This window comes from Synechococcus sp. YX-04-1 (assembly GCF_030546365.1).
Taxonomy (GTDB): domain Bacteria; phylum Cyanobacteriota; class Cyanobacteriia; order PCC-6307; family Cyanobiaceae; genus Parasynechococcus.
The window spans coordinates 108,849-166,519 of the sequence record NZ_JAUONZ010000001.1 but is presented as its reverse complement, the minus strand read 5'-3'; the positions used below and the strand labels follow the sequence as shown (position 1 = coordinate 166,519).

The 57,671-nt window shown below is 59.0% G+C and carries 48 protein-coding genes, 1 tRNA gene and 1 other RNA gene (1 of these 50 only partly in view); 34 read left to right on the top strand and 16 right to left on the bottom strand.

What is annotated here, in order from left to right; translation table 11 throughout:
- Window positions 1-18: 18 nt before the first annotated feature.
- An RNA gene (gene rnpB / locus Q3Y53_RS00855) (RNase P RNA component class A) lies at window positions 19-410 on the bottom strand.
- Between the two features lie 38 nt (window positions 411-448).
- Here rnpB and Q3Y53_RS00850 point away from each other — a divergent pair.
- The 3 genes from Q3Y53_RS00850 (at window position 449) to Q3Y53_RS00840 (ending at window position 1,447) form a co-directional block, all read left to right on the top strand.
- Window positions 449-522 (top strand) — tRNA-Arg (locus Q3Y53_RS00850).
- 93 nt (window positions 523-615) lie between these two features.
- Window positions 616-942 (top strand): hypothetical protein, encoded by a 327-nt coding sequence (locus Q3Y53_RS00845; protein ID WP_186494314.1) that lies wholly within the window; start codon window positions 616-618, stop codon window positions 940-942.
- Between the two features lie 37 nt (window positions 943-979).
- Complete coding sequence (locus tag Q3Y53_RS00840) at window positions 980-1,447, top strand: hypothetical protein (protein ID WP_303531773.1); 468 nt, start codon at window positions 980-982, stop codon at window positions 1,445-1,447.
- 58 nt (window positions 1,448-1,505) lie between these two features.
- Here Q3Y53_RS00840 and Q3Y53_RS00835 read toward each other — a convergent pair whose 3' ends face one another.
- The gene (locus tag Q3Y53_RS00835) at window positions 1,506-4,028 is read right to left on the bottom strand and encodes a glycogen/starch/alpha-glucan phosphorylase (protein ID WP_303531770.1); all 2,523 of its coding nucleotides are present in this window, start codon (window positions 4,026-4,028) and stop codon (window positions 1,506-1,508) included.
- A gap of 212 nt (window positions 4,029-4,240) precedes the next feature.
- Here Q3Y53_RS00835 and Q3Y53_RS00830 point away from each other — a divergent pair, with 212 nt between their 5' ends.
- A complete protein-coding gene (locus Q3Y53_RS00830) occupies window positions 4,241-5,617 on the top strand; it encodes a cation:proton antiporter (RefSeq protein WP_303531767.1) in 1,377 nt (458 codons plus the stop codon).
- A 1-nt stretch (window position 5,618) separates the two neighbouring features.
- Here the strand turns inward: Q3Y53_RS00830 and Q3Y53_RS00825 are convergent, their stop codons facing one another.
- Window positions 5,619-5,969 (bottom strand): hypothetical protein, encoded by a 351-nt coding sequence (locus Q3Y53_RS00825; RefSeq protein ID WP_303531764.1) that lies wholly within the window; start codon window positions 5,967-5,969, stop codon window positions 5,619-5,621.
- 20 nt (window positions 5,970-5,989) lie between these two features.
- Between Q3Y53_RS00825 and Q3Y53_RS00820 the strand changes: the two genes are divergently transcribed.
- Together Q3Y53_RS00820 and Q3Y53_RS00815 are read left to right on the top strand one after the other, a co-directional pair.
- Window positions 5,990-6,910, top strand: coding sequence for an alpha/beta fold hydrolase (locus tag Q3Y53_RS00820; RefSeq protein WP_303531761.1), 921 nt, complete (start codon window positions 5,990-5,992; stop codon window positions 6,908-6,910).
- A 19-nt stretch (window positions 6,911-6,929) separates the two neighbouring features.
- A complete protein-coding gene (locus tag Q3Y53_RS00815) occupies window positions 6,930-7,784 on the top strand; it encodes a galactose mutarotase (RefSeq protein WP_303531759.1) in 855 nt (284 codons plus the stop codon).
- On the opposite strand, the gene Q3Y53_RS00810 is transcribed toward Q3Y53_RS00815, so the two are convergent.
- Window positions 7,769-8,920, bottom strand: a complete 1,152-nt coding sequence (locus tag Q3Y53_RS00810; protein WP_303531757.1) for an FAD-binding oxidoreductase — start codon at window positions 8,918-8,920, stop codon at window positions 7,769-7,771. The genes Q3Y53_RS00815 and Q3Y53_RS00810 overlap by 16 nt on opposite strands.
- A gap of 14 nt (window positions 8,921-8,934) precedes the next feature.
- On the opposite strand from Q3Y53_RS00810, the gene Q3Y53_RS00805 reads away from it, so the two are divergent.
- Window positions 8,935-10,281 (top strand): four-carbon acid sugar kinase family protein, encoded by a 1,347-nt coding sequence (locus Q3Y53_RS00805; protein WP_303531755.1) that lies wholly within the window; start codon window positions 8,935-8,937, stop codon window positions 10,279-10,281.
- Here the strand turns inward: Q3Y53_RS00805 and Q3Y53_RS00800 are convergent.
- The 3 genes from Q3Y53_RS00800 to Q3Y53_RS00790 form a co-directional block, all read right to left on the bottom strand.
- Window positions 10,180-11,559: a (Fe-S)-binding protein gene (locus Q3Y53_RS00800; RefSeq protein WP_303531753.1), complete on the bottom strand. Its 1,380-nt coding sequence runs from the start codon at window positions 11,557-11,559 to the stop codon at window positions 10,180-10,182. The genes Q3Y53_RS00805 and Q3Y53_RS00800 overlap by 102 nt on opposite strands.
- Before the next feature lie 106 nt (window positions 11,560-11,665).
- Window positions 11,666-12,388, bottom strand: coding sequence for a sulfotransferase family 2 domain-containing protein (locus Q3Y53_RS00795; RefSeq protein WP_303531752.1), 723 nt, complete (start codon window positions 12,386-12,388; stop codon window positions 11,666-11,668).
- 21 nt (window positions 12,389-12,409) lie between these two features.
- Window positions 12,410-13,834 carry an NADP-dependent isocitrate dehydrogenase gene (locus tag Q3Y53_RS00790; protein WP_303531749.1) on the bottom strand — a complete coding sequence of 475 codons (1,425 nt, stop codon included), beginning with the start codon at window positions 13,832-13,834 and terminating at the stop codon, window positions 12,410-12,412.
- Window positions 13,835-13,916: 82 nt separating this feature from the next.
- On the opposite strand from Q3Y53_RS00790, the gene Q3Y53_RS00785 reads away from it, so the two are divergent.
- Together Q3Y53_RS00785 and Q3Y53_RS00780 are read left to right on the top strand one after the other, a co-directional pair.
- Complete coding sequence (locus Q3Y53_RS00785; RefSeq protein ID WP_303531748.1) at window positions 13,917-14,867, top strand: glycosyltransferase family 2 protein; 951 nt, start codon at window positions 13,917-13,919, stop codon at window positions 14,865-14,867.
- A 27-nt stretch (window positions 14,868-14,894) separates the two neighbouring features.
- Window positions 14,895-15,413 carry a methyltransferase domain-containing protein gene (locus Q3Y53_RS00780; RefSeq protein WP_303531746.1) on the top strand — a complete coding sequence of 173 codons (519 nt, stop codon included), beginning with the start codon at window positions 14,895-14,897 and terminating at the stop codon, window positions 15,411-15,413.
- A 31-nt stretch (window positions 15,414-15,444) separates the two neighbouring features.
- Here the strand turns inward: Q3Y53_RS00780 and Q3Y53_RS00775 are convergent, their stop codons facing one another.
- Together Q3Y53_RS00775 and Q3Y53_RS00770 are read right to left on the bottom strand one after the other, a co-directional pair.
- Entirely contained in the window at window positions 15,445-16,650 is a 1,206-nt protein-coding gene (locus tag Q3Y53_RS00775; protein WP_368506425.1) for a ChbG/HpnK family deacetylase, read from the bottom strand.
- On the bottom strand, window positions 16,650-17,405 hold the full coding sequence (locus Q3Y53_RS00770; protein WP_303531741.1) for a 5'-methylthioadenosine/adenosylhomocysteine nucleosidase: 756 nt from the start codon (window positions 17,403-17,405) through the stop codon (window positions 16,650-16,652). The genes Q3Y53_RS00775 and Q3Y53_RS00770 overlap by 1 nt, the downstream gene beginning before the upstream one ends.
- A gap of 113 nt (window positions 17,406-17,518) precedes the next feature.
- Here Q3Y53_RS00770 and Q3Y53_RS00765 point away from each other — a divergent pair, with 113 nt between their 5' ends.
- The 10 genes from Q3Y53_RS00765 (at window position 17,519) to Q3Y53_RS00720 (ending at window position 28,400) form a co-directional block, all read left to right on the top strand.
- A complete protein-coding gene (locus Q3Y53_RS00765; RefSeq protein WP_303531738.1) occupies window positions 17,519-17,926 on the top strand; it encodes a hypothetical protein in 408 nt (135 codons plus the stop codon).
- Window positions 17,927-18,001: 75 nt separating this feature from the next.
- A complete protein-coding gene (locus Q3Y53_RS00760) occupies window positions 18,002-18,715 on the top strand; it encodes a heme oxygenase (biliverdin-producing) (protein ID WP_226424884.1) in 714 nt (237 codons plus the stop codon).
- A gap of 10 nt (window positions 18,716-18,725) precedes the next feature.
- Entirely contained in the window at window positions 18,726-19,763 is a 1,038-nt protein-coding gene (locus Q3Y53_RS00755) for a glycosyltransferase (protein WP_303531736.1), read from the top strand.
- 66 nt (window positions 19,764-19,829) lie between these two features.
- Window positions 19,830-21,668 (top strand): ABC transporter ATP-binding protein, encoded by a 1,839-nt coding sequence (locus Q3Y53_RS00750; RefSeq protein WP_303531733.1) that lies wholly within the window; start codon window positions 19,830-19,832, stop codon window positions 21,666-21,668.
- Window positions 21,668-22,855, top strand: coding sequence for a glycosyltransferase (locus Q3Y53_RS00745; protein ID WP_303531730.1), 1,188 nt, complete (start codon window positions 21,668-21,670; stop codon window positions 22,853-22,855). Before Q3Y53_RS00750 ends, Q3Y53_RS00745 begins: the two co-directional genes overlap by 1 nt.
- A gap of 221 nt (window positions 22,856-23,076) precedes the next feature.
- Window positions 23,077-24,024 carry a hypothetical protein gene (locus tag Q3Y53_RS00740; protein ID WP_303531728.1) on the top strand — a complete coding sequence of 316 codons (948 nt, stop codon included), beginning with the start codon at window positions 23,077-23,079 and terminating at the stop codon, window positions 24,022-24,024.
- Complete coding sequence (locus Q3Y53_RS00735; RefSeq protein ID WP_303531725.1) at window positions 24,021-25,160, top strand: glycosyltransferase; 1,140 nt, start codon at window positions 24,021-24,023, stop codon at window positions 25,158-25,160. The genes Q3Y53_RS00740 and Q3Y53_RS00735 overlap by 4 nt, the downstream gene beginning before the upstream one ends.
- A gap of 17 nt (window positions 25,161-25,177) precedes the next feature.
- The gene (locus tag Q3Y53_RS00730; protein WP_303531722.1) at window positions 25,178-26,422 is read left to right on the top strand and encodes a glycosyltransferase; all 1,245 of its coding nucleotides are present in this window, start codon (window positions 25,178-25,180) and stop codon (window positions 26,420-26,422) included.
- On the top strand, window positions 26,419-27,543 hold the full coding sequence (locus Q3Y53_RS00725) for a glycosyltransferase (protein ID WP_303531719.1): 1,125 nt from the start codon (window positions 26,419-26,421) through the stop codon (window positions 27,541-27,543). Before Q3Y53_RS00730 ends, Q3Y53_RS00725 begins: the two co-directional genes overlap by 4 nt.
- On the top strand, window positions 27,540-28,400 hold the full coding sequence (locus Q3Y53_RS00720) for a sulfotransferase (protein WP_226424892.1): 861 nt from the start codon (window positions 27,540-27,542) through the stop codon (window positions 28,398-28,400). Before Q3Y53_RS00725 ends, Q3Y53_RS00720 begins: the two co-directional genes overlap by 4 nt.
- Window positions 28,401-28,405: 5 nt before the next feature.
- On the opposite strand, the gene Q3Y53_RS00715 is transcribed toward Q3Y53_RS00720, so the two are convergent.
- The 3 genes from Q3Y53_RS00715 to Q3Y53_RS00705 form a co-directional block, all read right to left on the bottom strand.
- Entirely contained in the window at window positions 28,406-29,236 is an 831-nt protein-coding gene (locus Q3Y53_RS00715; RefSeq protein ID WP_226424893.1) for a sulfotransferase family protein, read from the bottom strand.
- A 24-nt stretch (window positions 29,237-29,260) separates the two neighbouring features.
- A complete protein-coding gene (gene kdsA, locus Q3Y53_RS00710; RefSeq protein WP_303531714.1) occupies window positions 29,261-30,109 on the bottom strand; it encodes a 3-deoxy-8-phosphooctulonate synthase in 849 nt (282 codons plus the stop codon).
- A 64-nt stretch (window positions 30,110-30,173) separates the two neighbouring features.
- Window positions 30,174-31,982: a hypothetical protein gene (locus Q3Y53_RS00705; RefSeq protein WP_303531711.1), complete on the bottom strand. Its 1,809-nt coding sequence runs from the start codon at window positions 31,980-31,982 to the stop codon at window positions 30,174-30,176.
- Between the two features lie 138 nt (window positions 31,983-32,120).
- On the opposite strand from Q3Y53_RS00705, the gene Q3Y53_RS00700 reads away from it, so the two are divergent.
- The 3 genes from Q3Y53_RS00700 to kdsB are packed head-to-tail and all read left to right on the top strand — an operon-like array spanning window position 32,121 to window position 36,026.
- A complete protein-coding gene (locus Q3Y53_RS00700) occupies window positions 32,121-34,511 on the top strand; it encodes a UvrD-helicase domain-containing protein (protein WP_303531709.1) in 2,391 nt (796 codons plus the stop codon).
- Between the two features lie 25 nt (window positions 34,512-34,536).
- Window positions 34,537-35,247 carry a hypothetical protein gene (locus tag Q3Y53_RS00695; protein WP_303531707.1) on the top strand — a complete coding sequence of 237 codons (711 nt, stop codon included), beginning with the start codon at window positions 34,537-34,539 and terminating at the stop codon, window positions 35,245-35,247.
- Window positions 35,247-36,026 (top strand): 3-deoxy-manno-octulosonate cytidylyltransferase, encoded by a 780-nt coding sequence (gene kdsB / locus Q3Y53_RS00690; protein ID WP_303531706.1) that lies wholly within the window; start codon window positions 35,247-35,249, stop codon window positions 36,024-36,026. Before Q3Y53_RS00695 ends, kdsB begins: the two co-directional genes overlap by 1 nt.
- A 10-nt stretch (window positions 36,027-36,036) precedes the next feature.
- Here kdsB and Q3Y53_RS00685 read toward each other — a convergent pair whose 3' ends face one another.
- Both Q3Y53_RS00685 and Q3Y53_RS00680 read right to left on the bottom strand, forming a co-directional pair.
- Entirely contained in the window at window positions 36,037-36,588 is a 552-nt protein-coding gene (locus Q3Y53_RS00685; RefSeq protein ID WP_303531703.1) for an HAD family hydrolase, read from the bottom strand.
- Window positions 36,585-37,598: an SIS domain-containing protein gene (locus tag Q3Y53_RS00680; RefSeq protein WP_226423096.1), complete on the bottom strand. Its 1,014-nt coding sequence runs from the start codon at window positions 37,596-37,598 to the stop codon at window positions 36,585-36,587. The genes Q3Y53_RS00685 and Q3Y53_RS00680 overlap by 4 nt, the downstream gene beginning before the upstream one ends.
- A gap of 18 nt (window positions 37,599-37,616) precedes the next feature.
- Between Q3Y53_RS00680 and Q3Y53_RS00675 the strand changes: the two genes are divergently transcribed.
- Both Q3Y53_RS00675 and Q3Y53_RS00670 read left to right on the top strand, forming a co-directional pair.
- Window positions 37,617-38,828, top strand: a complete 1,212-nt coding sequence (locus Q3Y53_RS00675) for a CCA tRNA nucleotidyltransferase (protein ID WP_303531698.1) — start codon at window positions 37,617-37,619, stop codon at window positions 38,826-38,828.
- Entirely contained in the window at window positions 38,825-40,249 is a 1,425-nt protein-coding gene (locus Q3Y53_RS00670; RefSeq protein ID WP_303531696.1) for a hypothetical protein, read from the top strand. Before Q3Y53_RS00675 ends, Q3Y53_RS00670 begins: the two co-directional genes overlap by 4 nt.
- Here the strand turns inward: Q3Y53_RS00670 and selD are convergent.
- Window positions 40,194-42,221, bottom strand: coding sequence for a selenide, water dikinase SelD (selD, locus tag Q3Y53_RS00665; RefSeq protein WP_303531693.1), 2,028 nt, complete (start codon window positions 42,219-42,221; stop codon window positions 40,194-40,196). The genes Q3Y53_RS00670 and selD overlap by 56 nt on opposite strands.
- Window positions 42,218-43,252, bottom strand: coding sequence for a UDP-glucose 4-epimerase GalE (gene galE / locus Q3Y53_RS00660; protein WP_303531690.1), 1,035 nt, complete (start codon window positions 43,250-43,252; stop codon window positions 42,218-42,220). Before galE ends, selD begins: the two co-directional genes overlap by 4 nt.
- A 100-nt stretch (window positions 43,253-43,352) precedes the next feature.
- On the opposite strand from galE, the gene Q3Y53_RS00655 reads away from it, so the two are divergent.
- The 10 genes from Q3Y53_RS00655 to Q3Y53_RS00610 all read left to right on the top strand — a co-directional run.
- Entirely contained in the window at window positions 43,353-44,138 is a 786-nt protein-coding gene (locus Q3Y53_RS00655; RefSeq protein WP_303531687.1) for a peptidylprolyl isomerase, read from the top strand.
- Complete coding sequence (locus tag Q3Y53_RS00650; protein ID WP_303531684.1) at window positions 44,135-47,065, top strand: peptidase domain-containing ABC transporter; 2,931 nt, start codon at window positions 44,135-44,137, stop codon at window positions 47,063-47,065. Before Q3Y53_RS00655 ends, Q3Y53_RS00650 begins: the two co-directional genes overlap by 4 nt.
- A 20-nt stretch (window positions 47,066-47,085) precedes the next feature.
- Entirely contained in the window at window positions 47,086-48,318 is a 1,233-nt protein-coding gene (locus tag Q3Y53_RS00645) for an HlyD family secretion protein (RefSeq protein WP_368506424.1), read from the top strand.
- A 4-nt stretch (window positions 48,319-48,322) separates the two neighbouring features.
- Entirely contained in the window at window positions 48,323-49,573 is a 1,251-nt protein-coding gene (locus Q3Y53_RS00640) for a glycosyltransferase family 4 protein (RefSeq protein WP_303531677.1), read from the top strand.
- A gap of 41 nt (window positions 49,574-49,614) precedes the next feature.
- Window positions 49,615-50,907 (top strand): histidine--tRNA ligase, encoded by a 1,293-nt coding sequence (hisS, locus tag Q3Y53_RS00635; RefSeq protein ID WP_303531675.1) that lies wholly within the window; start codon window positions 49,615-49,617, stop codon window positions 50,905-50,907.
- 2 nt (window positions 50,908-50,909) lie between these two features.
- Entirely contained in the window at window positions 50,910-51,860 is a 951-nt protein-coding gene (locus Q3Y53_RS00630; RefSeq protein ID WP_303531673.1) for a UDP-glucuronic acid decarboxylase family protein, read from the top strand.
- Window positions 51,857-53,260, top strand: a complete 1,404-nt coding sequence (locus tag Q3Y53_RS00625) for a nucleotide sugar dehydrogenase (protein ID WP_303531670.1) — start codon at window positions 51,857-51,859, stop codon at window positions 53,258-53,260. Before Q3Y53_RS00630 ends, Q3Y53_RS00625 begins: the two co-directional genes overlap by 4 nt.
- The gene (locus tag Q3Y53_RS00620; RefSeq protein ID WP_303531667.1) at window positions 53,260-54,282 is read left to right on the top strand and encodes an NAD-dependent epimerase; all 1,023 of its coding nucleotides are present in this window, start codon (window positions 53,260-53,262) and stop codon (window positions 54,280-54,282) included. The genes Q3Y53_RS00625 and Q3Y53_RS00620 overlap by 1 nt, the downstream gene beginning before the upstream one ends.
- A 364-nt stretch (window positions 54,283-54,646) precedes the next feature.
- Complete coding sequence (locus tag Q3Y53_RS00615; protein WP_303531664.1) at window positions 54,647-56,707, top strand: glycosyltransferase; 2,061 nt, start codon at window positions 54,647-54,649, stop codon at window positions 56,705-56,707.
- Window positions 56,708-56,710: 3 nt separating this feature from the next.
- Window positions 56,711-57,671 carry the 5' portion of a hypothetical protein gene (locus Q3Y53_RS00610; RefSeq protein WP_303531661.1) on the top strand. The gene runs 899 nt beyond the window's last position, so only the first 961 of its 1,860 coding nucleotides appear in the window; the start codon lies at window positions 56,711-56,713; its stop codon lies off the right edge, out of view.

Below are 57,671 nucleotides of genomic sequence, written 5' to 3'. Positions count from 1 at the left end.
TCGGGTTGATCACTAAGTTTGAGAAAGCAGGACATAAGCCGGGTTCTGTTCACGCCTCCACAGAGGTTGGTCTGCAGAGGGTGGGTGGCTATCTATCTGGGACCGTCGTTACCGACGGCCTCAAGCGGCGCGTTGAAGCGGAACGGGGCCAATGGCCAGCCGTCGTTCCTTGGCCTTGCTCCCAGCCGGGGTTTACCTAGCCAGCACCTCTCGATGCTGCTGGTGCGCTCTTACCGCACCTTTGCACCCTTGCCTGTGCCGGCGAACCGGCCATCGGCGGTGTGTTTCTGTGGCACTCTCCTCACGGTCACCCGCACTGGGCGTTACCCAGCAAGCCTGGCCATCAGGGAGCCCGGACTTTCCTCAGCCGAAACTCAAAGAGATCGGCCGCAACCACCTCGCCTGCTTTCAGATCTCATCATGCCTCGTGGGCATAATTCAGAGGTCTGGGGCTGTAGCTCAGCTGGATAGAGCGACGGTTTCCTAAACCGTAGGTCGTGGGTTCGAGTCCCGCCAGCCCCGTGAGAACTGCTGAAGAAGTAGTGAGCGCTACATCTGGTGGGGTGGGCAGATCGTTCACCACCGCTAGGGTTGATCCAACCTCTTGTGGGTGCCATGACCCAGCTTCACGATCTTCGTCTGCGGCTGTTGGTGCAGCAGGAAAGTGAGCGGATTGCGGAATCCCAGCCCACGGATCTGGACCTATCGGTGGTTCAGGCCCGCTGTCTCTGCTGGCTGGCTCTTCTGGCGGAAGCCCATGAGGACCAGGCCAGTGATGCCGAACGCCGTGGCGACACCGAACAAGCCATGGGCTGGTTTGCGGATTCGATGCGGCTGCGGGACGTCATCGGTGTGGTGTCGTCCATTGAAATCCCTCTGCCCGACACGGCTGCGGAGGATGGCCCCCAGGCCGAGGAGGATTTGGGACCTCAGGCGGCTTGATCAGTGGCATAGTGGGGAATGATCGCGAGGGACTGCATTGCCGGAAGAGCCCTGCCAGTGCCCGGATTGCCAACGGTTTTACCGTGAGCATGATCGGCTAATCCGGGAATCCCCCACGCTTCGTCAACAACAGGAGCTCAACTGGGCCGCTCTCCAGTCGTTCCGCACCTTGTCCGGACGAGTTCTCGAGGAACTGCAAAAGCAGCACGGGTCCCGTCAGACAGCAGATGCAGCGGCCTCAAAGCCTGCAGCAACTGGAGTGTCCCTCCCTGAGGAATCAGGTGAAGGTCTCCAGCAGGCCATCGCTGATCTGGAGAACATCAACGCCCATCTGTTCTCGATTGAGGCCTTGATGGAACGAGTCTTTGATGTGCGCGTTCCCGAAGAAATTGAGCAGAAGTTCCGCGAGCTTGCCGGTGAGTTGGCTCCTGATCCGTTGAATGTGGACCGTCTGCGGCTCAATCGCCTGTTGCACCAGACTCCGGATCTACCCGATCGGAACTGACACTCGATGTCCGATAGGAGCCCTGGGGAAGACCCCAGGGCTTCTTTTTTGGCTGTTTTCAGCGCACGTCGCAGGTGATCTCCACGTTGAGTGGATCCACGGCCCAGATGTTGTTGCAGTACTCGCTGATCGAACGGTCGGAGGAGAAGAACCCGGTTCTGGCCGTGTTCAGTACCGACATCCGATTCCAGTGCATCCGGTCGCTCCAGGCGCGGCTGACTGCCTCCTGGGCGCGCAGGTAGTCGGCGTAGTCGGCCATCACATAGAAGGGGTCCTTGCCGGTGAGGTTGTCGAGCAGGGGGCGGAACAATTCGCCGTCGCCGTTGCTGAAGTGCCCCATCTCGATCAGCCGCAGGGCTTCCTGTAGTTCCGGCAGCGCTGAGATCACGTCGCTCGGGCGGTAACCGCTTTGCTTGAGGGCCGCGATCTCTTCAACGGTCTTGCCGAACAGGAAAAAGTTTTCGCTCTTCACCAGCTCGCGGATCTCCACATTGGCCCCATCGAGGGTGCCGATGGTGAGGGCACCATTCATGGCAAATTTCATGTTGCCGGTGCCGGAGGCTTCCTTGCCGGCCGTGGAGATCTGTTCGGAGAGGTCGGAGGCGGGATACACCTGCTCTCCCAATTTCACGTTGTAGTCCGGCAGGAAAACCACGCGCAGCAGACCATCCATGTCCGGATCGGCGTTGATGGTGTCGGCGATGCCGTTGAGGAAGCGGATGATCAGCTTCGCCATGTAGTAGCCCGGAGCAGCCTTGCCGCCGAAGATCACGGTGCGGGGTGCCATGCCGTCGGTCTGGCCGTTCTTGATCCGCAGGTACTGGGTGATCACCTGCAGGGCGTTGAGGTGCTGGCGCTTGTACTCGTGGATGCGCTTCACCTGCACGTCGAACAGGCTGGCGGGATCCACCAACACACCTGTGTTGCGATGGATGTAGGTGGCCAGCTTGCGCTTCACCGACAGCTTGGTGTTGCCCCAGAGCTCCAGGAAACCCTGGTCGTTCTGTCGTTCTTCCAGCTTGCGCAGGCTCTCCATGTTGGAGATCCAATCGGGCCCCACGTGCTCATCCAGCAAGGCGGACATCTCGGGGTTGGCCAGGGCGACCCAGCGGCGCGGGGTGACGCCATTGGTGACGTTGGTGAACTTCTCCGGCCAGAGCGCCGCGAATTCCGGCAGCAGGTCGGTTTTCACCAGATCGGAGTGCAGTGCCGCTACACCGTTGACGTGGTGGGCGCCGATGGTGGCCAGGTGGGCCATGCGCACGGCTTTGCTGCCCTCTTCATCAATGATCGAGAGCTTGCGCTGGATGGCATCGTTGCCGGGGTAGCGCAGTCGAACCTGCTGCAGGAAGCGACGGTTGATTTCGTAGATCAGCTCCAGATGGCGAGGCAGCAGGCTGCTGAACAGGTCGAGGTCCCACTTCTCCAGCGCCTCGGGCAGCAGGGTGTGGTTGGTGTAAGCCACGGAGCGAGAGGTGATGTCCCAGGCCCGGTCCCACTCCAGATGCCGATCGTCAATCAGCAGGCGCATCAGTTCAGCCACGGCGATGGCCGGATGGGTATCGTTCAGCTGAACCGTCCAGTAGTTGGGGAAGTCCTCGACGGCAAGCCCACGGTTGTCGAGGCTGCGCAGCATGTCTTGTAGTGAGCAGCTGACGAAGAAGTGCTGCTGCTTCAGGCGCAGACGTCGGCCTTCGTCAGTGCCGTCATTGGGATAGAGCACCTTGGAGAGCGTTTCGCTGCCCACCTTTTCTTCAACGGCGCCGTAGTAATCGCCGATGTTGAAGGCATAGAAGTCGAAGCTTTCGGTGGCATCGGCACGCCAGAGCCGCAGCCGGTCGCAGATATTCACCCGATAGCCCAGCACGGGTACGTCATGGGGGATGCCGATGGCGTGTTCTGCCGGGATCCAGCGGGAGCGGTAGTTGCCCTTGTCGTCGATGTAGCTCTCGGTGCGGCCACCGAAGCCCACAAAACAGGCCTCATCGGGTTGGGGAAGTTCCCAGGGCCAGCCGCCCTTGAGCCATTTGTCGGTGATCTCCACCTGCCAGCCATCGCGGATCAGCTGGTCGAAGATGCCGAACTCGTAGCGGATGCCGTAGCCGGTGGCCGGGATCTTCAGGCTCGCCAGCGACTCCATGTAGCAAGCCGCCAGACGGCCGAGGCCTCCATTGCCCAGGCCCGGTTCCTCCTCCACATCAAGGATTTGCTGCAACGACTCGATGCCGAAATTCTTCAGGGCCTCCTCGGCCTCCTTCTGGATCCCGAGGTTCAGCAGGTTGCTGTGGAGCTGCGGGCCGATCAGGAATTCCGCCGACAGGTAGGCCACCGATTTCTGCGGGCGGGCCCGCATCGCTTCAGTGGTGGCCAGATAGCGCATCATCAAGCGGTCGCGCACCGCGTAACTCAGGGCCATGTAGAGGTCATGGCGGCTGGCAGTGGTGGCGAGTTTGCCGAGGGTGAAGAACAGGTGCTCCGTCATGCCGTCGAACACGCTCTTGGCATCGAGGCCGGCGCGTTCGGGGTCGTTGTGACAGCCGGGGGTCGGCAGACGCAGATCGAACGGTTGGGACGTGGTCATGGGGGGTCAGCGAGCCAAGGAGCGTGGAATCACCGTCAGGCCAGGGGTGCTCGGAGCCCAACTCAATGAATTACCCGGACCGTAGCGATCACAATTAGTGCTGCCTGCAAAAAAGGCCGCTTCTACAGCATCTCCAGTTAATTGGGATCGTCCAGCGAACAGTTCAGCGGGGGAATCACCATTAAGGTTCGGCGTGAGACATGCCCGGCTTGATGCTGTTGCCCACCCTGCTGAGCGAAATCAGCAGCCATGACCTCGAATTGGCGGAAACGCTGATCGGCGTCCTTCGCTTCATGCTCATCTTCGTGGCGGCCCGCACCCTCGCCGAGGTGCTGGTGCGTTTCGAGCTGCCCACCATCCTTGGGGAGCTCCTGGCTGGTGTGCTGATCGGTGCCTCGGGTTTGCATCTTCTGGTGCCGCCGGAGACTCAGGTGCAGCTCTCTGGCGCTTTTTCCGAGGTGGTCTCCGGCCTGTCGCATGTGCCGGTGGACGAGATTCCGCTTCTGTACAACGAGAGCTTCGGAGCTTTGCAGGCGGTGGCCACGTTGGGCCTCTACTCCCTGCTCTTCCTTACAGGTCTTGAGAGCGAGCTGGAGGAATTGATGGCGGTGGGGGCCCAGGCCTTCAGTGTCGCTGTGGTGGGTGTGGTGCTGCCCTTTGCCCTCGGCACCCTTGGCCTGATGGCCATCTTCCACATTGATGCAATCCCAGCGATCTTTGCGGGTGCCTCGATGACGGCCACCAGCATCGGCATCACCGCCAGTGTTTTCGGTGAACTCGGTTATCTGCGCACCCGTGAGGGGCAGATCGTGATCGGCGCCGCCGTGCTCGACGACATTCTGGGCATCGTCATCTTGGCCATTGTGGTGTCCTTGGGAGCCGGCGGAAGTCTGGAGATTGGCCCCATCGTCCAGTTGGTGGTGGCGGCGGTGCTGTTCGTGGTGGTGGCCCTGTTGTTGAGCCAGAAGGCCGCACCAGCTTTTGATTGGATGATTGACCAACTCAAGGCCCCGGGCGCCAAGTTGATTGGTTCCTACCTGCTTTTGGCCGTCAGTTGTTTTGTTGCTTCAGCGATTGGTCTGGAGGCTGCCCTTGGGGCCTTTGCTGCTGGTTTGATCGCAAGCACCTCGAAGCATCGCCACGAGATTCAGGCGGCGGTCACCCCCATCGTTGGCCTGTTCGCCACCGTTTTCTTTGTTCTGGTGGGTGCCGGCATGGATCTGTCGGTGATCAATCCTTCCGACCCCGGTGCCCGTTCTGCTCTGGTGGTTGCGGCCTTCCTGTTCGTCGTGGCGATCATTGGCAAGGTGGCTGCCGGCTGGGCCATCTTCAGCAAGGAAAAGACCAATAAATTGGTGGTGGGTCTTGGCATGATGCCCCGAGGCGAAGTTGGCCTGATTTTCCTGGGCCTGGGAACGGCTTCAGGCTTGCTCAGCCCTGGCCTTGAAGCAGCGATTCTGCTGATGGTGATCGGCACCACCTTCCTCGCACCGGTGCTGCTGCGCATCGTCCTCAAAGACAAGCCACCCGAGGACGGCAATCAGGTGCCCGACGAATTTGCAGCGGATCCCCTGGCGGGTGCCTCCTGAATTAGTCGTCTTTGCCGATATTGGCGAGGATGAGCAAAACACTCCAGCCCACGGCCACAACGCCAAGGCTGGAGGCCCAGCTAGGACCCAAGGCCCAGCTGAATCCGAGCTGGGTGACGACACCGGTGACGAGGGCCAGCAGCAGGCTGCTGATCACCAAGGTCGGTTGCCGCACCGATTCAGGGAGGTCACTGTCCTCCAGGCTGGATTCCAGCTTGCTGAGCGGTGCGCTCAGCGGCACATAAAGGGCGATGGCCCAGAGCAAAGCTCCGCGCCAGACGGATGCGTCCGCCAGCGGTCCGCCCATGACCTCGTAGCTCACCATCCAGGCTGCCTCAGTGCTGCTTAGCATCGCGTCCCTCGCAACCGGCTGTGGATCGCGTCACCTGGAGCCATCTCGGCCACGCCGTGCACACGGTGCAGCAGCATCCCGAGCAGGACATGGCCGATCGACCAGCCCTTCTGTTGGTGCATGGGTTCGGGGCATCGACCGATCACTGGCGCTACAACATTCCCGTGTTGGCCCAGAGCCATTCCGTGCATGCGATTGACCTGCTGGGCTTCGGCAGAAGTGCCAAGCCAGCAGGGCTGAACTACGGCGGTGCCCTGTGGCGTGATCAATTGGTGGCTTATGTGCGCGAGCGGATCGGCCGTCCGACGGTGATCGCCGGCAATTCCCTCGGTGGATTCGCGGCCCTTGCTGCGGGGGCTGCATTGGGATCGGACTGTGCGGGGGTGGTGTTGCTCAATGCTGCCGGTCCCTTCAGTGATGAGCAGAAACCGCCGCAAGGCTGGGGTGCCATCGCCCGCCAGAGCATCGGCACAGCCCTGCTGAAGAGCCCAGTGCTGCAGCGGTTTCTGTTCGAGAACCTGCGACGGCCTGCCACGATCCGCCGCACCCTCAATCAGGTCTACGTCGACAAAACAAACGTCGATGACTGGTTGGTGGAGTCGATCCGGCGCCCTTCACTCGATCCCGGCGCTTTCGGGGTGTTCCGCACGGTCTTCGACATCCCACGCGGTCAGCCCCTTGATGAGCTCTTCGCGGAACTGACCGCGCCGCTGTTGCTGCTTTGGGGCATCCGTGATCCTTGGATCAATGCACCCGGTCGCCGTTCCACCTTCCAGCGCCATGCCCCGGAGGCCACCACCGAGGTGGTCCTTGAGGCCGGGCACTGCCCTCACGATGAGGTGCCGGATCAGGTGAATACGGCCTTGCTGCAATGGCTGGAGGGCCTCAAGTCGGCTGTGGCACCGACAAATGCGGATCTGCTGGCTAGGGGAGTGAAGTAGCTACCCCGCGTTCCGGCGGATGCCCATGACCCTCACCCAGCAGTCGGCCCCCTACGCCCACTGGGACTTTGTGCATCCCAGCAGCGGTGATCGGTTGCGGATCATTCCGGAGCGGGGTGGATTGGTCAGCGGTTGGTGTTGCGGAGGGCGGGAGGTCCTGTATTTCGATCAGGAGCGTTACTCCGATCCCACCAAAAGCATTCGCGGCGGTATTCCGGTGCTGTTCCCGATCTGCGGCAACCTGCCCGGTGATGTGCTGCCGGTGGACGACGTTGAGTACCCCCTCAAGCAGCACGGCTTCGCCCGGGATCTGCCCTGGCAGCTTCAGCTGTTGGAGGATCAGAGCGGTGTGCGGCTGACGTTGTCCAGCACCGACGAAACGCTTAAGGCCTATCCCTTCCCGTTCCGTTTGGAGATGGAGCTGCGCCCAGTTACCTCAGCCTTGGAGATCTCCACCACCGTGCACAACTGCGGTGATGCCGCCATGCCCTTCAGCTTTGGCCTGCATCCCTACTTCAACGTGAGCGACCTGGCCCAGACCCGGCTCACGGGCTTGGCGGAGCGCTGCCTTAACCATCTGGAGATGGCGGATGCGTCCACGGCGGATCAGCTCAAGCGGCTGCCGGAGGGGGTGGATTTCCTCTGCCGCCCAGCGGGACCAGTCAGCCTGATCGATGACGCCACCGGGGTGACGCTGGAACTGCAGCATCAGGCCCCGCTGGATCTCAGCGTGGTTTGGACTGAGCCTCCGCGGCCGATGGTCTGTCTGGAACCCTGGACGGGGCCCCGGCAGGCTCTGGTCAGCGGTGACTGCAAGCTGGTGTTGGAACCCGGTGCGAGGCAGACCCTCGCCTGTCGCTATAGCGTCTCCTGATTGACCCCTGGCAGGCGGCCGCGGCTGAGTTGCAGTTTGGGGTCGAACTGGCGTTTCACCGCTTCGATCAGCGGCCGGGAGGGACGGTCAAGCCAGGCCGGCACTGTTGATCCGGCCGCGCGTTTCAACAGCGACATTTCGCCGCCGAGGCGGATCACGCTGCGGCGCAGGGCCTCCAGCTGGTGATCCGGCGTGGCGGCATCGCACCAGCCATCGCCACAGCCTGCTCCGGCGGCCAGCTCCCAACACCACGGCTTGAGGGCCGTCATGGCGTCATCCCGCAGTAACCGTTGCAAATTGGCCGGCGGTAGCACCAGCCGCACCAGCTGTGTTGTGGAGCTGGCATCGAAGGGTGTGGTCAGGGCATCGGCGCAGGCCTGGCGTTCGGTGTTGAGCTGCTGTTCCGCCGCCACCGCCTCGAGCTGCTTCAGCTGGTCCTCCACCGCCTGCTCCGACACGCTGCTCACCACCAGCCGCAGCCGCCATGCACCATCGCCGCTGTTGATCCAGTCACAGCGTTCAGGCGTCAGGCTGGAGCGCAGCAGTTCGCTGCGGAAGGCCTCCTGGGCTTTCAGGTCGCCGTCCACGAGCAGGCTGCTCCGGGCGGGGCGCAGCGGTTGCAGCCGCAGGGTGAGTTCGGTGATCAGCGCCAGGCTCCCCCAGCTGCCGCAGAGCAGCCGCATCAGGTCGTAGCCCGCCACGTTCTTCACCACACGGCCACCGGCATGGGCTTCGGTGCCATCCGCCCGCAACAGGCCGATGCCGATGATCTGATCGCGCACCCCAAGATGGCGTTGCCGCAGTCCCCCCGCCAGTCCACGGGCCACCAGGCCGCCGATGCTTCCAGGAGTGCCGGCCCGGGGCCAGTCAATGGGCAGCCATTGCCCCTGCTTTGCCAACTGATCCTGCAGGTCCTGCAAGGGCAGGCCGGCTTCCACCGTGATGGTCAGATCGTCCACGGCATGGTCGATCACCCGGTTGAGCTGCCGGCAGGAGAGCACCTCATGGCGGGGATCCAGCGGTGGGCCCCAGTCCAGGCGTGTCCCAAGGCCACTGGGGCTCCAGGGGGTGCCGTCCTGATGCCACTGGCGCACCAGGTCGATCAGAGCGCTGCGGCTGGCGGGGGAATGGATCACGGCACGATGGTGCCATGAAGGTTGTGGTCATTGACGACGATCCCACCGGCTCGCAGACGGTGCACAGCTGTCCGCTGCTTTTGCGTTGGGATGTCGACAGCCTGCGCCGGGGGCTGCGCCATGCGTCGCCCTTGTTGTTTCTGCTGGCCGACACCCGGGCGCTGACGCCAACGGATGCAGCGGAACGCAACCGCGATATTGCGGCGGCCTTGGATCACGCGCTGCACCGGGAGGGGTTGGCGCGTGATCAGGTGCTGCTGGTGAGTCGCGGGGATTCCACCTTGCGCGGTCATGGGGTGCTGGAACCTGAGGTCTTGCAGGCGTCCTTCGGGCCCTTTGATGCCACGCTCCACGTTCCGGCGTTCTTGGAAGGGGGACGCACCACCGTGAACGGGGTGCATCTCCTCCACGGGGAACCGGTGCACACCACGCCGTTTGCCCAGGACCGGCTGTTTGGGTTCAGCAGCAGTGATCTGGCCCACTGGCTGGAGGAGAAAAGCAATGGCGCCATTGCCGCGGCGTCAGTGCAGCGGATTAGTGGCCGCGACCTTGATGCCGCCTGTGCTGCGGGGCTGCCGCTGTTGATCGATCGCCTGCGTGGTCTCCAAGGCAATGCAGCGGTAGTTGTGGATGCCGAGCGGCAGGAGCAACTCAACGCACTGGCCGCAGCGGTGCGCGCCCTGCAGAGGGAGAAACGGTTTCTGTTTCGCTCCGCCGCCAGCATGGTGAAGGCTCTGGCGGATCCCGGACCGCCGCCGCTTGATCCCGAGGGCCTGGCGGGGTTGCGGCGCTCGGCTTGCGATGGAACGCCTCTGCCTGGACTGGTGATGGTGGGTTCCCACGTGCCCTTGGCGGATCAGCAACTGGAGCTGCTGCTGGCGGAACCGGGATGCCAAGGGGTTGAGCTGCCGGTGCCGCGCATCGCTCGGGTGCTGGAGGGCCCGACACCTGATCTGCTGCTGGCCGATCTGGAGCGGGTCTGGCTGCAGCAGTTGCGAGCGCTGCTTAAGGCAGGTCTTACGCCGGTGTTGTTCACCAGCCGTGGTGAGCTGCGCTGTGCTTCAGAGCAGGAGGGCCGGCGCTTGTCCTGCGCTCTGGCCGAGTTGATGGGGCGACTCGCGGCATCTCTCGCTCCTGATCTGGGTTATCTGATCAGCAAAGGCGGCATCACCACCCAGACACTGCTGGCCAGGGGCCTGGCCCTCGAGTCGGTGCAGTTGGAAGGCCAGCTGCTGCCGGGGCTGTCGCTGGTGCGCCCCTCAGCGGGACTCTGCAGCGGAGTGCCGATTCTCACCTTCCCCGGCAATCTCGGTGGTGCCGACACCCTGCGTGACGCCTGGCAGAGGATGGAGCCCGGCTGAGGCGGCCAGCAGTTCCATCGGGTGCTGCACCTGGGCCCGATCGCCCAGGTGTCGCCGCAGCTGCAGGGTGCAACCAATGTTGGCGCTGGCCACCCATTCAGCGCCGGTGCCGCTGAGATCATCGGCCTTGATCCGGCCCAGTTCGGCGGCTTCCTCCGGTTGCACCAGGTTGTAGATGCCGGCGCTGCCGCAGCACACCCCCGCTTCGGTCGCTTCCCGCAGCTGAATGCCGGGGATGGCGCGCAGCAGCTGGCGGGGCTGGGCCTGGATCCCCTGGCCGTGAATCATGTGGCAGGCGTCATGCATGGCCACCACGCCGGGGAGAGGTTGCAGTTGGGCGCGGAACGTCTCCACGAGGCCGCGGTCAGCCAGGAATTCCTGCACATCCAGCACCGGAGCCCGAAATGAAGCCTTGCCGTTCAGCAGCTCGCCATAGGCCTTCATCGTGTGGCCACAGCCTGAAGCGGCCACCAGCACCGCATCCAGATCTCCCTCAACGGAATTCATGCTGCGGACGAGGTCCGTCGCTAGTTCGCGGGTGAGCTCCAGCTCCCCCTGGTGATGGCTCACCGCCCCACAGCAGCCCTGGTCCGGCGGAATCACCACCTCAAAACCGTTGGCCTGCAACACTTTCACCGTTGCGTTGCTCACGCTGGGATCGAAGCAGCGCTGCACGCAGCCCAGCAACAGCGCTACGCGGCCTCGGCATTCCCCGCTGGCGGGATTGATCTGGGGCAGTTGGTCGCTGAAGCTTTCTGATATCAGGGGGGGCAGTAGTTGCTCCATCGCTTCGATCTCCGGCCCGAACAGACGGGTGAGACCTGAGCGGCGGGCCAGGCCTTGGAGTGGTGTGCTGGCGTAGGCCCTCAGGGGTTGGAGCAGGGCCCGCAAGCGCTTGGGGTAGGGCAGCACTTGCAGTAGCAGCTTGCGGAAGCTGGTCTGCCAGCTGCTGCGGTGGTTGGTCTGATTCAGCTTGGGCCGGGTGGCCTCGATTAGCTGGTCGTAGCGGACTCCTGAAGGACAAGCGGAAACGCAGGCGAAGCAGCCCAGGCAGGTGTCGAAATGGCTGGCCACCGTGGCATCCAGTTCCAGCTCACCGGCCTCGATCGCCCGCAGAGCATGGATGCGACCGCGGGGGGAGTCCATCTCACTGGCCAACACGCGATAGCTGGCACAGGTGGGCAGGCAGAAGCCGCAGTGCACGCAGGGGTCAGCGGCGCCGGGCGGCAGACCGGGGAGGGTACTGGTCGCAGGCTCGGCAGGTGCTGGCTGGCTCATGGGCAGAGTCTGGGTCGATCGGCCCGCGGACGGCTGGGTTTGAAGAAAAATCGTTGTTTGTTTGGCTCAGGCTTCCTCATTAGAACGGTTTCGCTCTTGAAGCTCTTTAAAATTGATATTTTCCCCATTCAATTTCCTGGGCAAAGATGTGCTCAATTTTATTTTTTTGGTTGAAATCGAGTAAGTCTTTATAGGGTCTTTTATCAGTACGCAAGTTCGACTTGGCTGTGGGGAGTTGTGGGTTCCCCGTCAGGTTGAGGTCGTTGAAAATGCTGTCGACTGTTTCCTGGAGGTTTTCGTAGCGATACAAGCGTTTGACCAGAATATTCCCTTCGTAGGTGTAGATTGATCGGCATGACTTTGCGAACTTCTCCAGCATTCCTCCTTCGATGAAGGTGTCCAGGTCGAGAGTTTGCAGTCTCTGGTCTTTTTTGAGTTCAAAAAACTGGGACAGCGCATGGTCCCATGGGTTGCGAATAAAGCAGAAGCTGTAATAGCTCTCGAGCGTCGATGCGCTGATGTAATTCTTGCTGAGGGCGGTTGTTGCTTCAATATGTGTGTGTAGGCCAATTGATTTGAGGTACCGGCTGACGCCTTTTTTCTGTATTTTGCATTTTGCCTTGATAGCAAAATAATTCACTTTGTTCCACCAGGGAATGAAATTGGTGGGCCCCTGGTAGCCAAGTTCTTTGCGAATTTTCTCGTCTCGACCTAAGGGCGTAATCACATCTTTGTGATTGCAGCTGCTCGATAGCGCAATAGCTGTCGATGTTGATGCTGTCTTTCGGTTGGCAAAAAATATGAATTTCTTCGAGTGATTGATGATCACAGATGACCTGCTGTTGAGTGTTCAGAAACGGGCGATGACTGCTTCGGCGAAACCGCTGCAGCTCACCGGATCCACCTGGGGTTCCATCAATCGCGCTAGGTCGTAGGTGACCTGCTTGTCGGCGATGGCGGCACTGAGACCTTTGGTCACCAGATCAGCAGCCTCCTGCCAGCCAAGGAACTCCAGCATCATCACGCCGCTGAGGATGACCGAGCCCGGGTTGATCCGATCGAGGCCGGCATGTTTCGGGGCCGTGCCGTGGGTGGCTTCGAAGATGGCAGCGTTCTCGCCGATGTTGGCGCCGGGGGCCATTCCCAGACCGCCCACCATCGCAGCTGCGGCATCGGAGATGTAGTCGCCGTTGAGGTTGAGCGTGGCGAGGATCGAATACTCCTGGGGGCGGGTCTGGATCTGCTGAAAGATGCTGTCGGCGATGCGGTCGTCCACCAGCACCATCTCCTTCCACTTGCCGCCGCCGTGGCTGCTGCCAATGGCATCGAGCACCGCTTGCACCTCGGCATCGATGTCGGCCTTTTTCTCAGGAGTGAGGCTGTCGTAACCCGGCTCAATCATCCGGCCGTTGGCCTGCACGCTCAGGTTGGGATCCTTCTCGAGGTTGCCGAGGATCCAGCTTTCCCGCTCGGTGATGCACACGTCGCGGAATTCGGTGGTGGCCAGTTCATAGCCCCAGTCACGGAAGGCCCCTTCCGTGAACTTCATGATGTTGCCCTTGTGCACCAGGGTTACGTGACGCTTGTCGCCTTCCAGGCGTAGGGCGTGTTGGATCGCCTTGCGGATGTGGCGCTGGCTGCCGTGTTTGCTCACGGGTTTGATGCCGATGCCGGATCCTTCGGGGATCTGGCGCTTGCCCAGCTTGCCGTTGGCGGGGATGACCACTTCATTGAGATGCTTTCGCAGCTCCTGGCCGACGGCGTCATCGGCTTCCCATTCCACCCCCATGTAGATGTCTTCGGTGTTCTCCCGGTAGACGATCACATCCAAATCCTGGGGACGCTTGTGGGGGCTTGGGGTGCCCTCGTAGTAACGGCAGGGGCGCACGCAGGAATACAGATCAAAGATCTGTCTCAGGGCTACGTTCAGCGAACGGATGCCGCCGCCCACAGGCGTGGTGAGGGGGCCTTTGATGGCCACGCCGTAGGCGCGGATTGCCTCGAGGGTGTCCTCAGGCAGGTACTGGTAGGTGCCATAGAGGTCGCAGGCCTCATCGCCGGCGTACACCTTGAACCATTCGATGCTCTTGCTGCTGCCGTAGGCCTTGGCCACGGCCGCATCCAGCACCTTCTGCGTTGCGGGCCAGATGTCTACGCCGGTGCCATCACCTCGGATGAAGGGGATGATCGGGTTGTCGGCCACCACGGGCTGACCGTTCTCGAAGCGGATTGGTGTGCCCTGGCTGGGGGCGGTGAGCTTCTCGAACTGGGCCATGGCGGTTGGTCGGGCGTCAGTAGGCCGAGCCTATGACTGAGCCGGGAGACCTACGGTTCACTGCAGTGCAGACCGCGCATCAATGGCCAGCGAGCAGGTGTGGGTGGTAGCGGCCTGCTTCAACGAAGCTGAGGTCATCAGCACCTTTATGGAGCGGGTCACGGCCTTGCAGGAGGTGGACCATCTGCTGCTCATTGATGACGGATCGTCCGATGCCACGGTGGCGGTGATCCGTGCCTGGCAGAAGAGCCATGCCGACCAGGCCGTCACCCTGTTGGAACTTACCCGTAATTTCGGTAAGGAAGCGGCGATGCTGGCGGGGCTGGACTACGCCAACGGCCGCTGTGCCGCTGCAGTGCTGATCGATTCCGATCTGCAACACCCGCCGGAGCGGATTCCGGCGATGGTGCAGGCCTGGCGCAACGGCGCTGAGGTGGTCACCGCGGTCCGGGATGACCGCGATGCCGAAGGGCTGGTGAAGGTGGCCACGGCCTCCTGGTTTTATCGAGTGTTCAACCGTCTGGTGGATTCCATCCAGCTTCAAGAGGGGGCTGGCGATTTTCGACTCTTGAGTGCTCCAGTGGTGGAGGCGGTGACCCAGTTGCGCGAGGCCACGCGCTTCTCCAAAGGGTTGATGCCCTGGACCGGCTACCGCAGCGAGGAGATCGCCTACAGCCGTGTGGCCCGGGTTAGTGGCACCACCTCCTGGAGCTCCCTCAAGCTCTGGCGCTATGCCTTGGACGGCATCTTTTCGTTCACCGTGAAGCCCTTGAAGGTGTGGGGCGTGATCGGTGTGCTGATTTCCTTCCTGAGCTTTGTCTATGCCGCCCTGATCGTGCTGCGCACCCTGGTTTTTGGTGTCGACCTGCCGGGCTACGCCTCATTGATCGTGGCCGTTCTGTTCCTGGGGGGGATCCAGCTGATTGGCATCGGCGTGTTGGGTGAATACATCGGCCGGATCTACATCGACGTCAAACGGCGTCCGCACTATTTCGTCCGAGCCATTCACCAGAAATGCAGCCAAGAGGAGTAAAGTGCTTTTAAATGCTTTCAAATATTGGTGGTTAAACTCAATTTAGGGTGTGGCGATAAAATACTTCCGGGCTATGTGAATGTTGACACTGTCTCGTCTCGAGCTGGTAAACAGCCTGATGTAAATGCCGATATTCGAGATCTTCGAAAGATAAAATCTTCTGTTGCTGATGAAATTCTCGCTGTACATGTTATCGAGCATTTTTACTATTGGGAAGTCATTCCTTTGTTAAAAAGCTGGAGAAGGTTGTTGAAGCCTGGCGGGAAGCTGATTCTTGAATGTCCCAACCTTCTGTATGCCTGTCAGATGATTGTTGAGAACCCTGCAATGCGGAGCCAGCCCGGAAAGGCCGGTCAGATGTCGATGTGGCCCTTGTATGGCGATCCATCCTGGAAGGACCCATTGATGTGTCACAAATGGGCCTACACGCCTGAGTCTCTAATGGCTGTGCTTCAAGAAGCTGGCTTCCAACAGGCCAAGCAGGAGCCTGCTCAGTTCAAGTTGCGTGAACCTCGTGACATGAGAATTACTGCTCTCAATCCTTGATTAATGAATTGCAGGGTTGGTCCTGTTGGTTTCAGAGTTGTTGTGCTGATATCCACTCCCTTTGACGGTTGGTTGAGTTGAAAAAGGCCACAGACTGCTGAAATTCCTCCTGGTCCATGCCCGCTGAAGCATCGATCTTGGCTGGGTGGATCAGCACAATGGGCTGGGCATCTGGATGGATCGTGCTGGAGCTGTAGGCCGTTTCCCAGCTGCGGCGAAACGCTGTTCCGAACATCGATCCACTGAACAACACCCCGGCGAAGTGCCGGTTGGTTTCAAGGCCAGCCCGGCGCAGACGGGGGATCGCCAGCCCGCTCAGCAGCTGCAGAACCAGCCACTTGATCAGGCCGCCTGTCTGCAGGCTGCGCCACCAAAGCCTGAGCGATAGACCTTCCGGCAAGGGTTCCCGCGTCGTGCGCACCCAGTTGATCGATTCGGAAGGGGCTAGATCCAGCACGACATCCAGCACCAGGGGCACAAGGTGGATGTGCTGGTGGCCATCGAGGCGGATCTGGCTCAGGCCTGTGAGTTGGCGGTAGCGGCTGATCTGCTGCTGCAGAACCATGCGCAGCTGGGGGGCGATGCGTCGGCGCTGCCAGGGCAGGAGCGAAGCCAGCAGCAAGGTGCCGAATCCGCTCGGCAGATCCGGGCATTTGGCCAGACGATGCCCTTCGGTCAGGCAGAGGTGCAGGGTGAGAGGCGGTGGCTCGGCGAGGTTGCGCCAGGCCTCTATGGCATCGGCCGCACTGGGACCATTCACCAGAAGGCTGGCGCCTCGAAGCTGTCCGCTTTGGGCGAGATCGAGGATGGCCGCATCCACGCCCTCTGCCAGGCCGAGGTCGTCGGCGTGGAGCAGCGGTGGTTGGCCGCTTTCTTGCTGACGGGCCTTGGCACTGAACCGGGCCGCTCGGCTCCAGATCAGGGCGTTCAGCACTGTGGGTGTGAACACCAGCACAAGGGTCGGAGCCTGGAGCAGCGGCAGCAGTGCGCAGACACTGATGTTGACGACGTACTGCAGCAGCAGCCAGCGCCGCGCGAACTGGCGACCCCCCGTCTCCTCCCTGAAGGTCAGCAGGGCATGGCCGAGATAACCCGCCACTGAGGCGGCCAGGAAGGCGATGGGGTTGGCCAGAATCAGGCTCATCCACTGGCCCAACAGCAGCAGCACACCAATGTGAACGGCTGCGGCTGTGCCTCCCACCACGCCATAGCGCAGCAAGCGGCTCAGCGCAGTCATCATGCGCATTGTTGGGGCGTGGCGTTGCAGCGCTTCAGTAGGGCCTCAATCAGCCGCCAGGCCTGCTGTTCGTAGCGCTTGACGAAGTCTTCGAAGCTCTCGGCGGCCGCCTCATCGGCACCATCGGAAATCACCCGCAGCACCAGCCAGGGGACGCCCTCTTGCTCGGCCACCTGTGCGACGGCGGCGCCTTCCATCTCAACGGCCCGCAGGTCGGGGAGAGCGTCCCGCAGCGCTTGCAGCAAAGCCGGATCGCCAATGAAGCGATCCCCCGTGGCGATCAGACCACTGCTGGGCTGTGCGAAACCGTCCAGGTCGCCGGCGCTGTGGGCCTCCAGCAGAGCGGTTTTGGCCCAGTCGAACCAGGCCTGCTGCGGTTGGAGTCGGTCCCGGTTCAGCGCTGGCAGCGTGAAGCGTGGGAACAGGGGTCGGGCATCCATGTCGTGCTGCACCACGGCATCGGCTAACACCACATCCCATTGCTGCAGGGCCGGATCCGCAGCTCCGGCCACGCCGGTGAACACCAGCAGATCGATGCTGGGATCGCTGGCGAGCAGGCGTGTGGCGGCCCGTGCGGCGCTCACCTTGCCCCAGCCGCTCCAGGCCAGGCTGAGGCGCACCGTGTCGCCCCACGAACCTCTGTGGATCCTTAGGTCGCCATGGTCGCTGCAGCTCAGATTCTTGAGGTGGCTGAGATCCGAGCCGATCTCCTCAGGCATGGCGCCCAGCAGGCCGAGGTGCAGCGGTTGCGTCATGGTTTCGTAAACCTCGTGCAACCGTAACGGCGACCTCTTGCTTCTCCCTGCACACTGTGCGGAATCAGGAGGTTGCAGTGAACGCGGGCGAGTCGGTACATAGCGTTGCCCGGATGCGAGCACTGGCTTCCACGATCACCCTTGTTCGCCGTCAGTTTCCGGCTGCGCAGGCCAACCTCAGCCCCTGGCGGGACGACCCGCAGACCCGACAGTGGAGTGAAACGGAATCACTCGACCTTTCCTTTCACTTCCCTGGCTGGAGTCCGCGATTGGAATGCCGCAGTTTGCTGATGCAATTGCGGATTTGCGCGGAGCGCGGTGATGACCAGCTGCGCCTGCTGGGGGTGTTGATGCGGGGCATGACCTACGACGGTGAACGCTGGCGTCTCGCCACGGTCGGTGAATGGTTACCGGAAGGCCCCCACCTGCCCCAGCAGCATCAGGTGAAGCAGCTTCAGCAGATCTGTCGCGAGCTGTTCGAACTGTTTGATCGGAATGCTTCGTCCGATACAGCGGCGTAACCCTTCGCAACGCTCGTGGCCACCCTGACGTGGACTGCTTATAGGGTCCTCCTATCGGTCCAATCACAAGCATTCATGTCCGTTGCACTGGCTGCCCAGATTCGTGAAGGCACGAAAAAGTCGCACACCATGGCCGAGAACACCGGCTTTGTGAGCTGCTTCCTGAAGGGTGTCGTCGACAAATCCAGCTATCGCAAGCTTGTTGCAGACCTCTACTTCGTCTACGAGGCGATGGAAGAAGAGATCGACAAGTTGGGTGATCATCCGATTGTCGGACCGATTGGCAAGAAAGAGCTCAATCGTCGTGAATCTCTCGAGCAAGACCTCACCTATTACTTCGGTGCGGGTTGGAAAGAGCAGATTCAACCGTCTCCGTCCGCAGCGGCTTACGTTGAACGGATTCATGCCGTAGCGAAGGAGTCCCCTGAGCTCTTGGTTGGCCATCACTACACCCGTTATCTCGGTGATCTCTCTGGTGGTCAGATCCTCAAAAACATCGCTCAGAAAGCGATGAATATGGATGGTGACGACGGTCTTCGTTTCTACGTCTTCGATGACATCGCCGATGAGAAGGCGTTCAAGACCAACTACCGCGCTGCGATGGATAGTCTTCCGATCGATCAGGCCACAGCCGACCGCATCGTCGAAGAAGCCAATCATGCTTTCCACCTGAACATGAACATGTTCAAGGAACTGGAAGGCAATCTTGTTGCAGCCATTGGCAAAGTGCTGTTTGGTTTCCTCACCCGCCGACAGCGGGCAGGCAGTACCGAGGCTGCAGCCGCTTGAGTTTTCACTGGTGCCCACCCAACTGATTCGTTTTCTGGTCCCAGGGATCAGCCGTCGCTTTCGTTGTGGTGGGCTCAGCGTCGAACAGCAGACCGCTCGATTGGTGGCGAATCTGTGCTCAACAGAACTGGTCACCTATCGCGAACGTTCCGTCGATCATCCGTACTTGGACGACTGCCTTCGCCAAGAGCCTCCCAGTGCACAGGTCCTTTGGGTGGTGAGTTGGGGCTTTGACGTTCCTGGCTTGATCAGGCGCTTGAATGGCCGCCGGGTGGTGTATCACGCCCACAGCAGTCAGTACGGATTTGGCTTGCCGCCAGGGGTTCCTGTGTTGGCTGTCAGCCGCAACACCTTGGGCTATTGGGGGAACAAGGCTCCCCGCAATCCCCTGTTCCTAGTTCCGAATGCCCTGGACCAGGCCTGGCTCAACCGTGGCGACCGTTCGGCCCGTCATCGTCGACCGATCGATGTGCTGGTGCAGGCCCGCAAGAGCAGTCCCTATGTGCTGAAGCAACTGGTGCCGGCGTTGCGGCAGGCGGGTCTTGAGGTGGAGGTGCAGACAGGCTGGGTGGATGACTTGGTGGATCTGTTCAACCGCTCCACGGTGTACCTCTACGACTCAGCGGAGTATTGGCGCGGCCGCGGCGTGACTGAGGGTTTTGGGTTGCCGCCGCTAGAGGCATTGGCCTGCGGCTGCGTTGTGTTCAGCAGCCTGAATCATGCTTTGGCCGACTACGGCGACCCCGGTCAGACCGTGCATCAGATCGGTTGTGGCCGACTGCGTTTCGACCTTGAACGGATCAAGGCTGCTGTTGCTTCGCCGCAGCGTTGGCGCCCCGCGGACGATCGCTTGGAGGCTCTTCTTCAGGAGTGTTCAGAAACTGCGTTGTTGGACCGCTGGCGTAACGCCTTCGCTCAACTGGATGCCCTTGAGGATGCATCGGGACCACCGCTGAACAGCCCTCCCACGTGGCGGTTGCAACTGCAGCAACTGCTCGCTCGGCTGCAGCGAGTGGTCAATCGGTTGCCCGGCTGGCCTTCCCGCTAGTTCAGCCTGATCCCTGACGCGTACGGTCATTGAAGAGGTTGATGCGTCGGTTCTGGCTTGGGAAAGATGAGCCGTCAGTTTCCAAGATTTTCGCTGCAGAGTCAGACCTGGAAAGATATTTCGGCGTTGCTGGGTAAGTTGCCGGCACAGAGGAAGCGGTTGGTTGGTTTTGTTCTCCTTGCCTCGTTCTTTCAGGGGATTCTTGATCTCCTTCTGATTGCTTTTTTGGCCCGATTTGTGGGCCTTTTTTCAGGTGCAAAACTTGCTGACCGTTTGCCTGGAATTTGGGTTTTTGGTGGGGGGATTTTAGATCAAACGGGTTGGTTGTTGGCCTTGTTGATTGCTTCCTTCTGGCTCACGTCTTTCGTGCGCTTTCTTGTGTCTTTGATGCAAAGCCTCTTGAGTGCAGAAATATGGAATGACCTTGTCAATCAGGTGTACCAAAATGTTCTTCAGCAGCGATATGAATTTTTTATTGAAAATCGCACGGCCAATCTCTCTGAAAAATTCAATCGAATACTAAACAGTGTTTCGACGAAAGTTGTCATTCCTTTGATCGCGATTGCTGGTAATGCCTTGTCGGTGACGTCATTGCTGATTGGGGTTGTTTTTGTCCTTGGATATCAGGCTTTGGCCATCTTCTTGCTCATGCTGATGGCCTACGCGCTGGCTTCAGTTCTTATCACTCCATATCTGAGGTTGGCCACCAAGCAACGCGTCCGTTATGGCCGCCGCATCAATCTTTTGCTTATGGAGTCATTGCGATCTATTCGTGATGTTCACCTGTATTCCGCTGACAAATATTTTGTGACTCGCTTTTCTTCCGATGGAGTCATCGCAAAGCGGTACGATCGATTAACACGTTTGTTGCCCGATGTTCCTCGTTTTTTGATCGAGCCTGCTGGCATCTCGATTCTTTTCTTGGTTGGTTTGGCTCCGGCAGTTTTGAATGGAGACCCGAGCGATGTGCGTAATGCGATTCCAGATTTATTCGCAATCATGTTCACACTGCTGAAGATTTCTGGGCCACTCCAGAACACGTTCCGCAGTCTGAATCGTTTGCGTGGTGGTCTTCCTGAGATTAAAGATGCACTGGACTTGTTGGATCTGAAGTCTGAGCGACTTCTGTTGTCTTCTCCTGGAGTTCCAACTCCGGAAGGGCTGTTGCCCCGCAGACTTATCCAGTTGAAGGATGTCAGTTTTTCGTATCGCCGGAGTGAAAAATTAATTCTTGATTCTATCAATATATCTATTCCGATTGGATCTCGTTTTGCTCTGGTTGGGCGCACCGGAAGTGGAAAAACAACGATTGCTCATCTTCTGCTTGGATTGCTCAAGCCATCGTCAGGCGAGCTCATGCTTGATGGCATTCCTGTGAGTGCGCAAGACTTGCCAGCATGGCAGGCTAATTGCGCTTTGGTTCCGCAGGATATTCGTCTTTTTGATGGAAGTATTCGCGATAATGTTGCTTTTGGATTGGACAACGATTTGATCGATGATGAAGATATTTGGGCGGCTTTGAAAACAGCTCAGTTCGATGATGTTGTTGCTCAAATGCCGTACGGGCTTTACACCATGATTGGTGAGAATGGCGTGAAATTGTCTGGGGGGCAGCGTCAGCGTCTTGCTCTAGCGCGAGCTTTTTACCGTGGGGCCAAAGTTCTTGTTCTGGATGAAGCGACGAGTGCTCTCGATAACAGGACGGAGCATGATGTTCTCCAGGCCTTGGATCTGGTTGGGCGTCGATGCACAACGATTGTCATCGCCCATCGCTTATCGACGGTCAAAAAGTGTGATCGAATTGTCGAGATCGAAAATGGCAGGATTCATGCTCAGGGTGATTTTGTCTCTCTTTGCGAGTCCTCCGAGACGTTCAGAGATATGTATCGCATTGAAAATACTTGATGGCAGATATCGTTCTGCTCTCTACGGCGGATTGGGATCACCCACTCTGGACAAATAAACAGCACGTTGCCTGTGCATTAGCGGCTGAAGGTGAGCGTGTTCTGTACGTTGAATCCCTCGGCTTGCGCTCAGTTCAGGTCAAAACTCAGGATTTCAGAAGGATTCTTCGGAGGCTGTTTCTCGGACTGCGCTTTGTGCGGGCTGTGCGACCGGGGATCTGGGTGTTATCGCCGTTGGTGTTGCCGGGGGGCTCCCGTGGGGTTTCGCTTCGCCTGAACCGCATGGTTGTGCATTTGAGTATCTCAATCGCTTGTTGGTTGCTGCGCTTCCGCTCCCCTTGGCTCTGGACGTACAACCCGTTGACGTTGCTTTATCTGCCGTTAAAGGGGTTCGAACTATCGGTTTATCACGCAGTTGATGCTGTTCAAGAGCAACCCTGCATGCCGAAGAGTTTGATCGAATCACAGGAAGCACGTTTGTGTCATGTTGTCGATCAGGTCTTCACTACGTCGCCGTATCTCGCTGAGCAACTGGCCAGGCATACGGATAAAATTTGTTATGAGCCTAATGTGGCGGATCGGGATCATTTTTCAGCCTCAATTGCGCTGCGTCAGGCCCCAGGGTTTGTTGATCCGCCTGAGTTGGCGGGAATCCCTGAGCCCAAAATTGGTTTTGTTGGCGCGATCAGCAGCTATAAACTTGATTTTGGCTTGATCCGCGCTGTTGCCCTCCGCCACCCTGAGTGGCACTTCGTTTTTATTGGCCCACAGTCAGAGGGGGAGCCCAGCACCGATCTTTCTCAGTTGTTTGGCCTCAGCAATGTGCATTGGCTCGGCCCCAAGCCCTACAGCCAACTCCCGAGGTTTTTGGCTGCCTTTCAGTGCGCCTGGCTGCCACTGCAGTGCAACGGCTACACCCGGGCAATGTTCCCGATGAAATTTTTTGAGTATCTTTTCGCTGGTTTGCCAGTGGTATCCACACGGATTCACGCTCTGCGTTCCTTCGAAGCGATTTGCAGCCTCTGCCCACCGGATCCTTTGGAGTTCAGCCAGCAGCTCCAACGGGTGCTGGGTGGAGAAGGGCCCAGCCTTGAAAAGCGATTGACTGGGATCGACGGTTACACCTACGCCGGTCGCACGCGTCGCATGCTGAAGTTGCTGCGTTCTCAAGCGGAATGCGCTGGATGAAGGAGCAGCTCTCTCGACAGCTAGCTGCTTTCAAGAAATGGCTCAAACGAGTTGCTCCGCCGATTTTTGCGTTACTGAAAGCTCTGAACCAGCGGCGTGAACGGGTCTGGACCAGTTCGTTGGCGTATGTCTGGCGAAACAGTCGCTTGGGTCATGCTTTCGGCGTTGTTGTGTTTCGGCTCACGCAGGGGAGGCTCACGTCAGCGTCAACCAGCTACCTCATGTTTGATGCCAGCCTTCGCCTTCACGACTATCAACAAGCGTCCTGGATTGCTGATTCGGCGCGGCGCCGCTGGCCGGATGCCATCGATGTTGTTGCAATGCAGTGCACCTTGGCGCTGAGGTCTGGTGCCTTGTCCGAAGCCTTTGCTCTGCTGGAGCGCGGCCTGTTGGCTTCCGATTATCGGGCTGTGGATCGTGTTCTATTTCGTACCGGATCCCGCCCCCGTGATCTCGACCAAAGCGATGAGGTCTTTCGTTGGCTCGCGCATCGTGCGGACCTTGACCTCACCCGGCGCTCCTATGCGCTGGTCGCTGAGGCCTATCTGATTCTTCGCTTGAAGAATATGGCGCGTGCCCAGCAGTTGGTTGTGGCATTGGAGGACGTCGCGGAGACGTTGCGCAGCGATGGAGCCACAACCTGTTGCTTGCAGTCCAATCGCCAAAACCTAGGAAAGCTGTACGTGTCCATTAGCAGTGCCACTTATCACCTCGCTCTGCTTCAAGGGGACATGCCATTGTTGGCGCGCTGTTGGCAACGCTTGGCTGCATTCAGTCATGCGATCAACAGGGATCAGATGAATCCTGATGCCTTGTTCCGCATGTCCAGCAACCTCGGACGAGGTCTTGCCCTTGGCTTTCTGCTGGATCCCCGTCAATACGGAACGGTCCGCAGTGATGCGTTGACCCTGTTGAAAGCTTGGTCGAGCGCCAACGCTGTAGGACTTGCTTCGAGGCGACGTGTCAGGGGAAGGACGCCTCAGGAAAACCATCTCCTCTTCCTTGAGTCGTTGCAGAAAAGTTGTGAGGAGCTTCACCAGGCGGGTGGTTCCGTGACCCCAGAGGCATGCCGTGATTGGGCCCGACTGCTAAATCACTCCTCGGAAGGGAGCTTGACTGACACGATCGCGGCCTTGGTGCAGAGGCAATTGAACGAGCCAGAGCCATGAAGGCAGCAGCTCAGCAGCGCAGGTCGGTCCTGCTTTTCATTGATTCTCTCAAGCTTGGTGGTGCTGAGCGCGTCACTCTTCAATGGGCCGAATGGTTGTCGGAAGCCGGTTGGAACGTCACCTTGTTGACCTCGAAGCCCGCTAGCCACGATTTCTATCCCGTCCCCTCTCGTCTCCGTCGCTTGCGGGAGCCTGGCCTCTTGGGCTTGTTGGATCGTTCCTTGTTTTGGCCGTTGAAGCTTTTGCGCTTGCGCAAGTTGCTTCGACGAGAGCAACCAGATCTCTTGATCGGTATGACGACGCTGCCATCGATCAAGTTGGCGCTGGCGGCGATCGGTCTGTCGTCGCGCTTGGTGATCTCGGAGCGCAACTATCCTCCGGCCCGTCCATTGGCTTGGCGTTGGCGTCTGCTGCGTCGTTTGGCGTATCCCAGAGCTGATTTGCATTTGGTGCAAACGCAGGGCATTGCCCAATGGCTTCATCAACGGGGCTTGGCCCGCCGCACCGCGGTTTTGCCCAATGCGATCGTTTGGCCGATCCCAAGACTTGCTCCCCAGCTCACTCCCGAGGCTTTTGTTCCGTCGGGGCAGAAGATGATCTTGGCGGTTGGTACCAAGCTCCATCAGAAAGGCTTTGACCGCTTGGTGGCCGCTTTTGCTGGCCTACAGGCTGACTTCACCGATTGGTCGCTGGTGATTTTGGGCATCGAGGACGAGCCGTATCGCGGTCTCCATCAGGCGGCACGGCTGCGCCAGCTGATGGGTTCAGACTCCTCCCGTTTGGTCCTTCCGGGGAACGTCGGCAACGTGGGGGATTGGTACAGGGCCAGTGATCTGTTTGTTCTTGCATCTCGGTTTGAGGGCTATCCCAATGTGTTGCTTGAGGCGATGGCCTCTGGTCTTGCCTGCCTTGCGGTGGACTGTCCGACGGGCCCCGCGGATCTGATTGATCCAGGATTGAACGGTTGGCTTGTGTCCGAGCACGTCGCTTCCACCGACATGGCAACACCTTTGCGCCGGGCCTTGGAGGACGTCGCTGCGCGTGCGGCCTTTGGGTCCAAGGCGCAAGCGGTCCGCCAACGCAATGCACCGGAGAGTTTGCGTCCTCTGTTTCTCGATTTGGTGGGGTCTCTTTGATGCAAGAGCCTTCGCTGATGAATTCAAGCCGTGATGATCTGTGGCTGGTGCTGCCGCATCTGGGGGCGGGGGGCGCTCAGAAAGTGGCTCTGATTGCCGCCCGTCATTTCGCCGCTCAGGGATTGAAGGTGAAGCTGGTCACGCTCATCCCAGGGCATGCCGTGGCCCACGCCCTTCCCGAAGGGATCCCACTGCTTGAACTGGGAGCACCGACCCATCGCTCCTGGTGGGCCCGCGCTGGTCGTTTTGCCCTTGCCCAATTGGACAAGCTGATCCGACTGGTGTTTCAGCTGCAGCTTCGCTGGTTTGCCGGCTGGTTCCAAGCCCGGGTTGATCCAGGTGCGCAGGGCCTGGCCATGCAGCTGTTTCGAGTCGGAACCGAGGCGACAGCTGGTTTTCGCTTTCGGCAGCTGCGCCGGCAGTTCCGCCGTCAGCGGCCCCATCGGGTCTTGGCCCTGCTCACCCGCACCAACATCACCTGTTGTTGTGCCGCCTGGGATTTGCCGATCCACCTCGTGGTGTCGGAGCGCAACGATCCCTCGCTTCAGCTGCTGCCGGAGGTGTGGCAACGCCTGCGGCCCCTTGCCTATCGCCGGGCGGATGTAGTGACCGCCAACACAGCAGGCGTTCTCACGGCTTTGGAATCCATGGGGCCCTGGGAGCGTTTAGCCCTGCTGCCCAATCCATTGCCCTGTGCGCCTGCACCTGCCGTCGACAGCGGGACGACCAACGCCATCGGCTTCATCACCGTGGCCAGGTTGGTGCCCCAGAAGGGGCTGGATGTGTTGATTGAAGCCTTACCCAGGTTGAGCGGCGCTGCAGCGGCTTGGCCCGTCACGTTGGTGGGTGATGGACCGGAGCGCGACCGATTGCAGGCGCAGGCGCAGGATCTGGGCGTGTCGGATCAGCTGCGATGCCTGGGGTTTCGCTCTGATACGGAGCGCTTCCTGGCGGACGCTGCTGTGTTTGTGTTGCCCTCCCGTTTTGAAGGCATGCCCAATGCCTTGCTGGAGGCCATGGCTGCTGGTCTGGCCGTGATCGTCACGGATGCTTCTCCTGGTCCCCTTGAGGTGGTTGAGCCGGGGGTGAGCGGTTTGGTCGTACCCAGCGATGATCCAGTCGCTTTGGCTGCAGCGATGCAGGAGCTGGTCGCTGATCCAGATCGTTGCCAGAGGATGGGTGCTGCGGCCCGAGCACGCATCGCTGCCTTGGATTGGCCCCAGTTGGAGCCGCTTTGGCGGTCGATCCTGGCGTTGTCATGACAGCACGTGTTCTGGTGTTGGCGCCGACCCGGCGTGCACGGACGGAAACCTTCGTGCGCGCGAACCTGGCCCGTTTGCCGTTTGCGGTGGAGGCCTGTTTCGGGGACGAGATTCCCTGGCGTGAGCCCTTCAAAGCTCTCTATGGCCTGGCGGTGCTCACCAGCAAGGTCTGCACCCGGTTGGGGTGGCTTCGGCTGGCCACCCTGCCCGCGTCCATCGTGGCTGTGCTGTTGGTGCGGCGCCACCGGCCGGATGTGGTGATGGTGGAGTTCGGCTTTCATGCCGTTCGGGTGATGGAGCTGGCCCGCACCGGAGTTCCCCTGGCGGTTCACTTCCGCGGCGCCGATGCTTCAGCGGAGCGTTACGTGAGGCGCCTGGAGCAGCGTTATCGCCGTTTGTTTCAGCTCACCTCGGCTGTGATCGTTAAGAACCAAACGATGCGGAGTCGTCTGATTGCCCTTGGCGCCGAGCCGGCACAGCTTTTGACCAGTCCATCCGGTGCTGATGAACAGCGGTTTCAGGGGGCCACTCCCGCCTCCATGCCACCGCAGTTTCTGGCGGTGGGCCGCTTTGTGTCCAAAAAGGGTCCGCTGGACACCCTGGAAGCCTTCGCCCTCTTGCGAGGTCTTACGGATCAGGCCGATGCCTGCCGGCTGGTGATGGTGGGTGATGGTCCTCTGCTTCCCGTCGTGCAGGACAGGGCTCGCCAGCTCGGCCTCGAGCAGTTTGTTCAGTTCCCTGGCGTGCTGTCACCCGATGCGGTGGCCCAGGAGATGCGTCGTGCACGGGTGTTTGTCCAGCATTCCCGCACGGCGGAGGATGGGGATGAGGAGGGATGCCCGGTCTCCGTGATGGAAGCTCAACTTTGCGGTCTGCCCGTTGTGGCCACCCGTCATGGCGGGATTCCTGATGTGGTTGTGGATCAGAAGACCGGGCGGCTGGTGGAGGAAGGTGACCGCCAGGCGATGGCGGAGGCGATGGCCTTGCTGGTGGATCAGCCGGATCTCGCGGCTGCTTGGGGTGCGGCTGGGCAGCTGCGGGCTCAAGCTCGGTTCACCGTGGCCCATCACGTCGATCAGATCACAATGCTTCTCAACGATCTGGTGGGCCACAGCCGATGAGCAGCAAGCGATTGAAGTTGCTGCTGATTCGTGGTCTCGGCCACAGCGGCACAACAATGTTGGATTTGGCCCTGGGGGCGCATCCGCAGATCATTGGCCTGGGTGAGGCGGCGCGAATCCTGGCGACGCCACGGCCGGGGGATGAGCATCGCGGGCCCAGCCAACTGCGCGGTGCTCACCGGTTTGAGCGGCGTTGCACCTGTGGGGTCGTTGCCGCGGAGTGCCCAATCTGGGGCCCTCAGCTTGAGTGGTTGCGCTTGCACGACCAAGCGCCGATGCAGGAGAAAGTGCAGCGGCTGCTGATGGATTCACCCCACGCCGGTGAGGCGGTATGGCATGTCGACTCGTATCAGGATGATCTGCAGATGACGCGGTTGCCCGAGGCGTTGTTTGACATCCGGATCATCCATCTCGTGCGCGATGTGCGCTCCTGGGTTCATTCCCGGGCGCAGGCCGGCCGTAAGGCAGGCCAACGCTGGCCGGCAGCGCGTCAGCTGGCGCGCTGGTGGCGTGTCAACGCCAAGTTTGAACGGGCCTTTCGGCAGTCTTCGTACCCGGTGTTTCGTCTCGGATATGAGGAATTTGCGCTTCAGCCCCAGCGCAGTTTGCAGTTGCTCTGCTCCTGGCTGTCCATCGAGTTCCAAGAGACGATGCTGGCGCCTGGTCTGAACAGCAGCAGTCACATTCTCGCGGGAAACCGGGTGCGTTTCGATGCGGATCGCAGTCGAAAGATTGCCTACGACGGTGCCTGGCTGGCGGAGCCAGGGCCCACGGCTGCGCATCTCGGCTTGCTCTTGCCCGGGGTGGCCCGGATGAACCGCCGCCTGGTGTATTTCAACGACCTGCTCCGCCGCTGATGGCCTTAGGCCTCCCGCCAGGTCATGGCGGTGGCCCAGTGCTCCTCAACGTTCAGATCCGGGCAGCGCTCCTGCACAGCCGTCACCAAAGGGGCGAAATGCCGGCCCAGGCGCTGAAGCACTTCCCGCGGCACCGACGTGGTGGCCTGACTGGCATTCACGCGGTGGCTCAAATCAGGGACGTGTTCCGGGATGCCGAGATACCGGCACAACTCTCGATGTGTCGCTGGTTTGAACAGGGTTTCGTACAGGCCGATGAAGATCTCCGATTCAGCAAGTCCGCCCCGCACTGCATCGAGGGTTGCGGGGTAATCGTTTCGTGGAGATTCACGTTTGAGCAGCTTGAGGCTGGCTTTGTTCAGGTGCTCGATTTCATGCGCGGGTGTGAGCAAACCACGCTTGCGCAGTTGCATGCGTTGTTGCGACAAGAACCGTTCCACCGGGTCGCGCATGATGAACACCGCCCGCGTTTTCACGTTCCGTTGCGCGAAGGCTTTCTGGATGCGCTGATAGCTTTCCGCGCTCAACCCGGCATAGGAGGGGGTGATGTCTCCTGTCAGGCGGATCTTGGCTGGCTTGAGCCGTGAGGCGAAGTAGTCGAAGTAGCGCTCGGGATTTGCGATGAATCGCGCCCGACGCCAGGTGCGCCACTTCAGTGGTGAGGGGCGCTTGGGCCTGAAGCCGGCAAACCGCTCCAGCTCGAGAGCATCGAAGACGTGGTACTCCTTGAGAAAACCAAAATCGGCGTCGCTACGGCGATGCAGTTGATCGTGTAGCCAGGAGGTTCCTGCTTTCTGGGCACCAACGCCGAGCAGAAAGGTTGCGTCAGAGGCCAAGACGTTCTGCCCTTTGAACGCGCATCAGTTGATCTGAAGTAGTGGCATGCCCTTCACCAGATCGTCGATGGCTTTGACCTGCGTGAGAAATGGTTCCAGCTGATCAAGAGGTAGGGCGCTGGGGCCATCGCAGCGGGCTTGCGCCGGGTCTGGGTGTGCTTCCAGGAACAAACCAGCCAGGCCAACCGCCATGCCAGAGCGGGCCAGGTCCACCACCTGGCCGCGACGTCCGCCTGAGGCAGCACCACCTGGATCTCTGCACTGAAGGGCGTGGGTGACATCAAAGATCAGCGGCAGGTCATCGCAGGTGCGTTTCATCACGCCGAAGCCCAGCATGTCCACCACGAGATTGTCATAACCGAAGTTGGTTCCCCGCTCGCACAGCAGCAGCTTCTCGTTCCCGCATTCGCGGAATTTGTCCACGATGTTGCGCATCTGTTCCGGGCTGAGGAACTGGGGCTTCTTGATGTTGATTACTGCGCCGGTGTCCGCCATGGCGCGAACCAGATCGGTCTGCCTGGCCAGGAAAGCCGGCAGCTGGATGATGTCCGCCACCTTGGCGGCAGCGACGGCTTCCTCCGGACTGTGCACATCCGTGATCACTGGAATGCCGTGGGTGTCCTTCACCGCCTGGAGGATCTGCAGCCCTTCGTTGAGGCCGGGGCCCCGGAAGGAATGAATGGAGGAGCGGTTGGCCTTGTCGTAGGACGCCTTGAACACCAAAGGGATGTTCAGCCTTTCGCAGACGTCTTTGTAGTGGCCGGCGCAACGCAGGGCAAAGTCAAGATCCTCGAGAACGTTCACGCCACCCAGAAGGGCAAAGGGGCGATCGTTCGCGAAAGTGATGTCGCCCAACTGGATCTGATGCGCCACGGTTTTAAGCACGTCCAATGATCGGCGAGCCTACCCGCCTTCAATCCATTCGCTTCTGGGTGGATCAGCGGTGGCGGAAGATCCGTGCGTACTCACGGTTTGGATCCTCTTGATAGAGCACGTCGTAGTTGGAGAGATTAATCCCGTATTTGGTTAGTTTTTTGCCAGTGTCGATGTCAACCAAAAAATCTCCTGTTTGTGGTGTGTAGAACTCTCCTTTCCCGATTCCGGCTTTGATGATGTAGCGCCTGGTGTCGATGTCGTAATACACAAGACGGTCGTAGGTCAGAGCTTTCATCTGATCGGAATGTTTGAACCATCCTTTGGAGTAGATGAGGTTGACGGTTTCGCCATTCTCTTTGGCGCGTTGTGTGATGGCTCTGGCTTCGTTCAGGGTTGTTCGCCATGAACGTTGTTTCCAGCTGATTAGTTGTGCGCGTTGTCGGAATGTGGCGGCTTGTCGATCTTCAATATTCAGCAGCAGCAACGTGGTGCCGAGGGCAACAGCTTGAGCCTGACGACTGTTGATGCGTTGTTGCAGCTTCGGTGCCACAAGGCTTTCCCAGATCATCAAGATGTCGAGAACGGCAACAAACTGAATCGGCAGGCTCATGTAGTTGCTGCCTTCCAGGCCCACCAAGGCATACAGGGCAAATCCATAGGCCAGCGCCGCAAAGTTGAGTCCGTCGAGGGCGGTGACGTTTGTTCGTTTGCGGCCGATCAGCCATAGGCGTGATGCGATGAAGCCCAGCAAGACGATCAGACGAATGTCGAGTGCCAGCACTGAAAAGCCCAGATGTGCGTCGTAGCGCGGCACATCAGCGGCAAGGCTGGGAAGCGCACTGAGAATCGCAAACGAAGCCAGAAAGAAGAGAGCCAGGCTCACGATTGCAATGTCCAGGGCATAAGCCTTGATCCATTGGGAAGGCTTGATCGATCCCCATGCCGGGTGGCTGGGTATGGCTCCAAGGCCGCCGGCGATGATCGTGGTTGCTGGAGGGATGACGGCCAGAAGCACGGCCGTGTCTTTGAAAAATGGGATAAACAGCGCGAAAAGCAGTGCGAGTCGACCGTTCCGAAGCTGGCCTGAGTCCAGGTAAATGCAGTAGTGATAGGCGTATAACGCCAGCAGAAATGTGAGAAATCTCTCGCTGTAAATGAATTGGAAATAGTTGTAAGCGGATGCGCTTGTGAAGAGGAACAGAAGCGTTCCCATCAGGATGAGTGACGCGCTAGTGCCGTTTTTCTTGATCCGTTCAATCAGCTTGCAGCCCAGGATGATGGTGGCGATGAGTTCAAGGGCGCTCACCAATGACCAGACCTTGGTGTAGGGCGTCACCCAGCTGAGGATGTGAAGATCTTGATGCGAAAGAGGAAAGAAGCGAAAGTCATTGCGTCCCATCGTTTCGTTGATCAGCCTTTCCCTGATGCTGAAATTGTTCAGGAGCTGGTCGTTGAGTATCTCGTTATACCAAGTGAGAATTTCTTTGTAGAACCAGCTGCTTTCCTGAATCATCAGCACCACGTAAATCGTCAGGGCAACCGTGACAGCTGGATGTTGTTTGATGAAATCTGTGACCGCAAATGGCCAGGACTTTTGTGGTCCTGGTCTCTCGTCCTTTGTGCTGGTTTTGACGATTGAATTAATCAGCAGTCCAGCAAGAACAGCCAAAACAGCGATCCATCCCCCATGGGCGATGGTGTTGTATTGGCTCAGCAGAGATTCCCTTGTCGTTTCTGGAAGAGTGCTGAATCCGCTTGTGCCGGACTGAAGCCAAAGCGCCAGGCATGCGCTGATGATCAATGCGGTGCCAGACAGCGTTGACAGCCAGAAGGTCCAGCGTTGTTCAAAGACCGTGGTCGTGTATCGCATGGCCTAGCGAATGTCTTGATCGGGTTTGGGCTCGACCAGGTCGACGACCTTGGCCTGCAGAGCCTGGGTCAAGTCGAAGATCAGGGGAAGGCCATCGCAGCTGCGTTGGAGGCATCTAAGCACCACTAATCTCCACCCATGAGCTTTTTGGCTGGCCTTAACGACGCTCAACGACGGGCGGTGGATCATCACGAGGGGCCCCTGCTGGTGGTGGCAGGCGCTGGCAGTGGCAAGACGCGCGCCCTCACCCATCGGATTGCTCACTTGATCGGTGAGCACGGTGCTGATCCCGCCCAGATCCTGGCGGTGACCTTCACCAACAAAGCCGCCCGCGAGATGAAGGAGCGGCTTGAAATTCTCCTTGCGCAGCGTTTGGCCCAAAGCCAGTACGGCCAGCCCTGGAGCACCTTGCCGCCCGTGGACCAGCGGCAGTTGCGCTCTCGCATCTACCGGGAGGTGACCAAGGAGCTGTGGATCGGCACCTTCCATGCCCTGTTTGCGCGGATGCTCCGCTACGACATCGACAAGTTCAAGGACGCCGAAGGACTTAGCTGGACCAAGCAGTTCTCGATCTACGACGAAGCGGACGCCCAGAGCCTGGTCAAGGAGATCGTGACCCAGGAGCTGCAGTTGGATCCCAAGCGGTTCGAGCCCAAGAAGACCCGCTGGGCCATTAGCAATGCCAAGAACCAGGGTTGGCTGCCGGACCAGCTGGAGGCGAATGCCGAAGGCCAGCGGGGCAAGCTCACGGCTGATGTCTACCGGCGATACCGCAAAGCCTTGGCGGCTAACAATGCCCTGGATTTCGACGATCTGCTTTTGCTGCCGGTGCAGTTGCTCCAGCAGAACGAGCAGGTGCGCAGCTACTGGCACCGTCGCTTCCGCCATGTGCTCGTGGATGAATACCAGGACACCAACCGCACCCAGTACGACTTGATCAAGCTGCTGGTCACCGACGGCAAGGAGCCTCAGGATGTTGAGGACTGGTCAGGCCGTTCCGTCTTTGTGGTCGGTGACGCCGATCAAAGCATCTACAGCTTCCGTGCGGCTGACTTCACGATCCTGATGGGGTTCCAGGACGATTTCGGCGATCAGGCGCCGGATGACTCCACCCGAACGATGGTGAAGCTGGAGGAGAACTACCGCTCCACCGCCACGATTCTCGAGGCAGCGAATGCCTTGATCGCCAACAACAGCGAACGGATCGACAAGGTGCTCCGTCCCACCCGCGGGGAAGGGGAGCTGATCACCCTCACCCGCTGTGACGACGAGATCGCTGAGGCGGAAGCCGTGGTGCACCGCATGCGCACGATGGAAGCCGCCAACCCCGAGTTGAGCTGGGGCGATATGGCGGTGCTGTATCGCACCAATGCCCAGTCCCGTGCGATTGAGGAATCTCTGGTGCGCTGGGGCATCCCTTACATCGTTGTGGGGGGGCTGCGCTTCTACGACCGGCGCGAAATCAAGGATCTGCTGGCCTATCTGAGGCTGTTGGTGAATCCGGCTGACACCGTGAGCCTGCTGCGGGTAATCAATGTGCCCAAACGAGGCATCGGTAAGACCACGATTCAGCGCCTCACCGATGCGGCCAATCAACTGGGAATCCCGCTCTGGGATGTGGTGAGTGATCCGGAGGCGGTGCGCTCCCTCGGCGGCCGCTCCGCCAAGGGACTTCTCCAGTTCTGTGAGCTGGTGAACGATCTGAAAGCCCGCAGCCGTGACGTAGCGCCATCGGAACTGATTCAGCAGGTGATGGAGAAGAGCGGCTACGTCAGTGAGTTGATTGCCGATGGCACCGATGAGGCTGATGAGCGGCGCCGCAACCTCCAGGAGCTGGTCAATGCCGCTCTCCAGTACCAGGAGGAAAACGAGGAGGGTGATTTGGAGGGATTCCTAGCCACGGCGGCCCTCTCCAGCGATGCCGACAGCAAAGACACGGCGGCCGATCGCGTCACCTTGATGACCTTGCACAGCAGCAAGGGCCTCGAATTCCCTGTGGTGTGCTTAGTGGGTCTTGAGCAGGGATTGTTCCCCAGTTACCGGTCCCTGGATGACCCGGCCTCGCTGGAGGAAGAACGCCGGCTTTGTTATGTAGGTATCACTCGAGCCAAGGAACGTCTGTTCCTCTCCCATGCCTGTGAGCGTCGTCTCTGGGGCGGCATGCGTGAAGCGGCGGTGCCTTCAGTGTTTCTTTCCGAGCTGCCGGAAGCCCTGATCCAGGGCGATATCCCGCAGACCGGTGGGGCGGCGCTCCGGCGTGAACGCCGCCTCGACCGGCTCACCCGGGTGGACCGCGACAAGCCGACATCGGCCCCCGCCAATGCCGTGCGTCGCCGGCAGGCCGGCCCTGCTCCAGGCCGCAGCTGGCAGGTTGGCGATCAGGTTATCCACGCCAGCTTCGGGGTTGGTGAAATCACCCACACCTTCGGCAGCGGCGAGAAGGTGTCGATCGCGGTCAAGTTTGCGGGGATGGGCCCCAAGATCCTCGATCCGCGCCTGGCGCCGATCGAACCCGTGACCACCGCTTAATCTCCCCAGCAGCCATCGACAGCCTGTGTCGACCATCAGCCAGCCGATACCTATTTTTATCGGCTACGACCCGAGAGAGCGGGCAGCCACCAACGTCCTGATCGACAGCCTGTATCAGAACAGCAGTGTCCCTCTGGCGATCACGCCGCTGGTGACCCCTCAGTTGGAGGCCCAAGGGTTGTTCAGGCGCGAACGGGACCCCAAGCAGAGCACAGCGTTTTCCTTCACCCGTTTTCTCGTGCCCCATCTGATGGGCTACCAGGGCTGGGCTCTGTTCATGGATTGCGACATGCTCTGCCGGGCCGACATCAAGTCGCTCTGGGATCAGCGCGATGACGCCTATGGCGCCATGTGCGTGCAGCACGAGCATGTGCCTGGAGAGACTGTGAAATTTCTCGGCGAGGTGCAGAGCCCCTACCCCAAGAAGAACTGGAGTTCCCTGATGCTGCTCAACTGCAGCCGCTGCACCAAGCTCACGCCTGATTACGTGAACACGGCAACGGGGCTTGAGCTGCACCGCTTCCACTGGCTGGAGGGTGACCATGAGATCGGCGCCATCCAGGGGGGCTGGAATCATCTGGTGGATGTGCAGGCTCCACCGGAGACCGAAGAGGCCTCTCCGATGCTGCACTGGACCCTGGGAGGTCCCTGGTTCCGCGAACAGCGCACCATGGGTGGCCCCCTGGCTGCTGAATGGTTCAGCGCCCGCGACGATGCAATGAAACTCTGGGATTGATGGCAATTCGTAAGTGTGTGGTGGCCGTTCCGGCCCGGCTTCAGTCGTCTCGACTGCCCAACAAGGTGTTGGCTGACATCGGCGGGAAGCCGATGATCCAACGCGTTTTGGAGCGCTGTCGTGAAGCCCGCAGAGTCGAAGCGGTCGTCCTGTGCACCGACAGCACCGAGTTGCAGACCTTGGCTGAGGGATGGGGGTTTCCGGTGCTGATGACGGCGGAATCCTGCAACTCCGGCAGTGAGCGCATCGCTTCAGTTGCCCATCCTTTGATGGCCTTGGGTTGGGGAGATGCGGTCCCCGTGGCCGAGGAGACCGCTGTGATCAACGTTCAGGGCGATCAACCATTCATCGATCCTGCCGTGATCGATGCCATGGCTGAGGAATTTCGGAGTCAGGATCCTGTGCCAGCAGTGGTTACCCCCGTTTACGGGCTGAAGCCCGAATCGGTGCACAACCCCAATGTCGTGAAAACGTTGCTGGCCCACGACGGCCGCGCCCTGTATTTCTCGCGCTCCGCCATCCCCCATGTGCGCGATGTGGCCGAGGCGGATTGGCATCAGCACACCACCTACTGGGGGCATGTGGGCATGTACGGCTTCCGGGGAGATGTGTTGGCCGCATGGGATCAGCTGCCGGCATCACCACTGGAGGATCTCGAACGGCTCGAGCAGCTGAGGCTGATCGAGGCTGGCCTCACCATCGCCACCTTCCGGGTTCAGGGCACGTCGCTGTCGGTGGACACCGCCGAGCAGCTCGAACAGGCCCGGGCGATGGTCTGACCTCTACATCTCAATCGTTGCGGTCTTTCCAGCCGTCGCGGCTCAAGTGGCCCCAGCGTCCACGCCCCTGAAGGATGCGCTCCGCCAGTTCACGGACGGCCCCATGGCCCCCTTGTCGGCGGAGCACCGCATCGGCACCGCGCCGGACGGGCCAACAGGCGTCGGCGGGTGCGAACAACAGACCAACCACCGGCCTGACGGCCAGATCGTTGAGGTCATCGCCCACAAAGGCCGTTTGCTCGGCGCTAACTCCCAGTTCGTTTTGAAGGGCCGTGAGGGCCGCCGGCTTGTCCTTGATGCCGACAAGGCAATGGCTGATGCCCAGTTGCCGGGCACGCACCTCTGTCGCTCCTCCCTGGCCACCACTGAGGAAGGCGATATGAAGCCCCGCCTGTTGAAGCAGGCGGATCCCAAGACCATCGCGCACATCGAAGCGCTTGATCAGCTGCCCCTCGGCATCGAACCAGAGGCCCCCATCGGTGAGGACGCCATCCACGTCCAGCACGAGCAGTTCAATTGATCTCAGGCGGCGCCGTAGCAACCACCAGCGCAGTTTTTTCACGCGAGACCGGCCTGAACCAGATCATGCAGGCGCAGCAGGCCCATCAGTTGGTGCTCTTGATTCACCACGGGCAGCACGGAGACGGGTTTTCGCCGGTTGTGTTCCATCTGCTCCAGAGCCTTCACCACCAAAACATCGGCCTTTGCTGTGATCGGATCGGCGGTCATCAGATCCTTTGCCGTCAATTGGCTCCAGGTTTCAGCGCCGTGATCCTGCAGGGCACGGCGCAGGTCGCCATCGGTGAGGATGCCGAGCAGGCTTCCCGGGCTGTCTGGGTTTTCAACCCAACCACTGCCGATGCCGTCGCGCGTCAGCCCGCCGATTACTTCGGGCAAGGGGGTGTGGGGCTGAAAAGGGTGCAGTTGGCTGGCGGGAACCATTAGGTCGGCGGCAGTAAGGGTCAGCTGCTTGCCCAGGGATCCGGCGGGATGATTCAGGGCGAAATCCGCCGGTGAGATGCCGCGTCGTTCCATCCACACGGCTGCCAGGGCGTCCCCGATCGCCATGGCTACGGCTGTGCTGGCGGTGGGGGCCAGGTTCAGAGGACACACTTCCCGGTCCACACCGGCTTCCAGCACCACGTCACTGCCGCGGGCCAAGGAGGAGTCAGCCCGTCCGACGATGGCGATCCGCCCGGTTCCCCGTCGGGTCAGGTGGGGCAGCACCTCCAGAAGTTCGGTGGTTTCTCCGCTATTTGAGAGCAGCAGACAGACGTCCTCAGCGGCCACCACACCCAGATCGCCATGGAGTGCATCGGTGGGATTGAGGAACAGGGCCATGAGCCCGATTGAAGAGAACGTGGCTGCGATCTTGCGGGCCACGATTCCGCTCTTGCCTACACCAGTAATCACAAGCTTGGCCTTACGGTCTGCACAGCGCTCCAGTAAGGCCAGGGCGGCTTCCACCTGGTCGCTGCTCAAGCGTGCGGCAGCGGTGGCGATCGCTGAGGCTTCCTCCTCAAGGCAGCGGGTGAGTGCGGACAAGGACTTGATCCGTGATGATCGGCCCATTCTCCTGCACGCCCTGCAATGGATCTTCCAGGTGTGCCGTCTTCCGTTCTGGAGGCGTTGCAGGGTGCTGCGCGATCACTCGGCATCCCGCGTTTGGCCCTTGTTGGCGGGGTCGTGCGCGATCAGCTGCTGCATCAGCGCTGTGGGGGCCTCTGGTCGGGTGTACCTGATCTGGACTGGGTGGTTGAGGGAGATGCCGCTGCGTTAGTGGTGGAACTGGATCGCCAGCTCGGCTCTAAGCGCATCAGTTGTGTTCAGGAGCATGGGGCTTTCGGCACGGTGGCGTTTCAGCTGGATGGAATTCCCCTGGATCTGGCTACGGCGCGGCAGGAGCACTACTCCGCTCCTGCGGAGAATCCCGTGGTGAGAGCGGGAACCCTCCAGGCTGACCTCGTGCGCCGGGACTTCACGGTCAATGCCATGGCCCTCGATCTGGTGACCGGTGAGCTGATCGATCTCCACCATGGCCAGGAGGATCTGGCCTCAGGCCAGCTCCGCTTCTTGCACGCGGGCAGCGTGCAAGACGATCCCACTCGGGTGATCCGCGCTGCCCGTTACGCCGCCCGGCTTGGGTTCCAGCTCGCGCAGGAGAGCAGTGAGCAGATCCGCAGCACCATTCAGCAGTGGCCATGGGCCTGGGGCCACGGTGATGCAGCGTTGTCGGCTCCGCCGGCTCTTGCCAGTCGTCTGCGGATGGAGTTGGAGCGTCTGCTGGAGCGGGAACCCTGGCCGCAGGCGCTGGACTTGTTGGAGCAGTGGCAGGCCTTGCTGCTTTTGGACCCCCAGCTTCAGCAGGATCCAGGACGCATGCAGCGGCTGCACTGGGCCCAACGGCTAGGTCTTCCCTTGATGCCGGCTCTTCTCGTGGGAGCAGCAGATCCGGTTGCTGTCGCCCAACGGCTGCAGATTCCTGGCCGACAACAGCAATGGCTTCAGCAGTGTGTGGCTCTCTGCGACTGGCTGGTTGAGACGCCCTTACCTTTGGAGGCCACCCCGTCGATCTGGTCGACGGCCCTTGAGCAACAGGGTTGGCCGCCGGAGGCGGTGGCTCTGGCGGTGACCCTCCGCCCGAAACAATGGAAACCGCTGCTGCGCTGGTGGGGGCGCTGGCGCAGGATTCAGGCACCGCAGACAGCGCGCGACCTGATTGCTGCTGGATGGCAACCGGGGCCTGGGATCGGTGAAGAGTTGCGCCGGCAGCGCAGTGCAGCGCAGGACCGCAGCCGATGAAACGCAGCTGGCTTGTTCTAGTGGTGGCCCTTTGCCTGGCCTTTGGTCTGCGGGCCTTGCTGTTGATCGATGCCACGGCCCTCTGGAGCGATGAGCTCTACAGCGTCGGCAAGAGTTTTCAGCCCAGCTTCGGCAGCCTGCTCGAGATGTTGCGGGAAGACACCCATCCCCCGGCTTACTACGGCCTTCTGTGGCTCTGGGGGCATTGGGTCGGCCAGAGCCCGGTCAGCCTTCGCTTGCTGTCTTGGCTGGCGTATCTGGCCGGAGGCCTGGTGATGGTCAGTCAGGCGATGGCCCTTGCCCAGGTGGGAGCAAGAACCAGGGTGGCCGCCACAGCAGCGCTGTTGGCCTTTTGCAGCCCGTATCCGATCCGTTTTGCAATCGAGGGTAAGAGCTATGCCGTGCTTGTGCTGTTGGTGGCTCTGGCCTGGTGGTGGCGCCGTTCGGCCCATCCCATCGCTTACGGGGCGGTGGTCGGGCTGGCCGGACTGACCCACTTCTATGGATTGTTTCTGGTGCTTGCGGCCGCGGCTTGGGATGGCTGGCAGCGCCGCTGGACATCTGCTGCCGCAGCCTTGATCGGAGCCATCCCGGCCTTGGCCTGGATGGCCTACGCCGCGGACTATCTGTTCAGCTCCCGGGCTGGCAGTTGGATTGGCGTGCCGGATTACGCCTTGTTTGAGGAGACCTTGGCCCGCGGCCTTGGTCTCTGGCCCCTGCCCAAGTTGGCGCTGATTCTGCTTTTACTGGTTTCTCTGCGGCGTTGGGGAGGGCTGCGCCGTCTGCCTTGGCCGAGCCGGGAACTGCTTGATCGAAGCGGTTTGATGCCGTCCCTGTTGATGGTTCTTGGGGTTGTTGCCGTGTCGTTTGTAAAGCCGATGGCTTTCAGCCGTTATTTCGTCGTGCTGTTGCCGGCTGTGGTTCCCGTTGTGGCGGTGCAGATCGGGGGTTCGGAGCTGAATCGCTTTGGCCGCGGCTGTGGTCTGGTGGTGCTGGGGCTGTTGTTGGCCAGTTGGTGGGGGCCGGGATTCAGCGAGCTCGACGCCGGCGTCGGTGGTGTGCGGGAACAGGACCAGTTCTGGCTGCTTAGTCAGCGCACCAGTGGGCTGGAGGAGCGCTACAGCCCCCGCCCGCGTCTGTTCAACCTCAGCGACCGGATGGAGCTGGCGATGGGTCGGATTCCTGCGCCTTCATCGCCCTGGGGGGGAAAGGCGGATCTGAAGCAACGGCTGAAGGGCCAGGATCTGCCGCAGCAACTCTGGCTGGCCAGCAGTGGGCCGCCTCCGGCCATGGAGCGCAAGCTCAAACCCCTGGTATCACAGGTTGAGCAGGCGGGTTTCCACTGCGAACAGCAAGCCAACGACCTCACCCATGGGCGGCTGTTGCGTTGCCGATCTGAAGCCAGGGGCCGTTCTGAGTGAGCTGTGCTGCTGCTTCGGCGGTGCAGCCCAGCAGCAGGGGGCCGCATGTTTGCGGGTCCACCAGCAGCTCCAGTAGGGCTGCGGAGGGATGTTGTTTCAGCTGAACCGGGCCCTCCAGCCATCGCCAGGCAGCCCGGTTGGAGGGGGCCAGCGTGCTGGAGACGCCGCATTCGAACAGCTCCAGTGCACCGGGGTACGCCGGGATGGCAGGACCGTCCAGCTTGACAGTCAGTTCTGGGCTGTTCTGGAGCATTTCGCCCAGATGCCCAAGCAGGCCGAAACCGGTGATGTCGGTGCAGGCGTGAATGCCCTCGCGGATCGGCTCAAGCTGCTCAAGCAGCGTGTGCTGGCTGTAAGCCATGGTCCGCTGCGCAGCATCCAGATCAGCCGCCTTGGTGGCGCCACTCATAGCTCCTGCAAACAGCACTCCGGTGCCAAGGGGTCGACTAATCAGCAGGGCATCTCCTGGGCGCAGGCCCGTTTTCAGCCAGGGTGATTTGGGGCTGTTGCCGTTCACCGTGAGGGTGATCTGCACCCCAAGGCTTGCCGGCACCGGTGAAGCGCTGCGGGATTCCATCGTGTGTCCACCGATCAGCTCGGCGCCCTGTTCATCCAACACCGAGCGGATGCCGGCCAGGGTCTGCACCAGCAGCTCCTGCTGCTCATTGGCTGAGGCCATCGGCAGCGTGATCGTTGTCATGGCGCTAGTGACAGCAGCACCGCAGGCCCAGAGATCCGAGCAGGCATGCAGGGCCGTCAGCCGGCCGTTAAGCCAGGGGTCACTCACCAGGGCCGGAAAGCCATCCATGCTCTGAAGCAGCTTTTCACTGCCGGGAAGAGAGGCGGCGTCTTCGGGCTGTCCCCCCAGCCCCACTTGCTCCAGTGCTGCGGCCAGGGGTTGGGCCGCCAGCTTGGCTGCGCAGCCCCGGCAGGCCATCGGGGCTGCATCGGCCATGGACGCCGGCTGCAGAAATCCAGCCATGAAGGCGCGATCAATGCGTTGCTTCAGGCGCCAGAGCAGAGGGGATGGCCCCAGTCGCCAGCTACCCCACTGCGCCCAGGCGGTATCTTCATGACTGCCGATCAGTTGCAGTGCTTGGCGTTGTGGGTGCCAGGGGCGCAGGGGTTGGCCCTGGCAGACCGCTTCCAGATTGGTGGCCAAGGGGCGTCCGGCGCGTACTGCCCATACCCCTGATGCCGGGCGGGGTGATGCACTGATCACGGCACAGTCGCCGCTGGCGAAGAGGGATGGATGGTCTTCCACCCTCAGGCAGCGATCGGTGCGGATCCGGCCATTGGGATCCAGCGGTAGGCCGGTCGTCGTCAGCCAGTCAGGCCCCTGGCTTCCGGTGCAGAGCAGGTTGGGTCCACTGTTTGGAATCTCGTTCTCGATCAATGCGATCCGGGCCCGTTGCAGCACCTCTTGGATGCCTGGATCGAGCTGGCCGCTGCGCTGTTGTAGTTGCAACTCCCGCTGCGGCCAGCGGCGTCGCAGTGCCAGGACGACTTCCAGGCCGGCAGCTCCCGCTCCGATCACCCGCAGGGGCTTCGGATCAGCTGGGTTTTCGCTTTCGAGAAAGGCGAGCGACGCTTCCAAGGGCTTAATCGGGATCCCAGCGGCGCTTGGTCTGCTCACGGATCCCACGTCCAGGCTGAGCCAATCGAAGTGAAGTGCAGGCCGATCGCGCAGCCTCAGATATTTGGCCTGAGGGTTTAACCCCGTGATTTCCGCTTCCACGAAGGCCACCCCGGCCCTGTCACAGAGCTGGCGCAGGTCGATGGCGAGCTCGTCTCGCTTGTAGAGGGCGGCGATCAACCCTGGCACCATCCCGGAATACAGGGCTGTGCTGGTCCGGTTCACCAGCGTGATGCTGTGCTGTGGGCGTCGCTCCGGCTGCATGGCCCAGCGTTTGAGTAGAAGCGCATGGCTGTGTCCGCCGCCGGCCAGGAGCAGCGCACCTGCGTCGCTCATGGGTTGTGCCGATACCCCGTTGGATTGGCCTGCTGCCAGGCCCAGCCATCACGGCACATCTCCTCCAGGCTTCGGCGGGCGCTCCAACCGAGCACGGTTTGCGCGGTCTGGGGGCAGGCCTCCAGGCGGGGCACATCGCCGGGTCGACGCTCCACCACCTCGTAGGGGATGGTCAGTCCTGTGGCCTGTTCGAAGCCGTGCACCACGTCCAGCACGCTGAGTCCACGGCCGGTGCCGATGTTGAGCGTCAAGGGTTCGGACGCTTGGCGTTTGAACAAGTGGTCAAGGGCCATGCCATGAGCTTCGGCCAGATCCATCACATGTAGGTAGTCGCGGATGCCTGTGCCATCCGGTGTGGGGTAGTCCTGGCCGAAGACGCGCAATCGCTCGCGGCGTCCTGCCGCCACCTGCGTGATGAAGGGGAACAGGTTGTTGGGAATGCCCAGCGGGTCTTCACCGATTCGTCCACTGGGGTGTGCGCCGACGGGATTGAAATAACGCAGGCAGGCCACCTGCCAGGAGCCCGAGCGGCAGAGCGCAGCCAGCATCTGTTCCACTGCCACTTTGGTCTGGGCATAGGGGTGCACTGGCGCCGTTGGCATGTTTTCCCGCAATGGGAATGTCTCGGGTTCTCCGTAGGCGGTGGATGTGCTGCTGAAGACCAGGGTTCGGCAGCCATGGCGCTCCATCGCTGCAGCAAGAACGCGGCTGCCGTTCACATTCACATCCCAGTACAGGAGTGGGTTGGCGACCGATTCCCCAACGGCTTTTAGTCCGGCGAAATGAATCACGCCATCCACGCTTCCGGCCGTGCTGAACGCCTGATCCACGGCGCTGGGGTCGCGCACGTCCCCCTCCACCAGGGTGAGCTGGGTTGAATCCGCCAGCTCCTGCACCCGCCGCAGAGCTTCGGGACTGCTGTTGTTGAAACTGTCCAGCACCACAAGCTCATGGCCCTGTTCCAGCAGCACCAGGCAGGTGTGACTCCCAATAAATCCGGCACCGCCGGTGATGAGGACGCGCCGGCCCATGTCGTCAACCGTTTTGATCTGATGATTCTGAATCAGCTTGCATGCAAAAGGCTGACGCCTTAGGCGATTCAACCTAGTTTTCGCCCATTGCACCGGGCTTGTGAATAGCGGAACAGTGGTTCCGGAGTTGCAGCGAACAATCGGTGCTGAGGGTAGGGCCCTGCTCGATCGCTTCAACTTGCTCAAGCCCTTGGTGGAGCAGATGGTGACCAGCCAGGCGATTTCGCACGTCGTGGTTTCCGAAGAGCAGTTGGAGCAGGCTCGGCTCGGCTTGCTCCAGCAGCGTGGGTTCGATGGCCTGGCTCAGTGGGCGGATCTGCTGGAGATGCTGGGCCGCAGCGAAGACGAGGTTCTTGAGCGTCTTCGCCAAAGCATCCGCCGTCGCAGCTTGATGCGGGAGCGTTTCGCAGCCAAGGCGGAGGCCCGTTTCCTTGAACGAAAGAACGAACTGGATCAGGTGGTTTACAGCCTGCTTCGCCTCGAGAACAGCTTTCTGGCGCGCGAGCTGTACCTGCAGATCGAATCCGGCGAATCCAACTTCGCTGACCTGGCCAGGCGCTACGCCGAGGGACCGGAACGCAACACCAACGGAATCGTCGGCCCAGTCTCCCTCACCCAGGCGCATCCGGTTTTAGTCGAGAAGCTGCGGGTCGCTCAGCCAGGCGTGCTGCTGGAACCCTTTCGGATCGCGGACTGGTGGCTGGTGGTGCGGTTGGAGCGTTACGCGCCAGCGACATTCACCGATGAGGTCTCCGACCAGATGTGCCAGGAGATGTTCGACATCTGGGTTGACCAAGAAACCACCGCCAGCTTGAGCCAGCTGGGTTCCGAAACCTCAGAACCAGCTTCCACCAGCGGCTTTGTCGACTTCAGCATCTCCCGATGACCCAGACACCGCCTTTCCCATTGCTGGAGCATCCGGCCTTCCGCGGCGTCTCCGAAGCCTCGCTCTCCAATTTGGAGAGTTCTTGCCGTGTGCTCCGGTTTGATCTCGGGGGGCAGTTGTCAGATCCCAACGACATCCCGGCTCGAATCCTGGTCATCCTCCAGGGCCAGGCCAGGCTTGTTGGTCGTCATAACGGCCGTCTCACCACGGTTGGCAAGTTCGGCCCCGGCAGTGTGATCGGAGCCGCAAGCCTGCTGTGCGGTGCTCCCTGCGAAAACGTGATTGCTGCTGAGGAGGTGATTGCTTGTGCCATCTCGGATCAACTCTGGTGCGAGCTCTATGCCAGCGAAGCCTCATTCCGTCACTGGTGCGATCAACAGCTCTGGCCCCAGGAACTGCTCAAGCTGCTGGAGGTTCTTGAGCAGAAGACTCCTGAAGCCTCCAGCTTTCCACTTGAAAAGCTGGAGGGTGCCCTGCAAGAGGCCGAGCGTTGTTCTCCTGATCAAGCAGCAGTGGATGTGGCTCTGGCAGCTGGCAAGCTCCTTTTCGTCACCAGTGCCTGGGGCGACCTGACGGTCGGTCAGCCCATCCGTTCATCCACTGGCCTTCCGGCTTGCGAGCCGTTTTCGCTGCGGTTGGTGTCTCTGCCCGCCTCTGGTTTCTCTGATAACGCCGAAGAGATGCCGGCCAAAAGCTCTGGCTCACTTGTCTCCGCTTCGTCCATTCAGGACGCAGAGGTGCTGCCTCCCGTGAGCAGCTTCAGTCCGGAGCGCAATGTTGTTGACAGCCTGCGTTTGATCCGAGCCGAGGGTTCGCTCCAGGAAACCCTGGCCTGTTTCCAGATGCTGGCGCAGCTGATGAAGCTGCCGTTCCGCCGTGATGCGATCGAGAAAGTCCTGCAGGATAATTTCCGCCGCGGTCTCACCCCCAATCTCCAGCTCTGCGGTCAGCTGGCTGCAAGCCTTGGCCTCCATGTGATGGCTGCACGGGTTCCGGCGGGAGCAGGGACCCGGCTCCAGGTGCCCTCCATGCTGCCCTGGCAGGGTGGATTTGCGCTGGTGATCGCCAGCAACGAGCGCGGGCTGAAGTTGGCCTCGCCCAAGCAGGGCATGGTGACCTTGGCGCCGGATGATCTGGCCGAGCAGTTTCCCGAAGGGATCGAGCTTCTCTTGATGGAACGGTCCAGCAGCAGCCCCGATCAGAAGTTCGGTCCCGGTTGGTTCTGGCCCGCTCTCAAGCGCTACCGCGGCGTGTTGATTCAGGTGCTGGCTGCCAGCTTTGTGGTGCAGCTGTTCACCCTCGCCAATCCCTTGCTGATCCAGGTGATCATCGACAAGGTGATCAGCCAGCGCAGCCTCGACACCCTGCAGGTGCTGGGTATTGCCCTGGTGATGGTCACCATCCTGGAAGGGGTGCTCGGCAGCCTTAAGACCTTCCTTTTTGCTGAAACCACCAACCGCATCGATCAGCGTCTCGGGGCTGAGGTGATCGATCACCTGTTGCGTCTACCCCTGGGCTATTTCGACCGTCGCCCTGTGGGCGAACTGGGCACCCGGGTGGCTGAATTGGAGAAGATCCGCAACTTCCTCACCGGTCAGGCCCTCACCACCATCCTGGATGCCGCCTTTTCCGTGATCTACATCGCGGTGATGCTGATCTACAGCTGGCTGCTCACCTTGATCGCCCTCTCCGTTCTTCCAATCCAGATCGGTCTGACAGTGCTGGGGGCTCCCCTTTTCCGCCGTCAGTTCCGTGCTGCCGCCGAAGAAAACGCCAAGACCCAGAGCCATCTGGTGGAGGTGCTCACCGGCATCCAGACGGTGAAGGCTCAGAACGTCGAGATGGTCAGCCGCTGGCGCTGGCAGGGGTTCTATTCCCAGTACATCGCCCGCACCTTTGAGAAAACGATTACAGGCACAGCCCTGAATCAGACCAGCCAGGTGCTGCAGAAGATTTCTCAGCTGATGGTGCTCTGGATCGGTGCCTCCATGGTGCTCAGTGGCGATCTGACCCTCGGTCAGCTGATCGCTTTTCGGATTATCTCCGGTTATGTGACGCAGCCCCTGCTGCGCTTGTCCACGATCTGGCAAAACATCCAGGAGTTGCGCGTCAGCTTTGAACGGCTTGCGGATGTGATCGATACGCCGGAGGAATCCGATGAAGTTGATAAGTCGAAGGTGATGCTGCCTCCGCTCAGAGGGGATGTGCTGTTTGAGAATCTCTCCTTCCGCTTCCGCCCCGGGCAGCCGCAGGTGCTGAAAGAGGTGAATCTTGAGATTCCTGCAGGCACCTTTGTGGGCATCGTTGGCCAGAGCGGCAGTGGCAAGAGCACCTTGATGAAACTGCTGCCCCGGCTCTATGAGCCTGATCAAGGCCGGATCCTGATTGATGACTACGACATTGGAAAGGTCGAGCTTTATTCCCTGCGCCGTCAGATCGGCATCGTTCCGCAGGACCCTCTGTTGTTCAGCGGAACCGTGAGCGACAACATTGCGCTCACCAATCCGGAAGCCTCCAGTGAGGAGATCGTGCGGGCTGCGCGTCTCGCCAATGCCCACGACTTCATCATGGATCTTCCCAGTGGCTACAGCATGCCTGTGGGTGAAAGGGGCGCTGCTCTCAGTGGGGGACAGCGACAGCGGATTGCGATAGCCCGCACCCTGCTCAGCAACCCAAAGCTGCTGGTAATGGACGAGGCCACCAGCGCCCTCGACTACGAAACCGAACGGAAGGTCTGCGACAACCTTCTTGGCAATCTCAACGACCGCACTGTCTTCTTCATCACCCATCGTTTGTCGACAATCCGCCAGGCCGACATGATCGTGATGCTTCACCAGGGAGCTGTTGTTGAGGTCGGCACGCACGACGAATTAATGAGCCAGCGCGGTCGCTATTACGCCCTTTACCGCCAGCAGGAGAGTTCTTGATGAAGATGAATCCTCAAAAGGTGACGGCCCTCATCAAGCAGAGCTCCAGCACGTTGGTCGCCACGTCACGCAACGTTCTGCGCCGTATCGACCCCGGTGCCCCGCAAGATGCCTCCGATCTCACCACCTACGACGAATCGATCCTCCAGCAGGGTCGCTTTTGGATGACCACCGTCACTTGGGCCTTGATCGGTAGCACGGTGTTTGGGGTGGCTTGGCTGGCCTTCGCTCGTACCGAAGAAATTGTCGTGGCCGCCGGCAAGCTAGAGCCGATTGGTTCGGTTCAGGACATTCAGATGCCTGTGGGAGGTGTGGCCGATCAGATCCTTGTGAAGGAAGGTGATCGTGTGAAGGCTGGCGAGGTGCTGATGAAGCTGGACACCGAAGCCAGCGAGGAACTCCGCAACAGCTTGGAGAAGACGATCAAGCTCAAACAGGAGCAATTGACGCTCAAGGAGGAGGAAAAACGCAACACCATGCAGATGAACCAGGAAGAGGTGCTGATGCTGGAGAACAATCTCGCCCTTCAGGCTGAAATTCTGGAGCGTTATGAGCAGTTGCAGGCGGCTGGTGCTTTCTCAGAGGTGCAGTACCTCAATCAGAAAAATATCGTTGCTGAAACCCGCGGCAATCTGATGCAGAGCAAGGCGGAACGCCTGCGTCAGATTGCTCTGCTCGATCAACAGACGGCCCAGCTGAAGTCTGAGCTTGCCGATCTCAATGGACGCTTGGTGGAGAGCAGGGTCACCCTTCGATATCAGCAGTTGAGGTCGCCTGTGGATGGTGTGGTTTTTGATCTCAAGCCCACCTCCCGTGGCTATACGGCCCAATCCACCCAGACGGTGATGAAGGTGGTGCCGATGGGTTCGCTCGAAGCGAAAGTGGAGGTGCCGAGCAACAAGATCGGCTTCGTGCAGGTGCCTAAGGGTTGCCCTGAGGACCATGATGCCTGCATGTCTGCTGACATCAGCATCGACTCTTTCCCTTCCACTGATTTCGGCGTTCTCAAGGGCAAAGTGACACGTATCGGCTCAGATGCCCTGGAGCCTGACCCTCAGGAGCAGCGTCAGGAACTCAGTTTCCCAGTCACGATTCAGCTGGATGATCAACAGCTGAAGCTCAAGACCGGATCGTCTTTGCCCCTGCAGGTGGGCATGAGCCTGACGGCGAACATCAAGCTGCGCAAGGTGTCCTACCTGCAACTGCTGCTGGGAGAATTCCAGGACAAGGCGGAATCGCTTCAGCGTCTCTGAATTCGTGCGGATTCTCTTCGTTCATCAGAACTTTCCAGGGCAGTACCTCCACATCATTCAGCGCCTGGCTCAGCAGGGGCAGCACCAACTGGTGGCTCTGGGCATCAATGCTCTGGATCGCGGGCGTGGCATGCCTGAGAGCCTCAAACATTTCCGTTACCGACTTGATCGCGGCAACACCAAGGGTGTCCATCCCCTGGTGATGGAAACGGAATCCAAGATCATCCGCGCTGAGGGCTGTGCCCGTGCTGCGGAACAGCTCAAGGCAAAGGGCTTTACTCCTGATTTGATTTGCGCGCATCCCGGCTGGGGTGAATCGCTGTTCTTGAAGGCGATCTGGCCCGACGCGCCACTGCTTTGCTACCAGGAATTCTTCTACAACGAAAACGGTTTCGACTCCCACTTCGACCCCGAGTTTCAGGACGATCGCAGTTGGCAAGAGCAGGCGAAGCTCACCATGAAAAACGCCTACCTGCATCTCACCCTGGAGCAGGCGGACTGGAACATCTCCCCCACCCATTTCCAGGCCAGCAGCTTTCCAGAGCACTGGCGCCGAAAAATCAGCGTGATTCATGACGGCGTTGATCTTCAGCAGGCCCGTCCTCATCCATCACCGGCGCCGCTCAAGCTGCCCGATGGCACTGTTCTGGAGAAGGGCCAGCCGATCGTCACCTTTGTGAACCGCTCCCTGGAGCCCTACCGGGGCTGCCACACCTTCATCCGAGCCATCCCTGAACTGCAGCGGCTATACCCTGAAGCGCGGTTGGTCGTTGTTGGTAAGACCAAGGGAGTGAGCTACGGCGCTGCATGCCCTGATGGCGAATGGGGTGATCGCTTCCTGGCGGAGATCGAGGGTCAATACGACCCGAGCCGGGTGCATTTCACGGGGGCATTGCCCTACAGCCAGTTCATTCCCCTACTGCAGCTCTCCGCCTGCCACGTTTATCTCACCTATCCCTTCGTGATGAGCTGGAGCCTGCTGGAGGCCATGGGATGCGGTTGTGCGGTGGTGGGTTCCGACACGGCTCCAGTGCGGGAGGTCATCCGTCACGGTCAGAACGGCGTGCTGGTGAATTTCTTTTCGCCCACTGATCTGGCCGCGGCGGTGGTTGAGATGCTCAATGACCGAGAGCGTGCTTCTGCGTTTGGTGTGGCCGCCCGCGAGACGGTCGAATGCACCTATGAACTGAATGCCTGCGTCACCCGACAGCTGGCCTTGATGGATCTGGTGGCGAGCCGCAGCATCGTGGCCTGAGGCCACCCGGCAGACTGAGCCGCTGTACCCGCATCCCGCACGTGAGTCAGCTCCAGAGCCTCAGGGGCATGGTGGATCTGCTGCCCGAGGCGCTTCAGCGTTGGCAGGCGGTGGAGGCCATGGCGCGGGAGCAGTTCCAGCGGTCTGGGTTCGGGGAGATCCGGACGCCGCTTCTGGAGACGACGGATCTGTTCTGCCGTGGCATCGGTGAGGGCACCGATGTTGTGGGGAAGGAGATGTACAGCTTTCAGGATCGGGGCGATCGCTCCTGCACCTTGCGGCCGGAAGGCACCGCATCCGTGGTGCGTGCTGCCCTCCAACACGGCTTGCTCAGCCAGGGCGCCCAGAAGCTCTGGTATGCGGGGCCGATGTTTCGCTACGAACGTCCCCAGGCGGGCCGGCAGCGGCAGTTCCACCAGATCGGGGTGGAGTGGCTCGGGGCGGAACGAGCCCGAAGCGATGTAGAGGTGATTGCTTTGGCCTGGGATCTGCTGGCCAGCCTTGGCGTGGGTGGCTTGCAGTTGGAACTGAACAGCCTCGGTACGTCCGAGGACCGGCAGTCCTACCGCAATGCTCTAGTGACCTGGCTCGAGCAGCGGTTTGAGGCTCTTGATCCCGATTCCCAGGCACGGCTCAGCACCAATCCGTTGCGCATCCTCGACTCCAAAAACAAAGACACCCAGGCGCTGTTGGTGGATGCGCCCACCTTGGCTGATTCACTGTCTGATGCCAGCCGTGAACGTTTTGAAGAGGTGCAGCGAGGTCTTACTGCCCTTGGGATTCCCTTCCGGCTTAATCCCCGGTTGGTGCGTGGCTTGGACTACTACAGCCACACGGCCTTTGAGATCACCAGTGATCAACTGGGGGCCCAGGCCACCGTGTGCGGTGGTGGTCGTTACGACGGCCTGATCGGCCAGTTGGGCGGCCCCCAGACCCCCGCCATCGGTTGGGCTCTCGGCATGGAACGGTTGTTGCTGGTGTTGGAAGCCGCCGCGCAGGCTGATCCTCAAGGTGTCGCTGCCCGGCTAACGGCGACGGCTGCACCTCAGGTTTACCTGGTGAACCGGGGTGGGGAGGCCGAGCGTGTCGCCTTGGCCTTGGCACGGGATCTGCGGGCCGTTGGGCTGCGGGTGGAGTTGGATGCGTCGGGTTCGGCCTTCGGTAAGCAGTTCAAGCGGGCCGATCGCAGCGGTGCTCAATGGGCGTTGGTGCTCGGCGATGAGGAGGCTGAGCGTGGGGAGGTGCGTCTGAAGTCGTTGAATCAGCAGGCTGAAGAATGCACCGTTGCGATCGCGCCAGTGTCCGCGATTGTGGAGAGACTGCTCACCCCCTGAGGATGCAGATCCACCTCGTCACTGGCGGTGCCGGTTTCCTTGGCTCCCATTTGATCGACCGTCTGATGGAGGCCGGCGATGAGGTGATCTGTCTCGATAACTACTTCACTGGTCGCAAGTCCAACATCGAGCGCTGGATTGGCCATCCCCGTTTCGAACTCATCCGCCACGACGTCACTGAACCGATCAAGCTCGAGGTGGATCGGATCTGGCATTTGGCATGTCCCGCCTCGCCGATTCATTACCAGTTCAATCCGGTTAAGACGGCCAAGACCAGCTTCCTCGGCACGTACAACATGTTGGGGCTGGCCCGGCGGGTGGGGGCTCGTTTGCTGCTGGCCAGCACCAGCGAGGTCTACGGCGACCCTGAGGTGCATCCCCAGCCTGAGAGTTACTGGGGCTCTGTGAATCCGATCGGTGTGCGCAGTTGTTACGACGAGGGCAAGCGCATCGCTGAAACACTCTGTTTTGACTATCAGCGCATGAACGGTGTGGAGGTGAGGGTGGCGCGCATCTTCAACACCTACGGCCCGCGCATGCTCCTCGACGACGGTCGGGTGGTGAGCAATTTCATCGTTCAGGCCCTGCGGGGCGAACCGCTGACGCTGTACGGCGATGGCAGCCAGACCCGTTCGTTCTGTTACGTCAGTGATCTGGTCGAGGGCTTGATTCGCCTGATGAACGGTTCCGAGATGGGGCCGATCAACCTTGGCAATCCCGAGGAATTCACGATCCGACAGCTTGCGGAGCTGGTGCGGATGCAGATCAACCCGAAGCTGCCGTTGGTGGAGAAACCCTTGCCGGAAGATGACCCACAGCAGCGCCAGCCAGCGATTGACCTTGCTCGTCAGCAGCTGGATTGGCAGCCGACTGTGTCACTGGAGCAGGGCCTGGCTCCCACCATCGACTCCTTCCGTAATCTCCTTGGACTTGCCCAAGGCCGCAGGACGTGACCATTCAACGGATCTGCTGCATCGGTGCGGGGTATGTGGGTGGCCCGACCATGGCGGTCATTGCTGACCGCTGCCCGCAGGTTCAAGTGCAGGTGGTGGACATCAATCAAGCGCGCATCGACGCCTGGAATGATCCCGATCTCAGCAATTTGCCGGTGTATGAACCGGGGCTCGACCGTGTTGTGGAACGGGCGCGGGGGCGCAACCTGCATTTCTCCACTGATGTGGCGGCTTCGATTGCCGCTGCAGACATGGTGTTCATTTCGGTGAACACGCCCACCAAGACCAAGGGACTGGGAGCTGGACAGGCCAGTGATCTCCGCTGGGTGGAAGCCTGTGCCCGTGAGGTGGCTCAGGCCGCCACTGGTCACACGATCGTGGTGGAAAAAAGCACCTTGCCTGTGCGCACGGCTGCGGCAATCAAAACCATCCTGGAAGCCGCCAGTGAGGGAGAGGAGCACCGCACGTTCTCGGTGCTTTCCAATCCCGAGTTTTTGGCGGAGGGAACGGCCATCCGTGATTTGGAGGCTCCGGATCGCGTGCTGATCGGTGGCGATGATCCTGAATCCATTGATGCTCTCGCTGCCATTTACGCCCATTGGGTTCCGCAGCAGCAGATCTTGCGCACCAACCTCTGGAGTAGCGAGCTCTCCAAGCTCACCGCTAATGCCTTTCTGGCGCAGCGGATCAGTTCGATCAACTCGATCGCTGCCTTCTGCGAGGCCAGCGGGGCGGATGTGCGCGAGGTGGCCCGGGCGATTGGCACCGACAGTCGGATCGGTCCGAAATTTCTCAATGCCGGACCTGGTTTTGGTGGCAGCTGTTTTCAGAAGGACATTCTCAATCTGGTGTATCTCTGCCGGCATTTCGGCCTGCCGGAGGTTGCGGATTACTGGGAGAGTGTGGTTGCTCTAAACACCTGGCAACAGCACCGCATTGCCCGCTTGGTGGTCGAGAAGCTTTTCGGCACCGTGACCGGAAAGCGATTGGCGATTCTTGGTTTTGCCTTCAAAGCCGATACCAACGACACCCGCGAGGCTCCGGCCATTCGCATCTGTCGCGATCTCCTGGAGGAAGGCGCTCAGCTGGCCATTCACGATCCCAAGGTGGCGGCCCATCAGATGGCTCATGACCTGCAACAGGAGCCAGCATTCCAGGCTGAAGCTCTCAGTGGAACCGGTTGTTGGGCGCAAGTAAGAAGTATTGAGGATGCCGTTGAGGGGGCTGATGCCGTGCTGGTGCTTACCGAATGGCAGCACTATCGCGATCTGAATTGGATTTCTTTGGCAGGTCGGATGCGCAAGCCGGCCTGGGTTTTTGACGCCAGGGCAGTCGCTGACCCTGAACAGGTGAGAGCCGCGGGACTCACCCTCTGGCGCGTCGGGGATGGAGAGGCTTGATGCAGCGAACGGTTCTGGTCACCGGCGCCGCCGGCTTCATCGGTGCGGCCTTGTCGATACGACTGCTTCAGCGTGGTGATCGCGTTGTCGGCCTCGACAACCTGAACGACTATTACGACCCCAGCCTCAAACAGGCGAGGTTGCGTCAGATCGAAGCAGTGGCTCCGGCTGGAGCTTGGCGGTTTAAGCGCATGGCTTTGGAAGATGCTGAAGCACTGAATGCACTCTTTGCTGAAGAACAGCCCCAAGTGGTGGTGAATCTGGCCGCTCAGGCCGGTGTTCGTTACTCCTTGGAGAATCCGGCGGCCTATATCCAGAGCAACCTGGTGGGTTTCGGAAATGTGCTGGAAGGCTGTCGCCATTACGGCACAGAAAACCTTGTTTATGCCTCAAGCAGTTCGGTCTACGGCGGCAACCGCAACCTGCCCTTTCGTGAGCGTCAGCCGGTGAACCACCCGGTGAGTCTGTATGCCGCGAGTAAAAAGGCCAACGAGCTGATGGCCCATACCTACAGCCATCTTTATGGCTTGCCAGCCACGGGATTGCGCTTTTTCACGGTGTATGGCCCCTGGGGTCGACCCGACATGGCTCCGATGCTGTTTGCTCGGGCGATCCTTTCTGGCGAACCGATCAAGGTGTTCAATCACGGCAAGATGCAACGTGATTTCACCTATATCGATGACATCGTTGAAGGGGTACTGCGCTGCTGTGACAAGCCAGCCACGCCGAATCCGGAGTTTGACCCGCTACAGCCGGACCCTGCAACCGCAGCTGCCCCACACAGGATCTTCAATATTGGCAACAGTCAGCCCACAGAACTTTTGCGCTTCATCGAAGTGATGGAAGAAGCGCTTGGTCGTGAATCGATCAAGGATTTTCAACCAATGCAGCCTGGTGATGTGGTGGCTACGGCCGCTGATACAGCGTCTTTAGAAGCTTGGGTCGGCTTTAAGCCTTCAACGCCACTTGAATTTGGGATTAAAAACTTTGTAGAGTGGTTTATTCGATTTTATGATGTTTAGTGCCTTATGGTTGTTTATTGATGCCACATTGCCAATAGTAATAGGAAAAAGCTTTTACCCGCCCAGCTCTAGATGCTTAAATCTACTGGTGAGAATGAAGGTTTAAAAGCTATTACTGTTGTCGAAAATTCCAAAGCTTGAATGCCGAGCTGCGCTGGACTTGGCCTTGATATTGAGCATGGCCTTGGCACGAGATAGTGTGAAGCAGCCCATTCCTCAAAGCCTCTGCCAAGTTTGAGCACAATCGCTCAGTGTAGGATGGCCCTAAGTTTATGTCCTCAGAGGTAATCGCCATTGTCTCTATAGGTATAGGCATGCTTTGCGAGTAAATAGAGCAATCAATTCATTCACACTCCATTTCCTCATGGTAACCAACGCCCAAGCTGCCGATATCCCCTTAGAGAAAAGCCTCGATAATTGCGCAATAATTATACCTTTCAAGGATAATCATTTTTTCACGATAAAATGTTTGCGCAGTATTGTTGCGTCAGCACTTTCCAGCACTCTGCCAAAGATATATCTAGTCGACAATAATAGTGAAAGAAGCGAGACGTTGGATGCCGTTAAAACAATAATCGATGAGTATCCTGATAACATCCAACTGCTCTCTTACAGCCAGCCATTTAATTTTTCGGCTATTAATAATTTTGCTGTTAGGCAATGTGCTGAAAAGTATATTTTCTTCGTTAATAATGATATAGAGGTTTTGACTCCGGGTTTATTTGAGGCAGGAATTCAATGTTTAGAAAACAAAGAAATTGGTGCGATTGGATTCGAGCTTTTGTATGCTGATAATACAATTCAGCATTCTGGTATTAGGATTAATAGCCGAAATAACCCTTTTCATGAATTGCTAAATCATCCTTCTAGCAATGTTTTGCCTCAAAATGCTGTTCATCAAACAATTGCTTGTACAGGTGCACTTCTTGGATTAAAGAGAGATATATTTATTTCTGCGGGGTGTTTTGATGAGAACTTGCCAGTCAGCTACAATGATGTTGACTTGTGCCATAGTGTAAGCAAGCTAGGCTTAAAAATAGTCGTCAATAGATTTTATAAAGCCTATCATTATGAATCAAAAACGCGTCAACTAGATTCTGAGAATAATGAATGTCGAGCCCGATTGCTTAATGATCGCCGTAAGCTTCATGAGAAACATGCAAATATTTATATGCCTGCTTTGGTTAATCCTTCACAAATCAAATCTGGCAGATCATTGAATGAAATGTTGTCATCTAATAGGCTGATATCATCTCAAAATTTAATACAACATGGCCCATTGTTTAAGGTATCTTTCGTGTCGACGACACGGCAAAAAAATGTTGGACTTGATCCATCTATTATTTATAGATGCATAAATCCCGCCAAGTATATATATTCGCAGATAAAGTATTCTAAATGCAATGTTATCTCGAGTGCTCAACTTGTAGATAATTTTCAGCAATTTGCTGAAAGCGGCATGGGAGATGATCTCCTCGATGATTTTTTTTCCAGTAATGTTGTTGTCTTTCATAGGCCATCTTTTAGCCCAGAATTGATGCAAATTGTCTCAAGATTGAAGGGCAATGGATGCAAGATATTTGCTGATTACGACGACTTTGTCTTTGATATCGGCGAGTATAAAAATTCAAGTGCTGGTCAGCAAATTGATTCAGCCTCGAAAGATATAGCGCTCCTTAATGCTTTCTCATTAAACCAATCGGCTTTATCTTTGTTTGATCAGTTTATTGTTTCCACAACAGAGTTGAAGCATGAGCTTCAAAAAACCTTAAAACATACATTTAATAAATCCTATGATATTCACGTTATCCCAAATACACCATCAACCTTTTGGATGTCATATGCTGATGTTTTATTTAATAAGTCATCTAAAGAGAAAAAGAGAGTCGTTAACACTTCGCGTCTTGGCTATTTTGGTGGCACTGCTTCGCATAGTAAAGATTTTCAACTTGTTCATCAGTGGGTATATGATTTTTTGGGGAGTAATCCTCAAAATCAATTTATTTACTGCAAAGTTGCTTTTAATCAGTTATTTCCAAAAAATTTCAACGAACAAATAAAGAGTTTTGCTCCTGTAACCTACAATAAACTTCCTTCGATCTACAACTTGTCTTGGTTAAATATAGCTCCGCTTAGCCCTAGTTCATTTAATCAATGCAAAAGTGGTTTGAAATACTTTGAATCAGCTCTCTTTGGCCTACCCGTGTGCGCTACACCGATTCCAGATATACATCATAGATTCGAAGAGTACCCTTTGCTGTTTATGCTTGATACTTACGAGTCAATTTTGCATGCACAAGAGGAATCCAAGTTATTATATAGCCATTTCGATCAATATCTTGAGGCTTGGAATTATGTTTTGCAAGGTCTTAAGACCGAAAATAAGTGTATTCAGGCCAATTTCCTCCAACTTATAATGGCATAAATTATGAAAATACTCTTTCTCTGTCCAGACTACTTTCTTCGGGATACTTTTTATGAGTATCGGTGGATTGTTAGGGCTCTCGCTTCTTACCTGAGTGACGATCCGCTTGAACAACTGGGGATCGAGATGAAAATATACTGTGGGAAAGTTCTTCAATCCTCGATTGAAGAAAATCTCCCACTTGCAAATAAAGTCTTTGTCAAGACCTCAGGAAAGGGTGTATTTGATCAAGAACGAATGTTTGAACCATATTACTGGAATATTGATGCTGCAGAAAAGATTTTTAATGCAAGCATGAGTTTCAATGACACTAGTTTTTATGCGCTTAGGCAAAAAGTTTTATTGGAATCTATTTATAAGAGTTTTCCTGCTACTCACATCATTCATTGGGGAAATAACGTGCCGTTGGCTAGGTGGTGCGTTGAGAAAAGTATAAAAAACTATTTTGTTGAGATGGGTTTTATGCGAAGCCCCTCGATTGAGTCTTTAGTTATTGATTCTTGTGGTGTCAATAGTTTAAGCACTATCTCTAAATCAAATGAAAATGATTTTATTTGCAATCATGATTTCCCTATTGAGGTTTTACGTGAGTCTGTCTTTGAGTCTCATAACAATACTTATGAGGCCCATTGTAAGGCTGCTACCTGTTACAACGGCCCTAGCATCTATGAATCGTATAAGAGTCTAAAATTAATCCCTCTTTCATCAAATAATGCAGGAAGTATCAAATCAACCGCAGGAAAAGTATTGATATTTCTGCAGTTAGCCGATGATACGCAAATTGTGGGTGGTTCCTATTTTCGCTCAATGCTGGAATATCTTCAATTTATTGTTCCTCATATAAAAAATGTTCACGGCCAAGATGTTCATATCTCCGTTAGATTTCACCCTGGTTCCATTGGTAAATCTGCGCGACCTTTCAATATTATAGATAGGGATCAATGCCGTGATTATATGTCTTCCG

What these genes read in the sequence shown, in the direction of transcription:
- Q3Y53_RS00845 (WP_186494314.1), top strand. Translation starts at nt 616, where the DNA reads ATGACCCAGCTTCACGATCTTCGTCTGCGGCTGTTGGTGCAGCAGGAA.
- Q3Y53_RS00835 (WP_303531770.1), bottom strand. Translation starts at nt 4,028, where the DNA reads ATGACCACGTCCCAACCGTTCGATCTGCGTCTGCCGACCCCCGGCTGT.
- Q3Y53_RS00830 (WP_303531767.1), top strand. Translation starts at nt 4,241, where the DNA reads ATGCTGTTGCCCACCCTGCTGAGCGAAATCAGCAGCCATGACCTCGAA.
- Q3Y53_RS00825 (WP_303531764.1), bottom strand. Translation starts at nt 5,969, where the DNA reads ATGCTAAGCAGCACTGAGGCAGCCTGGATGGTGAGCTACGAGGTCATG.
- Q3Y53_RS00815 (WP_303531759.1), top strand. Translation starts at nt 6,930, where the DNA reads ATGCCCATGACCCTCACCCAGCAGTCGGCCCCCTACGCCCACTGGGAC.
- Q3Y53_RS00805 (WP_303531755.1), top strand. Translation starts at nt 8,935, where the DNA reads ATGAAGGTTGTGGTCATTGACGACGATCCCACCGGCTCGCAGACGGTG.
- Q3Y53_RS00800 (WP_303531753.1), bottom strand. Translation starts at nt 11,559, where the DNA reads ATGAGCCAGCCAGCACCTGCCGAGCCTGCGACCAGTACCCTCCCCGGT.
- Q3Y53_RS00790 (WP_303531749.1), bottom strand. Translation starts at nt 13,834, where the DNA reads ATGGCCCAGTTCGAGAAGCTCACCGCCCCCAGCCAGGGCACACCAATC.
- Q3Y53_RS00785 (WP_303531748.1), top strand. Translation starts at nt 13,917, where the DNA reads ATGGCCAGCGAGCAGGTGTGGGTGGTAGCGGCCTGCTTCAACGAAGCT.
- Q3Y53_RS00775 (WP_368506425.1), bottom strand. Translation starts at nt 16,650, where the DNA reads ATGACTGCGCTGAGCCGCTTGCTGCGCTATGGCGTGGTGGGAGGCACA.
- Q3Y53_RS00770 (WP_303531741.1), bottom strand. Translation starts at nt 17,405, where the DNA reads ATGACGCAACCGCTGCACCTCGGCCTGCTGGGCGCCATGCCTGAGGAG.
- Q3Y53_RS00765 (WP_303531738.1), top strand. Translation starts at nt 17,519, where the DNA reads ATGCGAGCACTGGCTTCCACGATCACCCTTGTTCGCCGTCAGTTTCCG.
- Q3Y53_RS00760 (WP_226424884.1), top strand. Translation starts at nt 18,002, where the DNA reads ATGTCCGTTGCACTGGCTGCCCAGATTCGTGAAGGCACGAAAAAGTCG.
- Q3Y53_RS00750 (WP_303531733.1), top strand. Translation starts at nt 19,830, where the DNA reads ATGAGCCGTCAGTTTCCAAGATTTTCGCTGCAGAGTCAGACCTGGAAA.
- Q3Y53_RS00745 (WP_303531730.1), top strand. Translation starts at nt 21,668, where the DNA reads ATGGCAGATATCGTTCTGCTCTCTACGGCGGATTGGGATCACCCACTC.
- Q3Y53_RS00740 (WP_303531728.1), top strand. Translation starts at nt 23,077, where the DNA reads ATGTTTGATGCCAGCCTTCGCCTTCACGACTATCAACAAGCGTCCTGG.
- Q3Y53_RS00735 (WP_303531725.1), top strand. Translation starts at nt 24,021, where the DNA reads ATGAAGGCAGCAGCTCAGCAGCGCAGGTCGGTCCTGCTTTTCATTGAT.
- Q3Y53_RS00730 (WP_303531722.1), top strand. Translation starts at nt 25,178, where the DNA reads ATGAATTCAAGCCGTGATGATCTGTGGCTGGTGCTGCCGCATCTGGGG.
- Q3Y53_RS00725 (WP_303531719.1), top strand. Translation starts at nt 26,419, where the DNA reads ATGACAGCACGTGTTCTGGTGTTGGCGCCGACCCGGCGTGCACGGACG.
- Q3Y53_RS00720 (WP_226424892.1), top strand. Translation starts at nt 27,540, where the DNA reads ATGAGCAGCAAGCGATTGAAGTTGCTGCTGATTCGTGGTCTCGGCCAC.
- Q3Y53_RS00705 (WP_303531711.1), bottom strand. Translation starts at nt 31,982, where the DNA reads ATGCGATACACGACCACGGTCTTTGAACAACGCTGGACCTTCTGGCTG.
- Q3Y53_RS00700 (WP_303531709.1), top strand. Translation starts at nt 32,121, where the DNA reads ATGAGCTTTTTGGCTGGCCTTAACGACGCTCAACGACGGGCGGTGGAT.
- kdsB (WP_303531706.1), top strand. Translation starts at nt 35,247, where the DNA reads ATGGCAATTCGTAAGTGTGTGGTGGCCGTTCCGGCCCGGCTTCAGTCG.
- Q3Y53_RS00680 (WP_226423096.1), bottom strand. Translation starts at nt 37,598, where the DNA reads ATGGGCCGATCATCACGGATCAAGTCCTTGTCCGCACTCACCCGCTGC.
- Q3Y53_RS00675 (WP_303531698.1), top strand. Translation starts at nt 37,617, where the DNA reads ATGGATCTTCCAGGTGTGCCGTCTTCCGTTCTGGAGGCGTTGCAGGGT.
- Q3Y53_RS00670 (WP_303531696.1), top strand. Translation starts at nt 38,825, where the DNA reads ATGAAACGCAGCTGGCTTGTTCTAGTGGTGGCCCTTTGCCTGGCCTTT.
- selD (WP_303531693.1), bottom strand. Translation starts at nt 42,221, where the DNA reads ATGAGCGACGCAGGTGCGCTGCTCCTGGCCGGCGGCGGACACAGCCAT.
- galE (WP_303531690.1), bottom strand. Translation starts at nt 43,252, where the DNA reads ATGGGCCGGCGCGTCCTCATCACCGGCGGTGCCGGATTTATTGGGAGT.
- Q3Y53_RS00650 (WP_303531684.1), top strand. Translation starts at nt 44,135, where the DNA reads ATGACCCAGACACCGCCTTTCCCATTGCTGGAGCATCCGGCCTTCCGC.
- Q3Y53_RS00630 (WP_303531673.1), top strand. Translation starts at nt 50,910, where the DNA reads ATGCAGATCCACCTCGTCACTGGCGGTGCCGGTTTCCTTGGCTCCCAT.
- Q3Y53_RS00620 (WP_303531667.1), top strand. Translation starts at nt 53,260, where the DNA reads ATGCAGCGAACGGTTCTGGTCACCGGCGCCGCCGGCTTCATCGGTGCG.
- Q3Y53_RS00615 (WP_303531664.1), top strand. Translation starts at nt 54,647, where the DNA reads ATGGTAACCAACGCCCAAGCTGCCGATATCCCCTTAGAGAAAAGCCTC.